Here is a 55,389-nt window from a genome sequence, read left to right as displayed (position 1 = left end):
CTCGGCGTCTTCGCCGTCGCCTTGTACGTTCTCGCCTTCCGATTTGAGGTACACACGGTTAACGTCGCCGCCGTACCAGCCCTGGAAGTCCCAAACAATGGCGTCCTGGCCTTGATCGGGCACGCTGTACTCAAGTCGGTCGAACAGCCCCATGCCCATGAGGTGTTCCTGCGTCGGGGCGGGCCAGCTAGCGGGTGCGTCGTAGCCGTCGTCAGCGTAAATCGTGTTGGCAGCTGCCATGATAAGAACCGCGCTGACCGAGGTTAGGTAGTGCTTGGTTGGCATAAATAACTCCTTAAGAAACCCGAACAACGCGGAACATGCCGGCATCCATGTGATAGAGCAGATGGCAGTGGAACGCCCAGCTACCTTCGGCATCGGCCGTGATCAGTGCCGAGACGCGCTCGCCCGGTTTCACGTTCAGGGTATGCTTGCGCGGAATCAGCTCGCCCTGGCCATTTTCCAGCTCCATCCACATCCCGTGGAGATGAATAGGGTGCTCCATCATGGTGTCGTTGATCAGAATGAGGCGCAGGCGCTCGTCTTTTTCAAAGTGAATCGGACCTGTGACTTCGCTGAATTTTTTGCCATCGAACGACCACATGTAGCGTTCCATGTTGCCGGTAAGGTGCAATTCAAGTTCGCGGCCGGGCTCACGGCGGTCGGGCCATGGCGTAAAGGCTTTTAGGTCGCGGTAAACCAATACGCGGCGCTCGTCGGGGGCAATGCCGATACCCGCCTGGCCGTAGCGCGATCCAGGCTGTGCCTCGCCTGCCGCTAGCATGCCGTTTTCACGCGTTTTACGTTGCTCGCCTGCCATGCCGTCCATATCGGAATGGTCCATGCCCTGCATGTTGGAGTGATCCATATCCTGCATGTTGGAGTGATCCATGCCCTGCATGTTGGAGTGGTCCATGCCGTCCATATGGACGCTCATGGCCTCCATACCCCGGTCGGCAATCTGACGTCGCTCGGGAATTTCCGCCTGCATGCCTAGGCGAGGGGCCAGCGTGGCGCGGGCGTAGCCGCTGCGATCCATGGATTCGGCAAAGATGGTGTAGGCCTGATCGTCTTCGGGTGACACCAAGACGTCGTAGGTCTCGGCAACCCCGATGCGGAATTCATCCACGGGCACGGGCTGTACTGGCTGGCCGTCGGCGGCCACCACGGTCATTTTGAGGCCGGGAATACGCACATCGAAGTAGGACATCGCCGAACCGTTAATCACCCGCAGCCGTACGTGCTCACCCGGCTTGAACAGGGCGTTCCAGTTTTCTTCGGGAGAGTGGCCGTTTATCAGGTAGGTGTAGGTACTGCCGGTGACATCGGCAATATCCCGCGAACTCATGCGCATTTTGGCCCACATGCTGCGCATCTCGACCGTATCGGCCAGGCCGTTTTGGCGCATGTCGGCAAATAAATCGGCAATCGTACGCTCTTGAAAGTTGTAATAGCCTTCCATGGTTTTGAGGTTGCGAAACACCGACATGGGGTCTTCAAACGTCCAGTCGGTGAGCAGCAATACGTGCTCGCGGTCGTAGCGGAAGGGCTCCCGCTCGGCGGCGTCGATAATCAATGGTCCCGCATGCCCTAGCTGTTCCTGAACACCGGAATGACTGTGATACCAGTAGGTGCCGTTTTGGCGCACGGGGAAGCGATAGGTAAAGGTTTCACCTGGTGCAATACCCGCGAAGCTCACGCCCGGTACACCGTCCATTCCCGGAGGCAGAATCAAGCCGTGCCAGTGGATAGAGGTGGGCTCATCAAGCAGATTGGTGACGCGTAATACTGCATCCTGGCCTTCTTTCAGCCGGATCATTGGGCCCGGGCTGGTGTGGTTGATGCTGATAGGACGCGCTTCTTTGCCATTAATCGGCAGTGATTCACGTCGTATGGCCAACGACACCTCGGGCCCCTCTTCGACACCTTTCGCGTAGGCATTGGTATGCCCCCAGGGGTTGGACCAAGCCGGGCTTAAGCCCATGGCCGCAGCAGAGCCAACACCCAGCGCCACGCCGCCTTTCAGCACTTGTCGGCGAGACAGCGGGTGGGTGATGATGTTCGAACGCGTCATGTATAATTTCCCTCGTTGATGAATACCGTCATCATGAGGGAGTAAGCTGAATTGACGCTGAAAAGCGGCTAAGCCGATGTGGCAGTGGTTAATGGCAACGTGGTGACCACCCGCAGGCCGCCTAGCGGGCTGCGCTCAAAGTGGTGATTGCCGCCGTAACGCGCGACCAGCTGCGCCAAAATGGCAAGCCCCAAACCATAGCCGGGTTGGCGTTCATCCAGACGGGTGCCGCGCTCGCCTAAGCGCGTCATATCGCTTTCGGAGACACCGAGACCGTCGTCGTCAACCATCAGCGTGAGGGATTCGGGTGAGACACTGACATGGCAGCGAACCTCCTCGGAGGCCCATTTGCCGGCGTTATCCAGCACAATGCCCAGCATTTCAGAAAAATCGTGGGCGTCGATGGGTACTTGGTCACGCGTATCAATGGCCTGCGTTAGCTGGAATGTTTGCTGCGGATACAGGCTACGAAACATCTCTACCAGACGCTTACTGTCGCGGGCGAGATGCGTCATGCGACCGGCGTGGGGCCCAGCAATGCGCGAACGGCGTAGCTCGGCGTCCAGCTGCGTATTAATGTCTTCGATTCGCAGCAGCAGTTTTTGTCGGCGGCTATCGTCAATCGGCCTTCCGCCTCTGAGCACCTGAGTGATCGCCGCCAGTGGTGTTTTGAGCGCATGGGATAGGTTGGCAACGGATTCCCGCGAGCGCTGCAAACGCAGATCGATGTCATCCATAAAGCGATTAAGCTGTGCGACCAAGGCATCAAGCTCGGCGGGGGCGGTGAGAGAGAGTCGCTGGCGTTCACCGGCTTGCAAGGCCTGCAGCTGGCGGCGCAATTGCCAAAGCGGTCTTAACCCACGGTTGACGGCCACCATGTTGAGCGTGACCAGCACCGTGAGCAGTACCGCCGCGATGCCACCTACCCACCAGTGCAGGGTGGCAAGCCCCGTCTCCACCTGAGAAAAATCCTCGCCAATCAGTAGCACGCCGCTAACGTCCTGCCACTCAAAGTGGCTACGATACACTAGCAAATGGTGTTCACCGCGCTCCACTTCGATCAGCGCGTTATCTTCATCGTTGAGTAGCGGGGCAAGTTGGCGCTGCCATTCAGGGTTTGAGGCGCTGATCACGCCATCAAGACGTAACACGTAAAGGTGATGAAAGACTTGGTAGCGTTGGCTTAAAGAGGCGAGCGAGGCCGGCACCGCCAAACGGTCTTGTTCCAGCTGTGCCACCGCGTGATCGGCTTCGCGCTTGAGGCGTTCACCGAGAAAGTCTTTGGCAAGGTTTTGCAGAAATACCCCGTGTAATAACCAGGTTAGGCCCACCACCAGTAGCGCTACACCGCCGAGCCAAGCCAGCAAGCGAAAGCGCAAACTGCGCTGATCAATGTGAAACAAACATATACCCCTGGCCGCGCCGCGTCTGAATAATCGATTTGCCAAGATAACGGCGCAGTCGCCCAACGTAGACCTCGACCAAGTTGGGCGCGGCGGCGTCCTGCTCCAAGGCGTAGAGCTGTTCCAGCAACCGATCTTTGGAGTGTATGCGGTCGGGGTGGTGCATCAGGTAGCGCAGGAGACGAAATTCCGTGGCGGTTAGCGAACGCCACGCGGTCTCTTGGGTGCAGACGCGCTGGCTTGCCTCGTCCAAGGATACGCCATTGAGTGTAATCACTTGGGATAACTGCCCCGATTGCCTGCGCAAAAGTGCCTTTAAGCGTGCCAGCAGTTCGGCTTCGTGAAAAGGCTTGGTGAGGTAGTCGTCGGCACCGGTTTCCAGCCCAATCACCTTGTCTTCCCAGGTATCGCGTGCGGTAAGTATCAAAATCGGGGTGGCGTGTTTTTGCTTGCGCCACTGCGAAAGCAGCTCAAGCCCTGAGCCATCGGGGAGCCCAATGTCGAGAATGACAAGGGCATACTCCTCGGTTGTCATGAACGACGCAGCAGCCTTAACCGAGGCAGCCACGTCGACCAGGTAACCGTTGTCTTTCAGGCTCTCCGCCAGGGTTTCAGCCAGCAGGTCGTCGTCTTCTAACAGCAACAGTTTCATCGCATCTTCACAGGTTGATTTCACCGTACATGCCGGATTCATAGTGTCCTGGAATATTACAGGCATATTCAAGGCGTTCGACGTTTTCAGGGGCTGTCCAAACCAATGTCTTGGTTTCCCCCGCTTTGATGCTCACCGATGGCATCTGCCCACCATGTTCGCTTTCGGCCATATCGTGACCACCGTGGCCGTGGCCTTCAGTCATTCCTTGCATCATTTCACGGTGCGCTTTTTGCGCGGCTTTATCACCAATCACGAACTCATGCTCAAGGTTTCCCGTATTCGTGATGTCAAATTGAACGGTTTCGCCGGGTTCGATGGTCATTTCCTCCGGTTCGAACCACATATCGCCCGCTTCGACGCTGATGGTTCGGTCAAAATCCAAATTGTGGACTTCATTTGAATTGTCTCCGTGCCCGAGGCTGGCCCAAGCAGTGGTGGTAAGCGTGCCAAGTGACATGCTGAGTAGGCCTAGTATCAGATAGTGAGTACGCATGGGTATCAACCTTGTTATGGAAGTGGATCAGTTTTTATAACGCGCTAACCTGAAACAGGGCTGAAAACGGTGAGCAAAAAATGACCTGTGACAAAATTAAGATATTGGGGTTTGTTTTCCCTTGACCGTTGGGCTACCTATAAGTTGTAGGCTTATAACGGAAGCTAACTCCGCCTTCTTCCATATGAAAAGGCGGTTTCTCGACCCGCAATACGATGAGAGGAAATACCATGGTTAAGCATAAGAAGATCGTTGCTATCGCGCTGGCTGTAAGTCTCGGCGCCGCAAGTAGCGCCGCCTTCGCTCAAGGTATGAACCAAGGCCAAGGCGGCATGGGGTCCGGCATGATGATGGGCGGCCAAGGCGGCATGGGGTCCGGCATGATGATGGGCGGCCAAGGCGGCATGGGTCCTGGCATGATGATGGGCGGTCAAGGCGGCATGATGCCTTGCCCCGTGATGGGTGGCATGGGGCCGATGCCAGGCATGGCCGGAAAGCTCGACGAGCAGCAGATGAACACAATGCGCGAGATGCGCCAGCAGCACCGCGCTGCCCAACTTGAGCGGATGGGTGAAATGATGAATCTGCGCGATGAAATGATGCAAATCATGCAGGCCGAGCGCCCTGATCCGGAGGAAGTCAAGGCGCTGCATGGTCAAATGGCCAATCTACATGGCGACATGATGGCCGATAAAGTGCGCCTGCATAATCAAATGCAAGATTTACTGACCAGCGAGTAGCGCAGAAGGAGACAAGTATTATGCGACGTATGACCACCACGCTTTTGCTATCGGGTTCCATGCTATTTGGGGCAGTGTCTGCCCAGGCGGCTCTGCCGGCAGAGGCAACACTGTATAAAAATCCTCAGTGTGGTTGCTGTGATGCCTATGCACGTCACCTTGAAGCCCAAGGTATCGACGTGGCCATTGTGGACGACGTTGAACTGGGCAATGTCAAGCTGCAAGCGGGCGTGCCCTATGGCCTAGGCTCGTGCCACACCATCGAGCTAGGGGAGTATTGGATTGAAGGCCATGTGCCGATGGAAGCCGTAACGGCGATGTTTGACCAACAACCGGATATTGACGGTATTGGTTTAGCCGGAATGCCGATTGGTACACCGGGTATGCCGGGGCCGCAAGATGCCCCTTACGAGGTATACGCGTTTACAAACCAGGAAGATGCGCCGTTTATGACGCTTTAAACAAGGTGACAAGCCCCCAGCCGTAGGCTGGGGTTAGCGCCTGGCTACAGAATTCCGACAGCGAATCCGACAAGGGCCAGGGCGCTGAGCAGGGCTGCGCCCCCATAGGTGACACGCTTGTTCAGGTGCTCTTTACCCAGTTTTAGGTCATGCAGGCCATGGCGGATTCGGTGGGCCGCATGGAACAGCGGCAAGCAGATCACCACACCGATAAATATCAGCCCTGGTAGGCTAAAAAGCATGGATCGAGCGCGATCAAAACTCAGCGCTTCAGGCGCAATGATGCCGGCTGGGATGAGTAGGGCGATAAACAGGATCGCCGCTGGCACGAACACCGCAAAGCAGACCCCGCCAGCGCTGAAAAGGCCCCACCAGATGGGCTCATCGCTTCTTTTCATGTTCTCGGATGTATCATTATTCAACGATGTACCTTTATTCATCACAGCCCCCTCATGAATATCCAAGCCGCCAGTATCATCACCACTACCACGCCAAACCATTGTCCAAGGACCATGAGGTTCGGGGGAAGGGCGCGACCACCTACCCGTAATGGCATGACGCGCGGGAACAGTTGGAAAAACGTCCAGGCGTGAAACAGGCTGGCGATAAAAGCTAACGCATTGACCGCGATCACCAACGGATTTTGCATAAACCGCAGCCAGCCTTGCCAGCTTTCCGCTCCTTGCAGCAGGCTAAACAACCCCACCAGCAGGCAAACGAGAAAGAAAACCAACGGTAGAACGGTCGCTTCCCTTGCCATGTATTTCTTGAAGTAGGGGTGTTTCAACCACCAGTTACGCTTCAGTTCAGGAAAGTAGCTTGTTTGCTTAGCCATGACACTGCCCTCTAACCTTTGAATATACCGATCAGCATGTCTTTCGCCGACTCGACCTTGCCCTGGTTCACTGCGGCTGCCGGGTCGACATTTTTCGGGCAGACTGCCGAGCAGAAACCCACGAACGTACAGCTCCAGACCCCTTCCTCGCGGCTCATTTGTGCCATGCGCTGCTTTTTGCCCTGGTCACGGCTATCCAGATTATAACGATGCGCAAGCGTCAAGGCGGCAGGCCCCAAGAATTCAGGGTTTAGGCCAAATTGTGGACAAGCCGAATAGCACAGGCCGCAATTGATGCAGCCGGCAAACTGCTTGTACTTTTCCATCTGCGCCGGGGTCTGCTTGTAGGTTTGTGTGCCTTCTTCGTTGTCATCGATGAGCCTGCTGTCATCAATGAGATAGGGCTGCACCGCGGCGAGGTGATCAAGAAACGGCTCCATATCGACGATCAGATCCTTCTCCACCGGGAAGTGCGCGAGCGGAGCAATTTTCACCGGCCCTTCGTACTCGCGCAGAAAACTATTGCAACCCAATTTGGGCGTATTGTTTATCATCACGCCGCAGGAGCCACAAATCGCCATGCGGCAAGACCAGCGATAGGTCAGGCTGCCGTCGAGTTCTTCCTTGACGTAGTTCAGCGCGTCAAGAATAGAGGTGCTGTCGTCGAAGGGCACATCGAAGTCCTGCCAATAAGGAGCGTTTCCCTGCTCGGGCAGATAACGTTGGATACTGAGTTTTTTGGTCATCATTGCTTGATTCCTTTGCCAGCATCGCCATAGGCGCGTTCAGCGGGGGCGGACAGATGGGTATCGACGTCCTGCCAATGCAACTGGGCTGGCCCTTCAGCGTTGAAAAAGACCTGGCTGTGCTTCAGGTAATTGACATCGTCACGTTGCTGAAAATTTTCCTCGAGCCGCTTGTGAGCGCCGCGTGACTCCTTGCGCTCGAGCGCCCCCAGGCAAGTCGCTTCGGCAATACCCAGGCCGTGGCCCAGCTCAAGGCACTGCATCAACTCGGTGTTATAGGCCTGGCTCTTGTCCTGCAGGCGAATATTGCGATAGCGCGCCTGTAGATTGCGAATGGTCTCAAGGGTGTCTTGCATCCCTTCAGCTTCTCGATAGATGCCGCAGCCGGTTTCCATGCTCAACACGAGTTCGCGCTTGAGCTCGACCCAGTTTTCCTCGCCTTGGGCATCGTAAAGTTGCGCCAGTCGAGTCTTCTGGGCTTGGGCCTGTTCCTCTAGGGCAGGGCTATCGGCAAAGGCTACCGTTGCCGCGCGCTGGCTGGCCTGTTCTCCCGCCAGGCGACCGAAGACCAGCAGCTCGGAAAGGGAGTTTGAGCCCAGGCGGTTGGCGCCGTGAAGCCCCACGGAGGCACACTCGCCGGCTGCATACAGACCTTTGATGCAGGTCTCGCAATTGGCATCGGTTTCTATTCCGCCCATGGTGTAATGCACCGCCGGGCGAATCGGGATGGGCTCCTTCACCGGATCGATATTGATGAAAACATTGGCCAGTTCGCAGATGAAGGGAAGGCGTTCGTGCAGATAATCCTTGCCCAGGTGGCGCAGGTCTAGATAGACCACGTCGCTGTCGCCGAACTTGCCGGTTCGCCCCGCTTGCTGCTCCTGCCAGAAGGCTTGGGATAACTTGTCGCGCGGCCCCAGCTCCATGTATTTGTTCTGCGGCTCGCCTAGCGGTGTTTCCGGGCCGAGCCCGTAATCCTGCAGATAACGATAGCCATCCTTGTTCACCAGGATGCCTCCTTCGCCACGGCAGGCCTCAGTAATCAACACGCCGGAACCCGGCAGCCCGGTCGGGTGGTACTGGACGAACTCCATGTCCCGCAGGGCAACGCCATGACGAAAGGCCATGGCCATGCCATCACCGGTGACGATGCCCGCATTGGTATTGAAGCGGAACAGGCGTCCCGCCCCGCCTGTCGCCAGGATCACCGACTTGGCGCGCAGCAGGGTCAGTTCGCCAGTCGCGATCTTAAGCGCAATGACCCCGGCCACCGCGCCGTCGACGACCGCGATATCGAGCACGAAATATTCGTCCAGGCGTTCGATTTCTGGATACTTCAGCGAGGTCTGGAACAGGGTGTGGAGCATGTGGAAGCCGGTCTTATCGGCGGCAAACCAAGTACGCGCCGTTTTCATGCCGCCGAAGCGGCGAACCTGCACAGAACCATCCGGCTTGCGACTCCAGGGGCAGCCCCAGCGCTCCATCTGCACCAGCTCCCGATGCGCGTGGCGAATGAAGTAGTCAACGACACCTTGTTCGGCCAGCCAGTCGCCGCCGGCAACGGTATCGTCAAAGTGCGCTTGCAGGGTATCTTCATCACTGGTGACGGCGGCAGCGCCCCCTTCCGCCGAGACAGTGTGAGAGCGCATTGGATAGACTTTCGAGAGCAGCATAATGCGCTGCTGGCTGTTCTCTTTTCGGGCACTCTCAGCGGCGGCGATGGCGGCACGTAAGCCAGCGCCGCCGCCACCTACGATAACAATGTCAATATCCTGTTGTTGCATGGCTCCCCCCGTGATCGACGCTGGCCAGATCAGATCAACTGAACCGCTGGTCATCAAAATTGTAGGCTACTCAGAACAGGATAAGGCTTCATCTGGAACAGGTGTTGGAAAGAGTGGGTTACCTTGATTAGGATCAACTAGCACTTCCTTTAGGTAGCCTATTCTCATTATTCCAAGGGCCGAACTGGAAGCATCACTATGACATCTCGAATGAAGCTGCTTGCACCGCTGATCGTGGCCATCATTGTGGCGCTATTGCCCGTGCCCGATGGGTTGCCGCCTCACGCTTGGTATTTCTTTGCGATTTTTCTCGGCGTCGTTATTGGGCTGATTTTCGAGCCATTGCCGGGGGCGGTGATTGGCCTGATCGGTGTTGCCGTGGCGGCGTTGCTGGCACCCTGGGTACTGTTTTCTCCTGAGCAATTGGCTGCACCCGGCTTTAGTTCGCCTGGGCGCGCATTTGCCTGGGCGGTGTCGGGTTTCACTAACTCGGTCGTATGGCTAATCTTCGGCGCCTTCATGTTTGCTCTCGGCTACGAGAAGACTGGGTTAGGGAGGCGGATCGCGCTGTGGCTGGTCAAGACCATGGGGCGACGGACCCTGACACTGGGGTATGCGGTGATGCTTGCCGACGCGGTGCTGGCGCCGTTTACGCCATCCAATACCGCGCGTAGCGGTGGCACCATCTACCCGGTCGTTCGCAACCTTCCTGAACTCTATGACTCCCACCCGAACGACGCGAGCAGCAAGCGTGTCGGCAGTTTCCTGATGTGGACGGCGATCGCTTCGACCTGCGTGACGAGCTCGCTGTTCTTGACTGCGCTAGCGCCCAATCTGCTGGCTGTCGCCCTGACTGAAAGCTCAACGGGCATCCGCATTGGCTGGGGGGAGTGGTTTATGGCCACGGCCCCGGTGGGAATCCTGCTGCTGCTGGTAACGCCACTGTTGTGTTACTGGCTGTGCCCGCCTGAAGTCAAATCGGGGACTGCGGTATCCGACTGGGCGGCCGGAGAACTTGAGAAGCTTGGCGGTCTGTCCCGTAACGAAATCATTTTGCTCTGCCTGGTGGTCACCGCCTTGGCATTGTGGATCTTTGCCGGTGCGGTGGTGTCCTCGTCGCTGGTAGGGATTCTCGCAATTTGCGTCATGCTGATACTGGGCATCCTCAAATGGGACGACATCCTCGCTAACAAGGCGGCATGGAATACCTTCTTCTGGTTCGCCACGTTAGTGGCCCTGGCTGGTGGGCTCAATCAGGTCGGTTTCGTGGAATGGTTCGGCAATATGGTCGGTAGCCGCATCAGTCACTTCGATCCGATGATGGCGATGATCGCGCTGACCGTCATCTTTTATCTGTTGCATTACTTCTTCGCTAGTGTCACTGCCCATACCACAGCGCTGCTGCCGGTTATGCTAGCGGCGGCTTCCGGGATACCCGGTATCGATATGCACATGTTCGTACTCATGCTGCTGCCGACGTTGGGTATAATGGGTATCCTCACGCCGTACGCCACCGGGCCTAGCCCCGTGTACTACGGTAGTGGCTATATACCCGGCCCATTGTATTGGCGCCTCGGGGCGATTTTCGGGCTCGTGTTCCTGGTTGCCTGGCTAGCGATTGGCGTGCCCTGGCTGGCGCTGATCACTTGAGATACTGCGGGTGAGACCTTCCACAACGAGATGACGCGTTTCTTGCCCGCTTAGAGTTTCTAGCGGGCGCTGCAAAAAGCTAAGTTCGCCGATCTCCTTGCGCGAGATATACGTTGTTTCCGAGCTGCTGAGGTGCGACGAGTGGTCAATGCGTTAAACGACCGACCGTTAAACTAGTGGCTTAAATTTTTTGGTTCTTTAACGAGCCGTTTTATTAGACTGCTATTCGTTCCTTTGTTGCTGGAGAATAAAAGGAGTGGCGGAAATTCCCTCCGCCACGAGCTTTTTTGTTTTTTGCTCCTCTCCCTTCCATACTTGGTTTTGGCTTTAGTGAGATCGCTACCTTCCACTAACGGGAATTTCAGACCTTTCGATGCGCTTGCATTACACCGGGCCTTGGCCTGAAAACATTGGCTTTTTATTGTTGCCGCGCTTTTCGATGATGGCGTTTTTTTCAGCCGTTGAACCGCTGCGTATTGCTAACCGCATAAGCGGCAAAGCGCTATTTGCGTGGACGCTTTTTAGCCCGGATGGCGAGCCGGTCACGGCCAGCAACGGCATGACGCTGTTGGCGGATAAGCCCATGGGAGACACGCTGGCGCTGTCGTCGCTGGCGATATGCAGTGGCTTTGAGCCTGAAGCGCACTTAAATCGCACGCTTATCGCGTGGCTACATAGATTGGACCAAGCCGACTGTGCACTGGGTGGGTTGGATACCGGTGGTTTTCTGCTCGCTGCGTCACAGCTGCTAAAAGGTGAACGTGTAACCTTGCATTGGGAGAGCCTACCGGCCTTTCGCGAGCGTTTTCCGACGCTGGAAACCTCTGACGAGCTGTTTGAGCTGGGTGAGCGGCGCTTCTCGTGCGCAGGCGGGGCTGCGGCCATGGACATGGCGCTGGAAGTAATCGCCCGGCGACATGGTGCCAAACTGGCTGTTGATGTTTCCGAACAGCTGATTCACGAGCGACTGCGCAGTCGCAGCGACCGGCAGCGTATGACGCTGGCGCGGCGTTTAGGCACGCATAACCGTCGTTTGGTTGAGGCCGTCGGGTTGATGGAGCGCCATCTTGAGGCACCGCTCTCGCTTGCTGAAGTCGCCAAGCGTAGCGGTGTATCATCTCGTCAGCTTCAACGACTTTTCGAGCACGAGTTAGGGACGAACCCTCGGCACTGGTACCTTCAGCTGCGGCTTACCCGTGCCAAGCGTTTGCTGACGGAGACTGATATGGATGTGCTGGCGGTGGGCATCGCGTGTGGTTTCGCCTCAAGCTCCAGCTTTGCCCGTGCGTTTCGCGCTCATTTTGGCTACTCCCCGCGAGAAGCGCGCTGGCCAGCGGGATTATCGTGAAAATGTCGTTTATTGGTTGCCTAATGTCGCTTTGCGTCGTATCTCGCTGGCCGATATCGGCAAACTGAGTAAGGTGTTTCCGTTATAAAAGGACTCTCCGCATGAAAATGCTACAACGAAAGAACATCTTCTCTAGTTTATCCAAATCGACTTTATCTAAAACGGCCGGATTAACGGCGGCATTGCTGCTGAGTTCAGGTTCTGCTGTCGCCTCGCTGGACGAGGTGCGCTTTGGCGTACCGCCATGGCCTGGGGTCACCGTCAAGTCGGAAGTGGCTGCTCAACTGATCGAGGCCATGGGCTACGGCACTCGCCAGAGTGGCTTGGCCGTTAGTGTGATCCTGGAAGGCCTTACGCGTAATGACGTCGATGTTTACCTAGGTGGCTGGTATCCAGTACAAACCGAGATGGTAGAGCCGTTGGTGGCTGACGATAAAGTCGAAAAGTTGGTTTCCAACATTCAGGGTGCTACCTCCGGGCTGGTGGTCCCTCAGTACGTCTACGATGCTGGCGTCACCTCGGTGGCCGATCTGGAAGCTCACAGCGAACGCTTTGACAGCGAAATTCAAGGTATCGAAGCGGGTACCGGGATCAACACCGCCATTCTTGAGGCGATAGAAGCGGATATCGCCGGGCTAGGTGATTGGAATCTGCGTGAAAGCTCAACGGCGGCCATGCTGGCGCAGGCCGAGCAGAAGATGGCCAACGAGGAATGGGTCACTTTTGTTGGCTGGGAACCGCACTGGATGAACGTTAGCTTCGATCTGGCCTATCTGGACGATGCTGATGATGCAGGTATAGCCAAGATCGAAAGCACCGTGTGGACGATTGTGCCGGCAAGCCTTGCGCAAGAAGACCCTCAACTGCACCGCTTCTTGTCGCAGTTTGTCGTCGATATCGAAGATCAGAATACTTGGGTTCACGGCTACAGCTACGAAGATCGCCCCGCCGATGAAGTGGCTGCCGAATGGATCGAAGACAATCTGGAAATTGTGGCCGAATGGCTCGACGGCGTTGAGGCGCGTGACGGCACGCCTGCGATTGAGGCAGTACGTGCCGCTTACTAAGTCTTACCGTATGATCTAAGGTTTACCGCGCTATGCGTGACGCTAACGCCTGGCAGAAATCCTGCCAGGCGTTTTGCATTTCGGGCAGTAGGGCGTGGGCGTGTAGCGCGCCGTGAACCATACCTGGGGCGCAGCGGTAACCAACATCGGCACCGGTGTTGCGCCAGTGCGCAACGGCCGTTTCCAATGGGGCGGTGAGCGGATCGTGCTCGACGGCCAGCACTTCTAGCGCTAACGACGGTGGTGTGCTGCCTGGTGACACAGGCCGCGTGTCAGGATAGAAGGGTTGCAGCGATAGCACGTCGGCGCGACTAAGGAGTGGCGCATCTGGGCCCAACGTGTCTTCACAAAGCCCCTCTACCGGCGGATAGACCAGTCCAAGAGGTATCTTGGCGCTAAGATTTTTGGCGAGATCCATCACCAGCCGCCCACCGGCGCTGTCACCTACCATGGCAATGGGGGTAATCGCATCCGCCACCGCGTGGCAGTCGTCGAACATATCAGCGTAAGTGGCGTCCGGTGCCAGGCGATAATCCACGCTAATCACTTCATGCCCTAACTGTACGGCCAGGCTTGCCGCAATACCGTGATGGCTGCGAACCGAGCCTATCGTAAATCCGCCGCCATGCACGTATAGCACAGCGCCAGAGGCATCGTGCGGTGAAAAGCGGCGCACCGCCACGTTAGCGACCGACTCATCTCTAACGCCAAGTCCCGCTGGGTCGGGCGGAGCAAACTGCTGGCACACTGTTTCGTAGCGGCGACGCGCTTCGAGCCAGCTGGCACCTTCGAGCGCCGTCAGCCCAGAATCAAAACGTTTAATGAAACCATTGATATCCTTCATGATAATGACACTTTTGTGATCGCTTTACGTTCGTTCGAGGGAAGTCGGCTATGTGAATACTAACGGGATGGGGGGTGGCTGAGAACCACATGATTATGTTGGTGCAGAGATGCCCACTCGGCAATAAAACATAATTGATGATTGATATGTTATAATGTATCTTTTGTGCTATAGAATAGCAGGCAAATAGCAGGCAAACAGCAAAAGGAGCAATTGAAAATGATGGCATTATCACCCAAACGCATGAGCGTGCTTGTACTGAGCGCTTTGATATTGACGAGCGTACAAGGCGTTAGCGCCAACGATCATGAGCATGATCACGACCATACTCATCACGACCACGACCACGACCACGACCACGACCACGACCACGATCACGATCACGATCACGACCAAGACAGCGACATTTACGCCGGTTATTTTGATGATGACCAGGTTAAAGATCGCGCCCTTACCGATTGGGAAGGCGATTGGCAATCGGTTTATCCATACCTGGAAGACGGCACGCTTGACGAGGTTTTTGCGCATAAAGCAGCGAATGGCGACAAAACCGCCGAAGAGTACAAAGCGTATTACGATAAGGGATATCAAACGGATGTAGAGCGTATCGTCATTGACGGCAACAACGTCACCTTCTTTGAGAACGGCGAGGAGATGTCGGGAGACTACCAATACGATGGTTATGAAATTTTAACCTACCAGGCGGGCAACCGTGGTGTGCGGTTTATCTACGAGCTTGAAGAAGCATCTGATGACAAGCTTCCCCAATACATCCAATTTAGTGATCACAGCATTTATCCCACCGATGCGCACCACTTCCATCTCTACTGGGGGGATGACCGTGAAGCGCTGCTAGAAGAGGTTACTAACTGGCCAACCTACTACCTATCCAAACTGAACGGTGATGAAATCGTTGAAGAGATGATTGCGCACTGAGCGGGAATGGGAGTAAGAAAACGCTTCCAGTCTGTTCGAGTTATGACAAAGCGCTGGCTGAGAGGCCAGCGCTTTGCTGTTTAGGCCAATCCGTACGCCGGCGCATGACTCCCTGACAGGTCGCCGCGCACCACGATCCTCCCCACTGGCCGGAACCTGGTGTATTCTGCTCTTCATTATGCAACTAACGCCTCCCGACACTGCACCCGAACGCATCGGTTTTTTGCTACTGCCGCGTTTTGCCATGGTGGCCTTCTTCTCAGCCATCGAGCCGCTGCGTATTGCCAACCGCATCGGCGGTAAGACGCTGTTCGAGTGGGATCTGATCAGCCGCGACGGCGAGCCGGTGGTGGCCTCCAACGGCATGACCCTGGCTGCCAACTGCTCATTGCGACAGGCACCCTGGGTGCCCAGCTTGGCAGTATGCGCTAGCTTCGAGCCGCAAAGCAGCATCGATGACGAACTGATCGGCTGGTTGCAAGCCCGTGCCGCCGATGATTGCATTCTCGGCGGTATGGACACCGGCTGCTATGCACTGGCGGCCGCTGGGCTGCTTGATGACCAGACGGTGACCCTGCACTGGGAGTGCCTACCCGATTTTCGTGCTCGCTTCCCCAGGGTCGATGCCGTGGAGTCGGTCTACGAGATTACCGTCGAGGGCTTTTCCTGTGCGGGTGGCAGCGCTGCCATCGACATGAGCCTCGACCTGATTCGGCGCCGCCACGGCGACGATCTGGCCGCTCAGGTGCGCGACCAGTTGGTCCATGAGCAGGGCCGCTTACCGGCCAGCCGCCAGCGCGACCCGGTGGTTCCCCAAGAGCCGTTGCTGCAACGTGCCATCGCCTTGATGGAGGCTAACCTGGAATGGCCGTTAGGCATCCGTGAGCTGGCCGACGAGCTGGGTATCTCTTGGCGTCGCCTGGATCGTCTCTTTGCGCGCCATCTCAACACCTCTCCCCAGCAAAGCTATCTGGCTCGACGCCTGGATCACGCCCACTGGCTGCTGCGTAAGACGCCGCACAGCGTTATGCAGATCGCCCTGGCCTGTGGCTTTGCCTCCGCTTCCAGCTTTTCTCGCGCTTTCCGGCGCCGCCACGGCCTCACGCCGAGCCAGTTGCGCCTGCAAGCACTGTCGAATTATGCATAGTCGGCGTCGAATCCAGCCGCGAGTCGCGACCGCGACACTGGCACTCTAGGCAGTATTGCCAACGCCTAGGAGGCCAAGATGACCACCGAGCTTTCCCCAGCCACCGAACTTCCCCCCACTCCCGACTACGACGCCTGGCCTATCGAGGCTGATATCGAAACAGTTGACGTTACGCCGCGCCTGGTGACGGTACGCTGGAGCGACGGCCGTGTGAGCCGTTACCACAGCATCTGGCTGCGCGAGAACGCCGGCGACGAGACCACGGTGAACCCGGCGACCCGCGAGCGCATTCTTGATCTTTCCCGCTTGCCGGGGTGGCCGGAGATCGCCGCTGCCGAGATAGATGACACTGGCGCGCTGTGCGTAACCTTCACGCCGGAGGATATCCGCCTGCGCTTTCACCCGGGTTGGCTACGTGCCCACGACTACGATAACGCCGAGGATCCTGAGGCGCCGCTGGTGCCCGTCACGCTCTGGCACGGTGGCCCCGACGCCGCCCTTGACAGTCTCGACGCCTCAGGCCTGCTCGACAGCGAAGCGGGTAGCGCCGCCGAGGAGGCGATCCTCGCCCCAGCGCTGGAAAGCGTGCTGGGTAAAGGGTTGGTGCGTCTGCGTAACCTACCCACGCAATCTGGCTCGCTGGAGACCATCGCTCGGCGCATTGGCCCGATCCGGCCCACCAACTTCGGCCTGTTGTTCGATGTTAAGGCGAAGCCAAACCCGGACTCCAACGCCTATACCTCCATCGCCCTGCCGCCGCACACCGACCTACCAACCCGCGAGTACCACCCAGGGCTGCAGATGCTGCATTGCCTGGAGAATAGCGTGGAAGGCGGCGAGGCGGTGATGCTCGATGGCTTTGCCGTGGCCGAGGCGCTGCGCGAGCGCGATCCTGAAGCATTCGCTACGTTAACCCGGGTGCACTGGTGCTACGCCAACACCGCCAAAACCACCGATTACGTCTGGTATTCGCCGATGATCCGGCTTGACGACCGGGGTGAGTTGCTCGAAGTGCGCATTGCCGACTTCCTGCGCGGCCCGCTTCAAGCCCCTTTCGAGGAAGTTGAGCAGGCCTATGCAGCGCTGATGACGCTACAGCAGATGCTGCGCGAGCCGGGCTTTGCCATCCGTTTCACCTATGCGCCAGGCGATTTGGTGATCTTCGACAACCGTCGTCTACTGCACGCCCGGGATGCTTTCGAGGGCACCCGCGGCCACCGCTGGCTGCAGGGCTGCTACATGGAGCGCGACGAAATTCGCTCGCGCTACCGCATGGTTCAGCGCGCTGGGCGAGTAATGCGCTTGGACTCCAAGTAGGCTTCGAGCCCCGCTTGGCCCAGCTCACGGCCAATGCCGCTATGCTTCATGCCGCCCCAACTGCCTTGGGGCGGTGCTACTTGGTCGCCATTGCACCAGACGTTGCCTGCCTCTAACTGCCGTGCGATGGCCTCGGCGCGGTCAGGGTCGCCAGCCACCACTGTGGCGGCCAGGCCGAAGTCGCTGTCGTTGGCCAAGGCGATGGCCTCGGCGTCGTCGGCCACGCGGCGTGCGCAGAGTACCGGGCCAAAAATTTCCTCCCGCCACAGGCGGCTGGTGGTGGGCACCTCGCGGTAGAGGCGTGGCGCCACAAAAAAGCCGTGCTCGGGCAAGGCGTGAGCAGGCGTCTCGCTGCGTAGCCCCTCCTCCTCGGCCAGGGCCACGTAGCCCCGCACTCGCTCCTGCTGGGCGGCGCTGACCAGGGGACCCATGTCGGTCTCCGCTGCGAGCGAATCGCCCAGGCGCAACTCTGCCATGGCGGCGTCGATGGCCGCGTAAAGATCATCCGCCAGGCGCTCATGAACCAAAAGCCGACTCGTGGCCGAGCACATCTGGCCGGCGTTGTAGCAGATGCCCGCCATCACCAGATCCCGAGCAAGCGCGAGGTCGGCATCTTCGGTAACCAAAATCGGCGATTTGCCGCCTAGCTCCAGGGAGACCGGTCTTACGCCCTGGGCAGCGGCGCGCATCACTGCTTCGCCCACCGGATTGCTGCCGGTGAAGGAGAGCTTGTCGATGCCGGGGTGGCGGCTTAGCGGGGCACCAATACCCTCGCCATCACCTTGCAGTAGGTTGAATACACCCGGGGGCAGGCCCGCCTCCCTGACAATCTCCGCGAGTACCCGTTCGGGCAGTGGCGTGATTTCGGAGGGCTTGAACACCACCGTGCAGCCGGCGGCTAGCGCCGGTGCCAGCTTCCAAGCGCTGCTGACCAGGGGGAAGTTCCAGGGGGTGATCAGTCCCACCACGCCGATGGAATCCCAGTACCGACGCGCTTCAAGATCGGGTTGGCCGGTGTCTTCGACCGTTCCCTGGCGTTCTCTCAAGGCCACGGCGGCCCCAGCGTAGTAGCGGTAGCAGGCGATGGCATCTTCCAGGTCTTGGTAAGCTTCGGCGAGGGGTTTGCCGTTGTTGCGGCTGGAAAGCTCGGCCAGGGCTTCGCGACGGCTCTCAAGCCCGGCGGCAATGGCTTTCAGATACTCGCTGCGGCGGGTTTCCGCCGTGGCTCGCCAAGCGGGCAGGGCGCGCCGGGCCGCGGCCACAGCGGCATCGACGTCTGCCGGGTCGCCGCGGGTCACCTCGGCGATGTGTGTTTCGCGATAGGGGTCAAGCACCGGGCGGTGCGTCTTGTTCAAGCTTGGCACCCAGGCGTTGTTGATGAACTGTTCGTTCAGTAGCTGTGTGGAAGCGTGCATGTCGTTTTGTCCTGTTCAGCGAATAGGCAGCCAGCGGCGTTGAGTCGGTTGCATACCGGGGAAGTTAAGCTCCACAAAGCGTAGCACCAGGGTCAGTACCACCGTGGTGGCTATATAGATGCCGGCGATCAACAGCAACGGCTCGTAGACCAGAAACGTCTCGTCGCGAATAATATTGGCGGCTTGAAGCAGATCCATCAGGGCAATGGTGGAGACCAGCGGGATCGACTTGAGCAGCAGGATCATCTCGCCAGTGAGCGTGGGCAGGCAGAGCTGGATGGCACGGGGTAGCCACAGCCGGGTGAGCACCTGGAAGCCGGAAAGACCAAAGGCGCGGCCCGCCTCCAGCTCGCCCCGTGGCACGCTTTGCATGGCGCCGCGGATCACTTCGCCAGAGTAGGCGCCTACGCTTAAGATGAAGGTCAGGGCGGCGAAGCAGAAAGGGTCGCGCAGCAGTGGCCACATGAACGTTTCTTGGATGCCCGGCACGCCTTCCATCAGGTGCCCCACTCCGTAGTAAAAGAAGAACAGCTGCACCAGCAACGGGGTGCCACGCATCACGGTGGTAAAAGCCCAGACCAGCCAGGCCAGGGGCCGTGGGCCGCGCAGTCTGGCGAGTGCCACTAACACGGCGAGGAGCAGGCCGCCGACCGCAGAGACCAGTAGCAGCCACAGCGTATTGACGAAGCCCTCCCACAGGTAGCCCAGGTAGAAAGGATCGCTCAGCCAGGAAAAATCCATGTCAGGCCTCCGTGGGTTGGCCGCGGCGTACGTAACGCTCGAGGCGGGCGAAGAGTGCCGTGGAGCTTAGAGTCATCAGCAGGTAGATGACGCCGGCGGCGGCATAGAAAAGGAAGTAGGCGCGGCTACTGGCAGCGGCCTGTTGGATCGTGAAGAACAGTTCGTTGAAGCCGATCACGCTGATCAGCGCGGTGTCCTTGATCAGAATCAGCCACAGGTTGGACATGCCCGGTAGGGCGTTGGGTAGCATTCCTGGCAGCACGATGCGGTGGAAACGAGCCCAGCGCGAGAAGCCAAAGGCGTCAGCAGCCTCCAACTGGCCGCTAGGTATGGCCAGGATGGCACCGCGGAACACCTCAGTCATATAGGCACCCTGAACAAAGGCCAACACGCCAACCGCGGTGGCGAAGCCGGTTATCTGAACTGCGCCGGTCATGCCCAGATAAGCCAGCAGGGCATCCAGCGCCTGGGCCCCGGCATAGTAGAGCAAGAGAATCAGCAGCAGTTCGGGTACCGCCCGAATCAACGTGGAGTAGGCAGTGGCCAGACCGCGTAAAGGCGCCCAGGGGCTGAGCTTGGCACCGGCTCCCAACAGCCCTAGCAGTAGGCCGATGGCGTAAGCCAACACGGCGATCTGCACCGTGGTCAGCGCCCCACTCAGGATGGGGCCCGCCCAGTCGATGAGCCCCTCTGGTGTCATCGAAGTCATGGTGGTTTCTTTCCTTGGTCACGGAACCGTTAGTCGCAGAAAAGAACCCCCAACGCCAGCGGCGCGGGGGTAGAGAACAGCGGCGAACGGGGTTCAGTCGTAGACGCAGACGTCGGTGCTCAGGTACTGCTCGGAGAGACTGGCGCAGGTGCCATCTTCGATCACCGTGGTGATGGCGGCGTTAAGGGCTTCGCGCAGTTCGTCATCCTCCTGGCGCAGGCCGATACCGATACCCTCGCCGTAGGCTGCGTGGAGGGGCGCGGTGGCCTTGATCTCAAAGGCTTCCGCCTCGTCGCGATCAAGGAACTGCACCATAGCGATCTCGTCGGCGAGGATCACGTCCAGGCGTCCTGATAGCAGATCATTGTTAACTTGCTCGGCCTGGTCGTAGAGGCGGATATCCACACCGCTGTCGCGTAGCGCGCGGCGGGCGTAGGTGGCGTTGGTCGTGGCCGACTGTACGCCCATCACTAGGCCATCAAGGCCGTCGGGGATATCGAGTGCTTGGTCGCTGGCGGCGACATAGGCGCCCGGCGTGAAGTAGTAGGGGCGAGTGAAGTCGATGACCCGCTTGCGCTTCTCGGTGATCGACATGGAGTTCATGATCATATCGATGCGCCCGGCATTGAGCGAGGGAATGATACCGCTCCAGCCGGTGGGCGCGATCTCGCACTCGCGGCCCATGGCGTCGCAGAAGGCATGGGCCAGCTCCACCTCGAAACCGGTCCAGTCACCGCTGGCGGCCTTGTAGGTGAAGGGTGGATAGGGCTCGCCGGAGATGCCCACCTTGAGGGGCTCGGCGGCCTGGGCGGTGTGGCCGAGGGTAAGCGCGGTCACGGCGGTAGCCATCATCATCGGGAATTTCATGGACTTCTCCTGTCATTATGGTGTGTGGAGCTATCAGGCCGCGGGCGCCATGAACTGGCGACAGCGGGGATCCGCGAAGACGTCTTCCGGGGTGCCCGAACAGGCGATTTGGCCCTGATCGAGATAGACCAACTGATCGGAGACTTCTCGGGCGAAATGCATTTCGTGGGTGACCAGTAGCATGGTGCGACCCTCGTCGGCGAGGCCACGGATCACCCCAAGTACCTCGTTGACTCGCTCTGGATCCAACGCCGAAGTGGGCTCATCGAAGAGCAGCAGACGCGGCTCCATCGCCAGGGCTCGGGCAATGGCCACCCGCTGCTGTTGGCCGCCGGAGAGGAAGGCGGGGTAGGCGTCGCGCCGGTCGGCCATACCTACCCGCTCCAGGTAGTGCTCACCCAGGGCGGTCGCTCGCTTGCGGGAGAGCTTCTTGACCCGCATGGGCGCTTCGATGACGTTGCCGAGCACTGTCAGGTGGGGCCATAGGTTGAACTGCTGGAAGACCATGGTGACTTTGGCGCGCAACCGTTGCAGCTGGCGACGGTCGAGACCGATGATGTCGCCCTGGGGATTGCGGTCGAAACGAATCGCTTCATCCGCAATCGCCAGTTCGCCCTGGTCGGGACGCTCCAGCAGGTTCATGCAGCGCAGCAGGGTGCTCTTGCCCGAGCCGCTGGCGCCGATGATGGAGGTGACGGTGCCTTCGGGTACGTCGAGAGAAACGCCCTTGAGAACCTCTAAATCGCCAAAATGTTTGATCAATTGGTTGGCCACCACCGCCGGAGCGGTGGAGGAGCGGGGACGAAAAGCGTGTTGAAGTGATGATGTCATAGGCAATCGGCCTCCGAAGCCGGGGACGGTGACAAGGCATGCGGATCGCTCTCGTCGCGAGCGCGCTCCGCGCAGGCCGCTAAGCGGCGGCTGGCCGCGGCGAGGCGCTCGGCCTCCACGGTCAAGCTGAGGCGCACAAACCCTGCTGCTGAAGGTCCGAACGCCTCGCCGGAGAGCACCGAGATGTTCTCCTCTTCGAGCAGACGGTCAGCAAAAGTCTGGGAAGACAGTCCCGTGGCGCGAATATCCACCATCAGAAACATCCCCGCTGGCGGGCGGATAGCGGTGACTACCGCACTCTCGGTCAGGGCCTCGCAGACGGCATCGCGGCGTGCCCGATAGACCTCGCGCATCTCGTTTAGCTCGGTGGGCGGGGTCTGCAGGGCCTCGCAGGCGGCGTCCTGAATAAAGTCGGGGCAACCGTAGAGCATGCACAGCGCCAGGTGGGTGAGGTGCTCAATCAGTGCCTTAGGACCCAGTACCCAGCCCAGCCGCCAGCCAGTCATGGCGTGGGACTTGGATAGGCTGCTGACGATCACGCTGCGCTCGGCCATGTCGGGCAATGTGGCGGGGCAAAGGTGCTCGCCCTCGAAGATCAGCTCGGCGTAGACTTCGTCGGCGATCAACCAGAGGTCGTGTCGCCGGCATAGTTCGGCGATGGCCTTCCAGGTGTCGGCATCGATCAGCTGGCCGGTGGGGTTGTGGGGGCTATTGAGCAGTATCGCCCGGGTGCGTGGCGTGATGGCTGCCTTCAGGGCCGCCGGGTCAAGGCGAAAGTCCGCCTCGCCCTTCAATGGCACCTGCACCAGCTCGGCGCCGGTGGCGCGCAGTACCGCCTCGTAGGTGACATAGCTGGGCTCGGGCACCAGCACTTCGTCGCCGGGATCCAGCAGGCACTGGGCGGCGGCGTAGAGTCCGCATTGGGCACCGGCCATAACGATAACGTTGTCTGCGCCTACATCGAGACCCTGGCGGCGGTAACCGTCGGCGATGGTCTGTCGTAGCGCTAGCTTGCCCTGCACGTCTGGGTAGTGGGTGGCACCACCTCGCAGGCTGGCCACGGCGCTTTCAACAATCGGTACTGGGGTGGCGAAATCCGGGTCACCTACCGAGAGCACCGTGATGTCCTCGCCAGCGGCCTGTCGGGCCAGGGCGCGGTAGTGGATATCCCAGGCCGCAGCGCCTTCGCCAGCGATGCGCTCGGTCAGTCGTGAATAGTGCATATGGCTCTCGTTCTGATGTTGTTGGTTAGCTGCAATCGTCGGTTTCATCAAGACGCCGCCGTTCGGCCTGCCAGGCGCGGTCGCCGCCTACGAGGGATGCTGCCCAGGTCTCGTATTGTTGTGCCACACGCAGTTGACGTCAGGACGGGCGGCATGGAGCGCGCTGTGTATGGTGAAGCCCGCCGGGTTAATGCCAAGCCCGGTGGGGTCATCGAGCACTTGGCCATCGGCGTCCACGGTCACCAAACTGTCGGGGCGTACCTCGGCAAAACGCAGCCCGTAGGCGTTGAGAAGAAAGCGTTCGCCGGGTAGGCGCGCTGAGATATGCGTATCGATGCCGTCGTCCATGCCATCCAGGGCGGTCAGCCGATAGGCTGCCGCTAGGTCTTGGCGAATATCACGCTCCTCTGACGTAGCAACGCTCATAGGCCGGCCTCTACGACAGCGTGCGCCTCCTCACCGTCGCGAGTGGTCACGCCTTCCATGAAGCTCGCCACGCGCTCAGGGTTATTTTCAAGCCACTCGCGGGCAACGACCTCAAGATCGCGCTCCTCTAGGCTGAAAACGCGGATGAACTCACTCTGCTCGTCGGCGGAAAAGCGGAACTGATCGAGTAGCCGTGTCAGATTGGGATTCGCCTCGGCGTAACGCTTGGCGACAATGGTCTTGACGTCGCTGCGGCCATTATTGTCGCCGTAGACGCCGGCCGGGTCGTCAAGGATCTGCACGTCGTACTCAGGTACCATCCAGTGGGGTGTCCAGCCATAAAAGAGAATCCAGCGACCCTCGTCCACGGCGGCGGCCACCTCGCTGAGCATACCTGGCGTGGAAGAGGGCTTTCCCTCCCAGTTGCCCAGGCCATAGGTATCAGCCTCGATGGCACCCTCAAGCATGTCGGTAACCGTCGAGCCGCTCTCGATGCTGTAGATGCGATGATCGAAGCGCTCGGCAATCTCGGCATCGGCGAGTTGTTCCGCGCTGGTCAGGCCAGCCTCTGCCACATAACCCGGCACCGCGAAGCCCATGCGAGCGCCGTCGACGTTGTTGCCCAGATCGACGATGGCGTCAGCCGCCATGGCTGCGTCATAGCTTTCCTGCTGGGCGGGTAACCAGCCGGCCAGGAAGGCATCGCTTTCGTCGTTCTGCAGGGTGCTGTAGCCCACGGTGGAGCTAAGTTCCTGCCGGACGGTGGTATAGCCCAGCGGCTCAATAAGCTGGGCGAGGATCTCGCTCTTGACGGTGACGCCCGGCCAGGGAGGGACCACTAAGCGCAGTTCGTTGTTGGCGTCCTGTGCCGCCTGGGCGTTGAACGGCAATAGGCCGATGAGAGCGACGGTGGCTAGGAGGGCAATTTTACATATGTCAGGTCTACGTACATTAGGTCTAAGCATGTCAGGGTCCTTCGTTTGTCGGTTATCGATTTATTTTTGATATGGCAAAACGTTCATCCAGGCTGCAGCGTCCACTTCAATGAGTAACGGTGAGTCTGCGTCGCCTAGCTGAGCGAGCGCCTTGCCGAGAGACGCGGGGTCGCCTACCGCTCGGTAGCGGCAGGTGTAAGCACGGGCCAAGTCGGCAAAGTCTGGCGCGGTTAAATTGACGCCCAGCTGAGGTACCTCGTGCATGGCCATGTAGCGGCGAATTTCGTCGTAGCCTTGGTTGTTCCAAATTACCACCGCAACCGGGTAGGGCAGGTCACGTGCGGTGGCCAGTTCGCCGAGTACGAACTGCAGGCCACCGTCGCCCACTAGGGCGACCACTGGGTGCTCGGGGCAGGCCAGGGCGGCCCCGAGGGCGGCAGGCAAGCCATACCCCAAGGTGCCGTAACCAGTGGCCGAGTTGAACCAGCGGCGTGGCGCAGGCAATGAGGCAAGAAAGTTGCCAGCATAGACCGGCCCGGTGGAGTCGCCTACTAAAATTGCCTCGGGCAGCGTGGCGCGTAGGGTGGCGTAAAGTGGTGCATAAGGCGCAAGTTCCGGGTCCTCGTTGAGTGCCAGCGCTTGGCGAACTGCGGTGGCGCGACTGTTATCTTGAGGATCATCGCGATGGCCTTCGGGCAGCGCCTGCAGCAGCGTGGTCATCGTTTCGCTTGCGTCGGCGACCATGGCTAGATCAGCAGCCTGGTTGCGGCCCAACTGCTGGGGATCGATATCCACCCGAATTAGCCGCCCGCTGAGGTGGAATCCTCCGTCGAATACCAGATCGTAGTCGGTCTCGCCCAGCTCAGTGCCCAGTGCCAGAATGACGTCGGCGTCGGCCGCCAGGCGGCGTGAGGCGGGCAGGCTCATGGTAGCGCCGAGGTCGAGCGGGTGATCGAGCCCCAGCACGCCCTTGGCATTGATGGTAGTCAAGGCCGGGGCCTGCAGGCGTTCCACCAAAGCACGGGCAGCGTCGGGAGCCGCCGCGCAGCCACCGCCTAGCAACACCAGCGGGCGTTCCGCTTGGCTTAGCCATTGGGCCGCGCGGGCAATGGCGGCGGGCGCCGGTGCCGGGGGAAATACCTCGACTGGACGCGGCGCAGTCTCGGCAACCGGGGCATCGAACAGGTCGATGGGAATTTCGATGTGCACCGGCCCGGGTCGCGCGCCGCGAAAGATGGCAAAGGCGCGCGCCAGGATCTCCGGCAGTGCCGCCGGGTCGTGCAAGGTGTGACTAAAGACGCTGACGCCGGCGAGTAGTTGCTGCTGGCTGGGAAGCTCATGCAGCCGCCCCTGCCCACGCCCTAGGGTATCGCGACGATTGACGCTGGAGATCACCAGCATCGGCACCGAGTCGGCCAGCGCCTGGCCCATGGCAGTGGCGATGTTGGTCATGCCGGGGCCGGTGATGATGAAACAGGCCGCGGGTTTGCCGCTGGCTCGGGCATAGCCGTCGGCCATAAAACCCGCGCCCTGTTCGTGGCGCGGGGTGACATGATGGATCGGGCTTTCGCCCAGGGCGCGGTAAAGCTCGATGGTATGCACCCCGGGGATGCCGAAGGCGGTGTTGACGCCATAGGCTTCTATTAGGCGCAGCAACTGGCTGGCACAGGTCTGGCTCATCGCAGTGCCCCTTCATGAAGCGGCTCGGGCAGCCCGCCGTGAGGTGTGCGACTAAAAACGCGCTCGACCATGGGGACAAAATGCTCCAGGGGCAGGGTGTCGTAATCGGGGTCGAAGCTGGCTTGGTCCCAGTGGTCGCAGAAGCGCACGGTGCGCTCATAGGCTGGGTGGTCGCGATACTGCTCCCGAGCATGGGGATCCTGGCCGAAAAAGTGCCGGTAGTGGTACCCCTGGAAGAGTTCGTGATGGCGAATCATCCAGGCGTTGAGCGGATCGACGAAGGGCTCGAGGATGGCGGCGGCGATCTCGGCGTGGTTAGCCGGGGCCAGGTCGTCGCCGATGTCGTGGAGTAGCGCGCAGACCACCATCTCTTCGTCAGCGCCATCACGCAGCGCCCGGGTCGCGGTCTGAAGGCAGTGCTCGTAGCGGTCCACCGGATAGCCATGATGGTCGCCAGCGAGGTTGTGCAAGTGGGCGAGTACTCGGCGAGGGGCATCCTCGACATAGTCACGAAAGCGGGCATCAATAAGCGCCCAGTCATCACGCTGAGCCTCGCCGAAGTGGCGAAAGCGGGCTTGATTCATGCGGTTTCTCCTTGGCCCTGGGGAGTGGCGAGCTGCTGGCGCAGCACACGGCGACGGCTGGCGGTACTGTCGCGGTCGACATAGCCTTGGCGCATATGGCGCACCCCACCGGCGAGTTGGAAGGCACTGCGTCCGTGGAGCAATCGATAGTTGTCCATAATCAGCATCTGGCCCGGATCGAGCTTGAGGTGCAGGGTCAGTTCTTCGCCGGTGATCAGTTGATAAAAAGCTTGCCGCGCGGCGTAGTAGGCCTCTAGTTCTTCGGGAGGTAGAGCCGGAATGCGTTCGGTGCGGTTTGAATAGCGTACTCGAACCGGCTCGCCACGGCTGTCCAGTTCGATCAGCGGCCCCTCGCTTTCCAAGTCGGTGTCGCCGTCGCGATAGCGGAAGCTAGGTGTCACTCGGGTAAGGCAAGCATAGGCGTCGGGGTCGCGCTCGCGAAGCAGTCGTGCGGCCATCAGGCCGTCGGCCAGGGTGCTGTCGCCACCCTCGGCGGCGTTGGTCAGGCAGTGCAGCCAAATGTAGCCGGGAATGGGGTCGCGATAGGGGTTGTCGGTATGCGGCTCCAGGCCACGCTGGGTCATGGTCAGGTCGTAGGCGTTGGCTACCGATTTAACGTCGGCGATGCCGCCCCAGTTGGTGCGCCGTAGAGGACCGATGCGGTCAACTAGCGGCTGCATGCCGTCTTCGTGGGTGGGTACCCCGGAGACGATCACAAAGCCGTCGCGATACAGCGATTCCAGCATGTACGAGAGTGCCGCGTCGTTTTCCAACGCGGCAGCGAAATCAGCCGCAGGTCGAGGAGCGTTGGCGGCACCCCAGAGGCGCTTAGACGGATCAATTGTCTGGTCATCGAACAGCGCCGCGAGATCAAAAACGGTGCGATGGCCGTCGCTGAAGCGCAGGTGCAGCTGGCTATCTGCCACGTCGGCGGCGTCGATGCGCAGCTCAAGTGGCAGTTCGGCGGCTTCGACCAGGCGCTGACCCGTGCGTGGGTCCAGGGTCCCGTCATCCGGGCTGCGTTCACGCAGCCAAAGGGCCGCAAATTCACCGCGCTGGCCGTGATGGTCGACGGCCAGGCGTCGGCGATTGGCTGATGGGGTGACGTGTGTCATGGCGGCGCCTCCATAAGGTGTGTTAGGAACTTTCTCTATGCTACCCGCCTAGTTTGGGCGCAACTTGATTATATTAGCCACATACTTGACTATATTCGCCATGAATGACACTACCAACACCACATGGCCCTACCCGCGCCCCGATTCGCCACCCCTGCTGACTCCGGATCAGGCTGAGCACACCCTGAACGTGTGGCTGGTGCCGCGCTTCTCTATGTTGACCCTGTTCTGTCTACTTGAGCCGCTGCGTGTGGCTAATCGCTTCGGCCGTGATCTTTTCGCTTGGCGACTGCTCTCGGCGGACGGCGAGGCCGTGTTGGCGAGTAATGGGGTGCGCATCGATGTGGACGGCCCATTGGAGTCGCTGACGGATGCGTCACGGCTAATGGTGGTCTCTTCCTATGAGGCGGAGGCAACGGTGCGCCTCCAGGATCGCGCTGTACTACGACGCATCGCTGCCCACGGTGGCTGGCTGGGTGGGCTGGATACGGCGCCCTTCATCTTGGCCCGGGCGGGAGTGCTTTCGGGGCACCGCGTGGCACTGCATTGGGAAAGCGTGCCAGCTTTTCGGCGTGAATTCCCGGCGCTAGACATCAGCCCGGCGAGTTACGAATTCGATGCCACGCGGCTGACCGGCTCCGGTGGAGCGGCGAGTATTGACATGATGCTGGCGTGGATCGAGGATGCCTACGGCCCTGCCTTGGCCGATGCCGTGGGGCGGCAGCTGGTTCACAAGAGGCCGGGCGAGGACGGTGGTGATGTTTCACGCCGACGCTACGAGGAGTTGCCGCGCAGTGTGGTGAGAACGCTGGCGGTGATGGAGGCGAACCTAACGCAAGCGTTACCCATTCCTGAGGTGTGCCGGCTGGTGGGTCAGTCCCAGCGGCAGTTGACGCGGCTATTCCAGCGTCACTTTGGCGAGACGCCCCAGCAGTGTTACTTAGGAATGCGACTCGACCGGGCCCGCCAACTGCTCGCCGATAGTCGTAGCTTTGTGACCGAAGCCGCTTTGGCCACCGGTTTTACCCAACCGGCGCACTTCACCCGCGCTTATCGGAAACGTTTTGGTGAAGCACCCAGTGTCATTGTGGAGCGAAGAGGGTATTAAAAACATAATTTGTAGACGACCGGTCTATTAGGTGTAAAATGAGTGATATGAAATTGTCTAAAAAAGCCGCAGCCACACGCCAACATATTCTCGACACTAGTCGAGGACTCATCCTGCGCAAGGGGTTCTCCGGTGTGGGGTTGCAAGAAATTCTGAAGAACTGCGACGTACCGAAAGGCTCTTTTTATCACTACTTTCCCTCCAAGGAAGCGTTTGGTCGAGCCTTGTTACAACAGTACGTCGATGATTATCACGAGCGCCTTGAGGTACTGCTGACGGCCCATGAAGGTTCTGGCCGTGAGCGATTGATGCGTTATTGGAATGCCTGGATCGATGACCCCATCTCAGGAAGCTGGGCCGAGCAATGCCTGGTGGTAAAGCTGGCAGCGGAAGTGGCGGATCTATCCGAGGATATGCGACAAGTATTAAACGATGGGGTAGAACACTTGGTGACGCGTATTGCGGTTGTGATCACTGAAGGCCGTGCTGATGGCTCGCTGCCGCCTGGAGCGGTACCTCAGGTGCTTGCTCAGGTGCTCTACCAAATGTGGCTAGGCGCCGCCTTGCTGGCCAAGTTGGGCCAGGATAAAGAACCTTTACATCAAGCCTTCACGGCCACAGACCAACTGCTGACTTGCGTCGGCAACAACACAGGACAGGAGTCCTAGATGAAAAGTGCCATCCATGCAACGTTCGGAGAGCCTTCCGAGGTGCTCACGCTAGGCGATAGCCCCCTTCCCCAACCCGGCCCCGGGGAAGTGCGCATCAAGATGCTACTTTCGCCGATCCATAATCATGATATATGGACGGTACGCGGCCAGTATGGCTACAAGCCGGAATTGCCCGCTATCGGAGGCAGTGAAGCCGTCGGTATCGTCGAGGCGCTCGGCGAAGGTGTCGAGGGACTGACAACAGGGCAACGCGTTGCGGCGGCCTCAGTGCATGGTACGTGGGCCGAGTACTTTATCGCGCCGTCCCGGATGGTGATCCCAATGCCCGAGGCGCTTTCCGATGAAGCCGCCGCGCAATTGATCGCCATGCCCTTGAGCGCGCTGATGTTGCTGGAATTCCTCCAAGTCGAGCCTGGCCAGTGGGTGGTGCAGAATACGGCCAATGGGGCGGTAGGTAAGACCTTGGCCATCCTGGCTAAAGCGCGCGGGATAAACACTATCAACCTGGTGCGGCGTGATTCCGGTGTCAGTGAGCTCGAATTACTGGGTATCAAACACGCCATCTCCACGGCTCAGCCTGATTGGCAAGACAAGGCGCGCAGCATTATGGGCGAGCCAATGGCGCATGCGGCAGTCGACTCGATTGGTGGCCATGACAGTGCTGCGCTTTTGGCACTGCTGGGTGAGGAGGGAACGCTGGTATCCTTCGGCTCCATGTCTGGCGAGCCGATGCAAATTACCGCCGGCGATCTCATTTTCAAACAAGCGACGGTTAAAGGCTTCTGGGGCAGCAAGGTTAGTCAGGCCATGTCCGGTGAAGACAAGCGTCGACTGGTCGGCGAGCTAATGCAACGCACCACCAACGGCGAACTGCAGTTACCGGTGGAAGCTATCTTCGACCTGGCTGATGCCGCCGAAGCTGCTGCTACCAGCTTACTACCCGCACGCAAAGGCAAGGTTCTGTTAAAGCCCTAAGGTAGACCACTAGCCGCCCGTTAAGGCGGTTTAGCTTTTGTTGTTTAAGGCCGATTGTTGTCAAAGGCCGATTGTTGTCAAAGGCCGATGCTAACGCCGAATACCCATAGTGCGCCCGGCCAATTCCGGCCAAGCACCGGAATTGGCTTGGGGCAGCGTCGCGATGCTCGTTTCTACAGACGTGGGGAAGGGCGCCGGGCGACCAGCCTGAGAGTCGATGCCTATTAACATCTGCTCGCTGGTGGCCAGCAGGTTATCTTCTACATCACGCAGCTCGAAGAAGACATGCAACCGCTTGGCGTCGCGATCCAGTAGGGTCAGCGTGACCTTGAGCGGTTGACCTTCGTGGGCCTCGCGCCGGTAGCAAAGGTGTGTCTCCAAGGTAAATATCGTGTAGCGATGGCTCTCTCGGCCGGCAACATCCAGGCCGATACGATCCATCAGCGCTTCCACGGCCAAGGAAAACACCTTGGCGTACTCAGCATCGTTCATGTGGCCGTTGTAGTCGACCCACGCCGAAGCGACTTGGGACTCTAAGATCACCATCAGATGCGTGCCTCCAGGCCCTCGGCTTCGGGCCAGTATTTCTGAACCAGATCGAGCAGTTCGACCAGAAAGTCGTCGCGGCGGTGGTCGAGCTCGGCGACCGAACGGCCGGCGGCCTGGTGCTCGCACCCCTCCACCACGCGGTCGATTAGCCCGTCGGTGAGTTCTGGCGCTTCAAGCTTGGTCCAAGGAAGTTTCAACGCCGGGCCAAACTGTTCAAGCATATGGCGCATGCCTTGCTCGCCACCGGCTAGATGGAAGGTCAGGAAGGTGCCCATCAGCGACCAACGCAGGCCGCAGCCGTAGACCACTGCGGCATCGATCTCTTCGGTGGTGGCCACGCCATCGTTAACCAGGTGCAGCGCTTCACGCCACAGCGCCTCCATCAGGCGGTCGGCAATATGCCCCTCAATTTCCCGGCGCACCACTAGCGGGCGCATGGCCAGTGCCTGATAGAGGGCCTGGGCGCGCTCAGTATGCGCGGGTTCGGTGGCCTCGCCGCCGACAAGCTCTACCAGCGGCAACAGGTAAACCGGGTTGAAGGGGTGGGCGACGATGACACGCCCCGGCGCCTTGACGCAGTCGGGCTGTAAGTCGCTAGGTTTGAAGCCCGACGTGGAGGAGCCGATGATGACACTTGGGTCAGCTGCGGCGTCCACAGCAGCAAGAATCTCGCGCTTGAGTTCCAGGCGCTCCGGCACGTTCTCTTGGATCAGGTCGGCGCTTTCTACGGCGGTGTCCAGGCTATCCACGAAGGTAAGACGCTCGGGGCTTGCTCCCTCGGCGAGGCCGCGTTTTTCCAGCGAAGGCCAGGCGTTCTCGATAAAAGCGCGGGTTCTCTCGGGTGCTGCGGGGTCGGGGTCGAAGGCCACGACATCCCAGCCTTGGGCCAGCGCGCGGGCGATCCAGCCATTGCCGATCACGCCGGTACCGATGACAGAAAGTTGATGGCTCATGCGTCACCTCCTGACACGATATTACCGGTATTCGGGTTGCGTAACTTCAATTGGGCCCGTGTCTCGGCCGGTGTCATCACCCGGGCGCCGAGGTTTTCAAACAAAGAAGAGGCTTTTTCCACCAGCTTAGCGTTGGTCGCCAATACGCCCTTTTCCAGGTAAAGGTTATCCTCCAGGCCGACTCGGGCGTGGCCGCCTAGAAGCACCGCTTGGGCCGCCATGGGCATCTGGTGGCGACCGATGCCGAACGCGGCCCAGTTGGCGTTTTCCGGCAATTTGTTGCGCATGGCGAGCATGGTTTCAGTATCTGCTTCCGCGCCCCAGGGAATGCCCAAGCAGAGCTGATAGAGCGGGTCGCCGTCAATCAGGCCCTCCTGCTGCAACTGGCGAGCGAACCAAACATGGCCCAGATCGAAGCACTCTAGCTCTGGCTTAACACCTGCAGCTTTTACTAAACGGGCGTGCTCGCGCAGCCAGTCAGCGGTATTCACATAGACCATGTCGCCAAAATTGAGGCTGCCACAGTCCAGGGTGCAGAGCTCGGGCAGTAGTTCACCCACTGGCGCATGGCGCTCGGCCGGGGTCTGGATATCGGTGCCCGGGCCGCCGCGGGTAGGGTCCGTTACGTCGGGGATCCAATCGCCACCGCCGCCGGCGGTGATGTTCATCACAATATCGGTATCGGCCTCGCGGACGCGCTCCATCACCTCACGGAAGTGGTCATTGGAGTGACTAACGCCGCCGGTTTCCGGGTCGCGCACGTGTATGTGGGCAATGCTGGCGCCGGCTTTGGCGGCTGCGATACAGTCGTCGGCGATCTGCTTGGGCGTGACCGGCACGTGGGGGGTCTTGGCGGTGGTTTCGCCGGCGCCGGTGACGGCGCAGGTGAGAATGACGTTGCGGTTCATGCTCCGCTCCTTACGTGACTGATTGGTATATGACTTAGTCTGAAGGTCTGGCGGAGCAGAGGATTGTCATAAAACGACGATAAAAATACAGTAAGCGACTCTTATTAGCTCTAATGCACGTTTCATTTTAAGTTAAGCATCTTGGCCGCGTAATGCCTCTTGCCAATACTGCAGCGATGTTTCAGACACCACGCCGTGTTGTGTCCCGATATCGATCACCGCACGTTGAAAAGCACGGGCAAGCTTTACCTGATGACAAAGTGCCAACGAGCGGATGATGCGGGTAATGCGCAGGTGGTTGTGGCCGCCGGCCTTAAGCCAAATATGTGTTGAGATCGAAAGCTCGGGCAGGGCGGTGATGGTGGCGCCCTCGCGCTCAAGTCCGAAGAAATTGAGCATCACGTCAAGGGAGTGCTGTTGGCGCTGGCGCATGGAGGCGTCCGCTTCGAACGCGGCTTCTACAGTAGGCGTTAAAGTGGGAGCGAACGCATTGAAGCGGCTGGTCTCCGGGATCGGGAACAGCCACTGGATATAGTCGTGGGTGTGCTCTAACCAGAACGGCGAGAGCGCCCATATATCCTCGATCATACGGCCCTGATGGTCTGGGCCTTCGCCGCGATAAAACGCGATTAAACGTTGATCATCTTGCATGGCTCACCTCAACGTTCCAGAACAAGTTCGGGCGCGTGAATCGCTATCTCACGGGCATGGCGGTCAGTGTTTGGGTCCTCTAGTGCCTGAACGCTCTCAAGCGCGCGGATATACCCCGGTGGCAGCCCATGCTCTTGCGCTCCGGTGAGTACGTGGTGCTTGTACCAGGTATAGGGCTTTATCCCCTGCGCCGTGATTTGCCCTATATACGCCTGAACGTCGAGCTGCCGAGAATCGGTCAAGTCGGTTACGGTCAACCACGTTTCCGTATAGGCATGGCCAAGCCCTTCGTAACGGTCCAGCGTGGGTTTGTGATGAGCCTCCACCTGCCAGACTACGCCAAAAACAGCGGATGGCTCGGATGCTGGCACAATATCGCACTTACCCGAGCCATCACCGCTGTGTTGATGAAACGCTAACTGATAGGCAGACAGTTTGGCGGTGGCGACAAAGCGAGCGGGAATCCGCGCGGCTAGGCGCTGGGTCGACATGTTGGACCCATAGGCAAAACACAGCATATAAATCTCCTTGAGCGTCTAAAGAAAAGACACAGACAATAAGCTCACCACTCACCACTCACCACTCACCACTCACCACTCACCACTCACCACTCACCACTCACCACTCACCACTCACCACTCACCACTCACCACTCTCGATGCACGCGTCGCCTTCGACATCCGCGTTGTAAAGATAGCACCACGCATCACCGTACTGGGTAGGGAAGATGGCACGGTCGTAAACGCCTGTGTGTGGGGCATGTGCGATATAGTCTTCTAGCTGGTCAAGCAATGCCAGCTGCTCGGGGTTGATCGCGTAAACCTCAATCGCTGCGCCGTTGGAGGCTTCTCGCTTGGCCCCGGGACAGTGGCCAAGGTCATACAGCGTGATGGTGCTCAAGCGATCTTGGCCGAGCAGGGTGGCGCCCTCCAGCCAGTCGTGATTGCGATAGCCCCGTTTGAGTGTGCCGTACACAGCGACACGGCGGCAGCGCTTGATATCGCGTTGCAAATGTTCCATTTCGTGGCCTCTTAGACAAAACCAATCGGCTGGCGCTTGCCGTGTTGTTCGCGTTCTTCCAAGGTGAGGGCGTCCATCAGCGTGTTCAAACGGATGGGCAGGCCACGCAGATCAAGTTGATCCAACGCGGTGCGTACGTTACCTGGGGTGATGCGGCGCTGTGCCAAGTGGCTAGCGGGGATGGTCGCCAGGCGATGATGGTCGCGCTCGGGCAGCACGGCTTTGAGCAAATCACGCAGCGGCTCGGGGTCGAGCGGCAAAAACTCGACTTTGAGATCGAAGCGGCGCATCACGGCGCGGTCAAGGCTATCCGCGCGGTTGGTGGTGGCCAGCAAAATGCCGTCGAAATTTTCGATCTGCACCAGGAGTTCGTTGGTGTGCGAAATTTCCCAGCTTTGCATGCCGTTATCGCGTTGCATAAGTAGCGTATCCACCTCGTCAAGCAGCAGCACGGCTTTCTGCTCGCGCGCTTGCTGAAATAGTGCGGCGAGTTTTCCTTCTGTGCCACCGACGAACTTATCCAACAGGCTGCTGGCGTGGGCGGTGATAAGCTCGCGGTCCAAGCGCTTGGCAAGGTGTTTGGCCAGAGCGGTCTTGCCACTGCCGGGTAGCCCGTGTAAGCACAAGCGCCCGCGCTGGCGGCGGGTCAGCCGCTGCACAATGCTCTCAAGCCCGGGGCGAGTATTGAGCCATTCAATGCGGTATTCGGGCATGCTCGGTCCGGCGGGGAGGGACGTATCCGGCAAGGCACGCGTGCTTGCTTCGCCTAAGGCGTGCAAACGGTGCGTCATCAGCGTGTCGATATGCTGCTCGTTGCGCTGCGGTGTGCGCGGGTTGAACAAGGTTCCCAAGCGGCACAGCTGTTGTGCGGCCGCCGGCGTCATCCACGGCTGGGCGGCCAAGTGCTGGCGGCCTTGGGGTGTCACCGGCAGTTCATCAAGCAACTCATGGTAGTGGGCCTTGGCCTGCTCGCCGTGCTGAGCTTTCACCTCAATGATCATGTCAAAACGGCGCAAGTAGGCGGGGTCGAGCCAGTACACACTATTGCTCACCCAGAGACCCGGTTTGGGGTTGTTCTCCAGAAGCTGGTTCATCCACCCCTTGGGCAGCGCCTCCTCGTCGTTGATCACGTCTTCGATCTCATCGAACATCACAAGCCCTGGGCGCTGGTCGATCAGCTTCTGCACCACCTGGTAGCGGCTTAGGCGCTTGCTTGGGGTCAATACGTCGTCGTCTTGATCCACCACCGGCACGCCATATAGCGGCACGCCTAGCTGCGATGCGAGGGTTTTAACCAGTTCGGTTTTGCCCACGCCAGGAGCGCCGTAGATCAACACATTGGCGCCGGCTTGGTGGGTATCTAGCGCGTGGCGGAGGTAATCGACCGCTAGCTGACGCAGTGGAACCGCATCGAAGCTGGCTAAAGAAAACGTGCCCGCTGGCTGTGCCGGGCACAGGCTCATTAAGCGTTCAGTGATAAAACCGCGCAGCGCGGTTGAAGAAAGCGTGGCGACATCGTGATTCACCAGCGGGGCGAGGCTTCGCAGCATCGGCCCTGAGGAAAGGGTGTCATCAAGGTCCAACGGGCGGTAACTCTTGTTGTGGGACAACAGCCCCAGCATTTTCAGGCGGCCGCGCTCTTGTAAGCCGAGGTGCACTTCGTCACTGCCGTACCCGGTTAGCTGAGCCAGCAGTTTTTTGGCGCGCGTCTCTTCCACGCACGTCAAGATCGGGTTCATGTTGGGGTGGCGCAGGCGCAACCACGTCAGCGTCAGAATATCTCGTTCCAACGGGTTTAGCTGAAGCAGCTCAGCCACATGCGCGCAAAGCATGGTTAACGTGCCGGTGACCGGGGTGTCCGGGTCGAGCTCACAGGTGGCGCGCTTCCACCAGCGCTTGAGTGCTGGCGCATAATCACTATAGCGGCGGCTGTTCTCGGCGTCTTTGGGCAATTTGATACCCAGCCAACCAAAAAGGCTTTGCCAATCCTCGTCGTCCAGCGAGCCGTCCTTGCCCTGAAACATCACCATGCGCACGGTGATCAACTGGGCGAACAGGCGCTCCTCGGGGTCGTGGTGCTCATCGGTGGACGAGGGTGAGGTCACATCAAGTACTTGTCCCCACTGCATGGCGATCTCCTGTCTTGCTCATTTACGTCATTTTAACGCCACAGCACGACATTGTGTGTCGCAAGGGAAAAACGTGTTGGGTGGTGTCATACAAACAGCTGGCTATGGCGCTGAATACGCTGCTCGATGGCGCGCCAGCAGCCATTGCTGCCCTTCATTAGCGGGTTGCACTGCGTAGTGTAAAGGTTTTTTTCGCGCGTGTGACCGCGGTGTCGTGCAGCTCTCGGAGGGAAATCGGTGGCAGCGTATCGGGCATGATCAGCGCCATGGGCGCAAACTCGGTGTGCACCGTCATAGCGTACGCCGGTCAAAAGTGGATTAAGCGTTTAATAGGTTGATCGGGATTGGCGTATGATTTTCTCACAAATATTTTGAGGATCCGCCATGCGCATGCGCATTCGCCTTTTGCAGTGGATGACGTTCGTCATGCTGCTCTTGTCGTGTGGCTGTGTATTGGCAGACACACCTCCTTCGCCGTTAACACCATGGGAGTTTCGCTGGGGAGACGCTCCGCACGCTCCGCAGACCGAGCATGGTAAGACGGCGTGGTTGAATGATAAATCCATGGCGTGGCAGCCGATTGACTTTCCCGCTAACCCGCCCGGGAGAGAAGGGCAGCAACATGTTTGGTTTCGCACTGTCTTGCCCGAGGGTGAGTGGCGAGACCCGGTGTTGTATATCACCAGCATTGATTTAATCGCCCAAATCTACCTCGGCGATGAGTTGATTTATCAACACGGCGAGTTTGACGCCGAAGGCAAAGGTAACTTCGCTGGTTGGCCTTGGCACATGGTTGAGCTGCCTGAAGACTTTGCTGGCAAGCCAATGTATATCCGCGTGTTTTCGTATTACACCGAGATTGGCTTGTGGGGCGAGGTCCAGCTAATGGATCGCATTGACGGCCTGCATAAAGTGATCAAGCACTCAGCAACGGACCTGGCGGTGAGTGCGTTTAGCCTTGTTATCGCTATTTTGGCCGGCATTTTTGCGCTAATTGGGCCTAAAAGGCGGGGGTTTGCGGCCATCGCGTTATTTACCTTTTCAGCGGGACTTATGCTGCTTGCTGAGGCGCCGGCACGTCAACTGATTGCCGAAGGGCCTATGGCGTGGGAAACCCTACGAGCGAGTAGCTATTATATGCTGCCCGTGGCGATGGGGTTATTGCTGAATTTCTGGTTAGAAGGACGTTCGCGACGCTGGGTGGCGTATTTTTGGCAGTTGCACCTCGCCTACCTAGTGAGTGCTATTGGTTTGGTAAAAGCAGGCGCAATCAGCTTGTCGCTGACATTTCCCGTTTTCGACTTACTATTAGCCGTGACGCTTCCGCTCATGCTGTTGATTGCGCTACGACGTTTTAGCCGTATGGGCATAGAGCAGCGTTTTTTGGTGCTGAGCTTTTCTTTCTTTGCGCTGCTGCTCTTGGCAGATATGTTGGTGGCGCATGGTTTTATCTCCTGGCGTATCGTGCCACTCAGTGTCGGTACGTTAGTGTTTTCTATTGCGGTGGTTGGGATATCCCTCTGGCGCTACCGCGAGACGCAACGGCAATTGGCCCAGATGAATCAGACGCTTGAAGATAAAGTCTTCGCCCGCACGGCTGAACTCGATAGGCTCGTGAATGAGTTGAAAGAACTTTCAATGCAAGATTCGCTGACCGGGTTAAGTAACCGGCGCCATTTTGATAGCTTGCTCGATCATGAGTTTCGCCGCGCTGAGCGTCATGGGGACCGACTTTCGCTTTTGATGTTGGATTTAGACTACTTCAAACGCGTTAACGATACGCTTGGTCACGATGCTGGCGATGCGGTGTTAACGGATGTGGCAGCGTTACTTAAACACCACTTTCGTGGTGCGGATGTGGTGTGCCGGATGGGAGGCGAGGAGTTTGTGGCATTGCTGCCGGGCGTTACCATGCGGGATGCTGAAGCTCGTGCGAATGCCCTGCTGGAAATAGTGCGGCACCATGAGTTTCGTTATGAAGGGTGTTTGATTGAGCCACTAACGCTCTCTTGTGGTGTAGCGACCTACCCGGATCACGCTAACAACCCCAAACAGTTACTCATCAAGGCAGATGAGGCACTTTACCAGGCGAAAAATAGCGGCCGTGACTGCTGTGTCATTTGCACTCCATCGGTGGTTACCGGCTAAGCCTAGCGAGTACGTTGGTTGGGCGTTGCGGCCACAAAAAACCGCGCCTTTGCTAAGGCGCGGTTTTATTTTGAGAGCTTAACGCTCTAAGAGATGAGCTTGGTTATGCGTTCTGAAATTTTTCTACATCAAAACGGTCAGCGTTCATCACCTTGGTCCAAGCAGCGATGAAGTCTTTAACGAACTTCTCTTCGTTGTCGTCCTGAGCGTACACCTCAGCGTAAGAACGTAGGATCGAGTTGGAGCCAAATACCAAGTCAATGCGGCTGGCTGTCCACTTTACCTGATCGGTTTTGCGGTCACGCACTTCGTAAGTGTTGTTGCCCGCCGGCTTCCAGGTGTTATCCATATCGGTCAGGTTAACGAAGAAGTCGTTGGTCAGCTGACCTTCACGATCAGTGAAAACGCCATGCTTGGTGCCGCCGTAGTTGGCACCGAGCATCCGCATGCCGCCGATCAGCACCGTCATCTCAGGGGCTGTCAGGCCCATCAGCTGAGCGCGGTCGAGCAGCATCTCTTCGGGCTTGACGATGTAGTCCTTTTTCTGCCAATTACGGAAGCCATCGGCGAGCGGTTCCAGCGGTTCGAAAGAGTCGGCGTCGGTCATCTCATCGGTGGCATCACCACGACCTGGCGTGAACGGCACTAAGACGTTGTGACCGGCGGCTTTGGCTGCCTGCTCGATACCGACACTGCCGCCCAATACGATCACATCGGCAACGCTGGCACCGTTGTCAGCGGCGATTTTTTCGTAAACCTTCAACACCTTAGTCAGGCGATCCGGTTCATTGCCTTTCCAATCTTTCTGTGGGGCTAAGCGAATGCGTGCACCGTTGGCACCACCGCGCAGGTCAGAACCACGGAAAGTACGCGCACTATCCCAAGCGGTGGAAACCATCTCGCTTATGCTCAAGCCGCTATTAGCGATTTGTTCTTTTACCACTTCTTCGAAGTAATCGGTGCTGCCGGCCGGGACCGGATCTTGCCAGATGAGATCTTCAGACGGTGCTTCCGGGCCGATATAGCGCTCTTTTGGGCCTAGATCACGGTGGATCAGCTTAAACCAGGCGCGGGCGAAGCAGTCTTCAAAATACGCGGGGTCTGCCATGAATTTTTCACAGATTGCCCGGTAGGTTGGGTCTATCTTCATGGCCATGTCGGCATCGGTCATGATCGGATTCAGACGGGTGGTCATATCTTCGACGTCCACCGGCTTGTCTTCTTCCTTCATGTTGACCGGTTCCCACTGCGAGGCGCCTGCGGGGCTCTTGGTGAGCTCCCACTCGTAACCGAATAGCAGGTCAAAGTAACCCATGTCGAACTTGGTCGGGTGGGTTGTCCAGGCGCCTTCGATACCGGACGTGACAGTGTCGCGGCCTTTACCGCTGCCGTTGGGGTTAGACCACCCCATGCCTTGCTCTTCAACGCCAGCAGCTTCGGGCTCTGGGCCAAGCGCTTCGGCATCGCCGTTACCGTGGCACTTACCCACGGTGTGACCACCGGCGGTCAGGGCGGCGGTTTCTTCGTCGTTCATCGCCATGCGAGCGAAGGTCTCGCGCACTTGATTAGCGGTCTTTTGCGGGTCGGGTACGCCGTTGACACCTTCCGGGTTGACGTAGATCAAACCCATCTGAACCGCAGCCAGCGGATTTTCCATGGTGTCGGGCTTATCGACGTCGCCATAGCGCTCATCGGACGGGGCCAGCCACTCTTTTTCCGCACCCCAGTAGATGTCTTTTTCCGGATGCCAGATGTCTTCGCGACCAAAGGAGAAACCGAAGGTCTTCAAACCCATGGATTCATAAGCAACGTTGCCGGCCAGAATGATAAGGTCGGCCCAGCTGATTTTATTGCCGTACTTTTTCTTGATCGGCCACAGCAGGCGACGTGCCTTATCTAGACTTACGTTATCCGGCCAGCTGTTAATAGGCGCGAAACGTTGGTTACCTGTCGCGCCACCGCCACGGCCATCCGCGATACGGTAGGTACCGGCTGCGTGCCAAGACATGCGGATCATCAGGCCGCCATAGTGGCCCCAATCAGCCGGCCACCAGTCTTGGCTATTGGTCATTAAGGCGTGAACGTCCTTCTTTAGCGCGTCGAAGTCGAGCTTTTTGACTTCTTCGCGATAGTTGAAGTCTTCACCCATCGGGTTTGTCTTGCGGTCATGTTGGTGAAGGATGTCCAGATTTAGGGCCTCTGGCCACCAGTCCATGTTAGATTTGTCCTCGGATGTGTTACCACCGTGCATCACTGGGCACTTACCTGTGTGTTCGCTCATATAATCCTCCACTCTCTATATTGCTCATTAGGTCACGCTTGTAACGGAATTTGATGTTCATCCCGATTCCATACTCTATTTATAGAACATGAGTGCCATAGCAACAATTTGCTTTTCATCACTGTTTTAATAGTTAAGCGCTATGGTGTTGTGTCGCCTACTTCTAAAGGAGCGTTGCTCCCCAAGCACTCAAGGCGCCGAGCGTGACAGACGCCAGCATCGGCAAGACAATGCGCAACCCGAGTGCGCGAGTACCGAAACTTGCCGCCATACCCCCTTTGACTAAGTTGTTGACGGATGCGGCAATAATAATACCGAAGACGGCGCTGGCGATGCTTAGGTTGTCTTGCGACATACGTGTCAGCGATAGCGTGATGGCATCGACATCGGCGATGCCTGACACTATGGCGAGTAGGTAAACGCCGGTATCGCCTAGCCATTCACGCAACCACTTGCCTAGCAGCATGATCACAGTAAGCAGGGCGCCGAACATGAGTGCGGTACGCAGTTCTAGCGGGTTCTGGTTGAGTTCTGGGCTATCTATCGGTCCGTGACGACGCTGGCGATGCCAGATAAGGAGCGCTGGAAGGTACAGGCTCAACGCCATCAGCGTAACTGGCAAAACGAGATGTGGAATCAGCGCCGGGTGAATAATGGCGGCGTAGATCAAGATACGAGGAAACATGGTGCCGCATGCAATTAAAATGCCTGAGGCCAGTAGGGGGCTAAGCACGGTATCCAAACGTGATTGCCGGGCAAAATGCAGGGTTAGCGCCGTGGAGGAGGAGAGCCCTGCAAACAGGCCAGTGAAGAGTATGCCCTTTTCTGCACCGCCAAAACGGATAGCAAAGTAGCCGACAAAGGAGATCGTGGCGATCATCACCACCATCCACCATAGCTCGTAAGGGTTCAGCACACCGCCTGGCCCCATACCTTCATTCGGCAGAAGTGGCAGCATTACCGCCGAAATCAGTAGGAGCTTCAGTGCGGCGTCCAGCTCATGAGATTGGAGCTTATCGAGCAAACCGTGTATCTCGCGCTTGTTATCCAAAATCACGGCGGTCACAACGGCGCAAGCAGTGGCGAGTGCCGGGCTGACGGCAACGGCCATCGCCCCAAATGAGAAGGCGAGTAAAAGGCCAATCAGGCCAGTGATACTCAAATCACCGCTTTGCACCATTTGTTCGCGCCAACCAACTAGCGCAATCAAGGCAATGGCGACAAACATCAGTGGAAAAGCCCAGGGGGTTAGTGTCTCGGCGAGAAGCCCTGAAACCCCACCCAGAAGCCCCACCAGAGCATGAGTGCGAACCCCCGCCACTCGGGAGCCAGCGCTTTTTTCGCGCGCGACCCAGCCACGCTCAATCCCAATCAGCGTGCCGAGCAAAAGCGCCAGCGCCAGGTGCAGGGCAGACTGATTGGCGGTGACAAATTCGTTGGTGAGTTGCTCCATCATCTCCCCTCTTTGGTGTCCGAATACGCTTTTGTTGCGTACTAACTTATACTATGCGTTGTCACCGACAAGGAGAAGATATGCATTTTCGCCCCCTTATTGCCGCCTCAAGGCCTGGCTTTTTGATGCTTGCCGTGCTTTGTGTTGGCTTGGCGGTTGCTCTATTGCAGCATCAATCAATGGCGGTTACGCCGCTACACGGCGTGCTGATTCTGCTAGCGGCACTATTGGCGCACATAGCGGTCAACCTAATGAATGAGTATGACGATTTTCGCTCGGGGTTGGATACCCTCACTCAGCGCACACCGTTCTCCGGCGGTAGCGGTGCGTTACCGGCTCAACCGGTGGCGACAACACAGGTGCTGTGGAGCGCGCTAGGGTCGCTTGGTATTGTGGTATGTATCGGGCTTTATTTTGTTTGGTTGCGAGGCGGAGCGCTTTTGTTGTTGGGGGCTGGCGGCATTTTACTTGTCGTGGGTTACACGCGTTGGCTGACCCGCTCGCCCCTTTTGTGCTTACTCGCTCCAGGGCTTGGGTTTGCGATTATTGTGGTAGGCAGTGTGCTGGCTTTGGGCGGAGTGCTAACCGATGCCGTATGGGTGGTGGCGCTAGTGGTGCTATTGCTGGTCAACGAACTGTTGCTTATTAATCAGTTTCCCGATGTCGAGGCGGATCGCCAAGTCGGACGGCGGCACCTTTTGATTGTATTTGGCAAGGTGGCGGGTGCGCGCGCTGCAGTGGGGTTGTGGCTTGTCGCCTACCTCGTGATGGGTATTAGCATCTGGCAGGCGGTGTTGCCAGCGCTGAGTGCCATCGCGCTATTGCCACTCCCAGCTGTGGCGTGGTTAAGCGTAAAGCTCAACGCTGAAGCCACATTGAGGCATGTTGCATGGCCGCCACTTCTAACGGTCAATGTGGCGGCGTTGCTTGGCACATTGGCACTGTTAATAGGCGGCTTATGGTTGGGGTAGGGAGAATTAAAAACCTAGCTCATCAAGTAGGTCATCGACTTGATCTTGGCCGCTTACCACATCAGTTTTTTCTTTATTCATTTGCGGGCCATTACGCAGTTTCGCTTGTTCGTCCCGCTCATCTTTGACTTTTACGCCTTCCGTTATACCCGGGGCGCTTTCCATCAGCACCTGCACCAGCTCATGTTCGATCGTTTGGATCACGTCCATCATTTTCTTGATGACTTGGCCGGTTAAGTCTTGAAAGTCCTGCGCCATCATGACTTCTAGGAGTTCTTTTTGTGCAATGCCGACTTGGGTGGGTACTTGCTCAGACAAAAAGTGACGCGTATCGGCAATGAGCTGTTCATCGCTTAACGGGTCATTGGGGTTTTCAAGGGCTTCCCAGCGCTTGGATAGTGATTGGCTGTGGCTTTCGAGCAGATCTTGAGTCGGCTGAGCGCGCTCAACGGCGTTTAACGAGCGTTCCGCCGCTTGCTCTGTCATGGAGGCGACATAACGAAGACGCTCGCTGGCATCAGGAATGGCCTGTGCTGCCTGTTCGATTTGCTGGTCTAGCCCAAGTTCCTTCATGCTTTCGCGCAGCATGCGCGTTAGCTGGCCAATCCGCTGGATGACCTCATCCCCGCCGTGTTCGTTAAGCACAGAGGGCATAGCGCCATCATGCGCATTCGTTGGATTTGCCATCCTATCCTCTCTTGACGTGAGTTTCTGGGCTCATAATGCACGACAAAGCATACTTTTGACTATTCGCTTGATGCGTTGTCGGGGGTAAAAATTGCGCTAGATCAAGATGCGTCGATGCTCGCTAAAAATTAGTTCGCTCATTGATACTGCGATTCACACGATTAAGTGAGGGCGTAAGTTTACGTGAATTCGCCACGTCAATTCACGTAAACTACACACCCTAATACAAGGCCGCCTGGTACGAGGTCACCTAATACGATGCTGCCTTTTTCACTAGGAAACTGTTCCAAGCGAAACGCTTCAAGCACCATAGGTCGATATGAGAATGGGCGCGCGTGAAAAATTCTAGAACGGCTGATGAGTTAACCCCTGCGGGGGATCGTTACTTTGACGGTATGGCGGATAAATTCGCCCGCTCGCTTTATAACGCGCCGCGTGGAGCGTTGCGTCTAGCGCTGCTCGACACGTTATTGCCTGAGATGCTAACGCTTAACCAGCAGCCAGTGTTGGATGTGGGCGGTGGATTGGGTCAGCAAACGGCGTGGTTTGCCCGGCGCGGTCACGGCGTTATATTGGCGGAGCCGTCGGGCGATATGCTGGCGTGCGCTCAGCGTGAAATACAAGCCCAAGCGACCATTAGTGGGCGTGTGCGCTATGTGCAAGCGCCGCTACAAAAACTCTCTGAGGCCGCCCCTGGCCCTTGGCCGCTGATCACTTGCCATGCCGTGTTGGAGTGGCTTGGAGACCCGCACGCCGCCCTTGTCGAACTTAGCCAATGCTTAGCGCCGGGCGGCCAGCTGAGCTTGATGGTGTTTAACCGCGATGCGCTGCGTTTCTCCAATGTGGTGAAGGGCAATATGCACAAAGCGTTAAACGACGAGCTCGAAGGGTTGGGTAAAGGTCAGCGCCTGACGCCTATTTCCCCGCTGACCCATGCGCAGATCGAGCAGTGGAGCCGTGATGCCGGCTTGGTGGTTGAGCATGTAGCGGGCATTCGGATATTTCAGGACTATTTGCGCGAGCAGCACGCCTCGGAAGAGCAGCGCTTAACGCTGTTAGCGCTTGAAAAACAGTATTGCCGCGTGGATCCCCACTGGCGCCTCGGGCGCTATCTGCTTTATACCCTGATCAAGCCATCCTGATTACCACCGGAGACCCCTGTATGAACGGCACAGCCAAAAGTGCGAGCCCCAGCTGCCAACTTCTGCAGCGCCAAGGTGAGGTGTTTGAGCGTGATGTTGCCACTCAGCCGCTATGGGCTGTGTCGCCCCCTCAAGACGCCTGGCTCATTGCGCAGGCGCAAGGCGTCATTAGTGCTGATCATGCCGTGTTGCGTGCCTTTCAAGAGCAAAGCAAGGTTGCGCAATCGCCATTTGCCCACGTGTCGATACCCAGTGACGCCCACGTGATTTTGTTCTGGCCCAAAGCACACGAGCTAGGCATTTGGTGGCTTAAGTGGCTGTGCGAGCACTTGCCGCCCGGCGCGTCTATAGATGTAGTAGGTGAGCACCAGGGCGGCATTAAGCGTGTGCCCAAGGTGCTCACTGAGCTCGGGCTTAGCTGCGATAAGGTCGACAGCGCCCGGCGCTGTTCGCTCTTTGCTACCCAAGCGCAGCCGCTGGGACAGAAAAGCGACGCGGCATGGAAAACCTTTGAGGCGCTTGGTTTAACGCTTTGCAGTCATCCTGGTGTGTTTGGCCATGGCAAGTTGGATGAGGGTACGACGCTATTGCTGGAGACGTTGGATCATAAGTTGCCGAAAAAAACGCGGCAAATCCTCGATGTCGGTTGTGGCGACGGCATTATCACGGCTTGGCTGGCTCAGCGCGGCCACGACGTGACCGCGGTGGATATCAGCGAATTTGCCTTGGAAGCGACCCGCAAAACGCTTGAGGCGAATGAATTGACGGGCCGGGTACTCGCCAGCGATGTTTACCAAGCACTTGGTGATGAGCGTTTCGATCTCATCATCAGCAACCCCCCGTTTCACCAAGAACGTGATATTCATTATGGCGCAGCAGGCAGGCTGATCAGCGGTGCTCCAAGCCAACTTAGCCGTGGCGGCCAACTCATCCTGGTGGCGAATGCGTTTTTACCTTACCCGGAACGCCTAACGCTTGCGTTCAATCGTTTCGAGGTAGTGGCCGATGATCGGCGTTTTAAAGTTTATTGGGCCGGGTCGCGGTAATCGATCGCGGTGATGAGGTAGATCGTCTCACCGGCGGGTGTCGCGACCGTCACTTCATCATCGACTTCTTTGCCCAGCAGCGCTTTTGCCAGCGGTGCGTCGACGCTGATCCAATGCTTGGTGGTATCGGTTTCATCGTGGCCGACAATTCGAATATCGAGTGTTTCGCCGTCTTCTTCTTCAAGGCTTACAAAAGCACCGAAGAAAACCTTCCCAGTATCCGCCGGTAGGCGGTCGACGACCTGCAGTTCATCCAAACGCTTGGTGAGATAGCGAATTCGCGCGATGACGCGGTTTAATTCCTTTTTGTTATAGGTGTAGTCCGCGTTTTCCGAACGATCACCGAGCGCGGCGGCTTCGCCCACTTTCGTCGAAAGAGCCGGGCGTTTGACGCGTGACAAATGATCCAGAATGCCGCGAAGCCGCGCCGCCCCCTCGGCGGTGATAACGTTACTTTTGGGTTCCTGGCGCGGGTCTTTTGCGGGGTCGCGCCAGCGGGTCATGTTTCTGCCTTTCATGGGTACGCGTCTCCACGTTAAGCGCAAAGCGTTTACGGTAAAAAACGCTTTGCGCTGCCAAAGTTGGTGCTCGTTTAGGTGGCGATTGATTCAAACGTTCGTTACATTGGGTGTTGCTGCTTTATTTATGCCAAATAGAGTGCCACATAAAAACAAGTCGGAGATACGCATGCAATTCACAGGTTCCTTGATGACAAAAATGAGTATGAGAAAAACGCTGGCAGTGACGCTACTCGGCGGGACGTTTGCCTTCTCCTCTTTAACCGTTAGTGCCTATGAAAGTGAGCTCTTCTCGCTCAAAAATCGCTGGGAGCATACGGTGACGCAAGCGCCTAAGAACGAGCGCGAAGACATCCTCAACGCACTGGCCGATGAGGCAAACGCGCTGGCGGAGCAACACAGCGACTCGGCGGACGTGCTGGTATGGAAAGGGATTGTGCTTGCGGCTCTTGCTCGCGAAAAGGGCGGCCTGGGGGCGCTTGGTAATGCGAAAGATGCCCGCGATGCACTGGAGCGCGCCATCGAGATCGACCCTACTGGTAACAATGGTTCTGCCTACGTGACGCTAGGGGCGCTTTACGACCGTGTGCCAGGTGGGCTGATTAGCTTTGGCGATGCCGATACCGCTGAGCAAATGTTTCAGCGCGCACTCGAGATTCGTCCTGAGGGTATCGATGTGAACTACTATTACGCGACGTTTTTGCGGGAAGAGGGCGCTACCCAGGCAGCACGTGAACATGCAAAACGTGCGGTCAACGGTAGTGCCCGGGATAGCCGAAAGGCGTCAGATGAAGCGCTACGCGAGGATGCAGCGTCGCTTTTAAAAAACCTCTAACAGATGTTTCAACGGGCGTGATGGTGGCATTCCCGCAAACCAACCCCGATAATGAGCTGATATGCTTATCGGGAGTGTTACATGGCATCATCAACGCCATCGTTTGGGCCAGACGACGTCGAGCTGATTTCGCGTGAGGTACTGCAGCAGGGTTTTTTTCGTTTAGAAGCCCTTACTCTGCGCCACCGCCTGTTTGAAGGTGGCTTTAGCAAAGCAGTGCGTCGCGAAGTGCACTTTCGCCATGATGCTGTTGGAGTGCTACTTTACGATGTGGCGCGCGACTCACTGTTGTTTGTCGAACAGTTGCGTGCTGGGGCGATTGATGATCCCGTCTCACCGTGGAAGTTGGAGTTGGTCGCCGGTTTGGCCGAGGCAGGTGAGGCGCTGGAAAGGGTGGCCCGCCGCGAAGCGCTTGAAGAGGCGGGTTGCGAGATCGGTGAGATGCGCAAGCTTCATACCTATTATCCAAGCCCTGGTGCTTGCAGCGAGCAGGTGACGCTTTTCTGTGGGCTAGTCGATACCCAAGGGTTAGGCGGCATTCATGGTTTGGATGAGGAGCACGAAGATATTCGCGTGCACGTGGTGAGCTTTAATGAGGCGTGGGAACTCCTCGAGCAGGGCCGACTTGATAATGCCATGAGTTTGATCGGTATGCACTGGCTTGCCGGGAAGCGTGCGTCGCTGCGTGCGTTACCCGATAATGCTCCGCGCTTTACGTAAGCCACAGCCAACGCACAAGACTGACAGGAGCCCGCATGGTCAAAACCGCCTATGTGACTGATTTAAAATCTCTGCAGGGCGAGTGCAGCGCCAACTACTTGCGTCTGATTCGTCTGGTGGGGGATATGGAGCAAGGGCAAAGCCGCGATATTCGTTTGAGCGAAGAGGGCTCAAACGCTTTACACCTGTATATCCAGGAAAACGCGCCCTACACCACGATGATTCAAGTATCGCAGACGGGCCCTTTGGATCACGTGGTTGAAAGCCCCAAGATGCGCGTCCACCTTTACCACGACGTGCGGATGGCAGAAGTCACGGATTTTCAGCGTGAGCGCCACTTTCATGGTCGTTATCGCTATCCCAATCCGCGTATGCATCAGCCCGATGAAAAGCTCCAGCTCAACCGCTTTCTGGGTGAGTGGTTAGCGCATGGTCTCGCCCATGGGCGTAGCGAATACGTGCCGGAGATGCCCTAATGCGTATTGTGCAGGTTACCGATGCGCATCTGCACGCCGACCCAGCAGCGCACTCGCGCACCGGGATCCCGCTAAAGCAGTTCAACGCCGTCATTGATGCGGTAAAAGCACAGCACCCTGATCTCGTCATCGTCACCGGGGATATCAGCCAGGACGAAACGTCAACATCGTATACGCATGCCGTTGAGCAGCTGGGAGCGTTGCCATGTCCTTGGTTTTGGTTGCCTGGTAATCACGATCAAGCTGACTTGATGGAAGCCGAGCATCCACTGCTTGAAGAAGTGGACCTTGATGACTGGCGTATGCTGTTACTGAATACGCAAGTGCCGGGCCAGCCTTACGGCGAACTCGGGCCGGATAAGCTTGCCGCCATGACGAAACGACTAGAAGCCGATACTCGCCCGACGCTGATCGCGATGCATCACCCGCCGGTTGAGGTAGGGGCAAGCTGGATGGATGCTATTGGCTTAAACGACCGTGAGGCATTTTGGCAGGTGTTGAGCACGTATCCTCACGTAAAGCTGATCGTTTTTGGCCATGCGCATCAAGCGTTTGCCCAGGCGTATGCGATGGGTGAAGGGCAGGTAGGCGTATACGGTTGCCCCGCTACCTCGGATCAATTTCTGCCGGGAGCAAAAGCCTTTGCGGTTGATGAGGCTTCGCGCCCGGGGTACCGCGTCATTGAATTAGACGGGGGCCAATGGCACACCTGGGTAGAACGGATAGATCTGTGATATTACCCGCTGGCCCTTCGATAAGCTGTCCTTTCGAAGAGCTTAGGGTAAGCGTAAAATAGAAAATGGAATAAAAAGATAGTTATTAATTCTTTTGGGTTATTATCTGGCCGGCGTTACCCTGATCGCATTCGATAGCGTTTTGCGATGAGGTAGTGGTACATGGTCCAGCTTTCTGAAGTTTCCCCCCAAGAGGTAGCCTCCCGGCATGAGGTCGAACCGTCGGCTTTTACTGCCCCCGATGCTGCTCGCTTAACGCATTTAAAACAGTTAGAAGCGGAGTCGATCCATATTATCCGCGAAGTGGCGGCCGAATTTTCTAACCCGGTGATGATGTACTCCATCGGTAAAGACTCCTCGGTCATGCTTCACCTAGCGCGCAAAGCGTTTTACCCCGGTACGCCGCCCTTTCCGCTTTTGCACGTGGACACCACCTGGAAGTTCCGCGAGATGATCGAGTTTCGCAATCGCATGGCTACAGATGCGGGCATGGAGCTGATCGTCCACACAAATGAAGACGGGCGCGCGGCGGGTATCAACCCCTTTGATCACGGCAGTGCTAAGTACACCGATATCATGAAAACCCAGGCGCTTAAGCAAGCGCTCGATAAGCATGGGTTTGATGCTGCCTTCGGTGGGGCGCGCCGCGACGAAGAGGCGAGTCGCGCCAAAGAACGTGTTTACTCGTTTCGCGATAAGTACCACCGCTGGGACCCGAAGAATCAGCGCCCGGAGCTTTGGAATATCTACAACGCCAAGATAAACAAAGGCGAGTCTATTCGCGTTTTTCCGCTCTCCAACTGGACCGAGCTGGATATTTGGCAGTATATCTATCTTGAACACATTCCTATCGTACCGCTTTACTACGCCGCCCCGCGTCCGGTGGTCGAGCGCGATGGTATGCAGGTCATGGTCGATGATGAGCGTATGCCGCTAGCGCCAGATGAAGTTCCCGAAGAGAAGTGGGTGCGCTTTCGTACGCTCGGCTGTTATCCGCTCACTGGAGCGGTGCAGTCCAGCGCTGCCACACTGCCCGAGATTATTCAGGAAATGCTGCTGACTAAAACGTCAGAACGTAGCGGTCGAGCGATTGATCACGATCAGGCTGGCTCGATGGAGCGTAAAAAGCGCGAGGGGTATTTTTAATATGGCACACCAATCAACATTGATCGCGGATAACATCGAGCAGTATCTGCACGAGCATGAAAACAAAGACCTGCTGCGCTTTATTACCTGCGGCAGCGTCGACGACGGCAAATCGACCCTGATTGGGCGGTTGTTACACGACTCGAAAATGATTTTCGAGGATCAATTGGCCGCGATTACTGCCGCCTCCAAAACCAGCGGTACCACCGGCGACACGGTGGATCTGGCGCTTTTGGTTGACGGGCTGCAGTCTGAGCGCGAGCAGGGCATTACCATTGACGTGGCATATCGCTTTTTCTCGACCGAAAAGCGCAAGTTCATCATTGCCGATACGCCAGGGCATGAGCAGTACACTCGTAACATGGCGACCGGCGCCTCGAACGCGAGCTTGGCCATTATTTTGATCGACGCCCGTTATGGCGTACAGACGCAAACGCGTCGCCACAGCTTTATCGCCGACCTGCTGGGCATTCAGCATTTGGTCATCGCGGTGAACAAGATGGACTTAGTCGGCTTTTCCCAGGCCCGCTTTGACGAAATCGTGGACGAGTATCAGGCGTTTGCGCAAAACCTGAACGCCACCGACATCCGCTTTGTGCCCATTTCAGCACTTGATGGCGATAACGTGGTCAACGCCAGTGAACAAACCCCCTGGTATTTTAATGACTCGCGCTATGCTGGCGAGGCGCTTTTGAGTCTGCTGGAAAACGTCGAGATTCGTCGCGATAAGAACCTAACCAACCTACGTCTTCCGGTGCAGTACGTTAACCGTCCACACCTTGATTTCCGAGGTTATTGCGGCACATTGGCTGCGGGTGTCGTGCGTCCCGGGCAGCGGGTGAAAGCCCTGCCATCACAGAAAATCGCCACAGTTGAGCGAGTGGTAACGTTTGACGGCGACTTGGCCGCGGCGTATCCCGGTCAGGCGATTACGTTGACGCTGGATGAAGAGATCGATATTTCCCGTGGGGATTGGCTTGTTGCGGCGGATGAGTCGGTGCCGCTGTCCAACGCGTTCAGTGCCGATATCGTCTGGATGCACGATGAGGTGCTAACGCCCGGCAAGCTGTATGACTTCAAGCTTGCTACGCGGGATCTTTCCGGCCAGGTGCGCCATATCGATTACCAAACCGATGTGAATACGTTGGAAAAGCACGCCTGCGATTCGCTCTCGCTCAACGCCATTGCCCGCTGCGAAGTTGAGCTAACGGCAGAAATTCCGGTCGACGATTATCGCCAAAGCCCGGGTACGGGCAGCTTTATTATCATCGACCGGCTGACTAACGTTACGGTGGGGGCGGGGATGATTCGCAACGCCGTCGCGGCTAACGATACAGCGCCACAAACCGATTGGGCGGCGTTTGAGCGCGACTTAAATGCCTTGGTTCGCAAGCATTTCCCGCACTGGGAGGCGAAAGATATTCGCTCGCTGCTCTAATCAGCATGATTAAAGCGTTAGGCTGACGTAAAGCGCATTCACGCCCTACCTTAAAGCGTGTACCTTAAAGCGGAACACGTTTGTGGTAGGGCGTTTTATGTCGAAAGGCCGAAGGTGATCAATGCAACAACGGAGGCGGGTATGATGCACAGTCTACGCATGCTGTGGCATTTCATTAAACGGTTGTTGCATTTGGTGGCCTCCCCGATTCGTCGGGACCGAGGGCGCGGCGGTATTGTGGTTCACCCCTACCGCGGTTATGGCTCGCAACAAGAAGTCTTTGTCATGGGGCGTGTTTTTCGTCAAGCGCCGCTCGGGCGTGCGATTCCACGCTGGGGTTTTTTTCGCGATACCGCTGACGTGGCGCGGCGAATCTTCCGCCGCGGACTTGCCGATACTCGGGTTGAAGTTTACTTAGGCGAGAACCTGCATCAAGTCGTCACGGATCGTGATGGCTATTTTGAAGTGCGCGTGTCGCTTGAGCATCCGTTGCCTATCGATGTGTCATGGCACCGAGCGGATATATGGGTGAGAGCGAAAGGAGAGGCACCTATTCGCACGCAGGTGGAAGTGTTTGTGCCGCCACCTGAGGCCGATTTGCTGATTATCAGCGATATCGACGATACGGTGATGTTTACCGGCGTGGCAGAGAAACTCAAAATGCTTTATCGCCTGTTTGTGAAAAAGCCGCACCGCCGCACGGCGTTTCCCGGTGTCGCCTCGCTCTATCAAGCGCTTCATCGCGGCGAAAGTGGGAAAGCCGAACGGCCTATTCTCTACGTCTCGCGCGGCCCTTGGGCCATTTATGAACTGCTGGAAGCTTTCTTTCAGCTTAACCGTATTCCCGTGGGGCCTATTTTGTTTCTACGCGAGTGGGGGATTTCCTGGCGTCACCCTCTGCCGCGTCGCGCTGAAGACCACAAGCGTGATTTGATTGATCGTATGCTGGCGCTCTTTGATGATTTGCCTTGTGTGCTTATCGGTGATAGCGGCCAACACGATCCCGAAGTCTATACCGACATTGTTAAAGCGTATCCTCATCGCATTGCCGCAATTTATATCCGCCAAGTGGGGAGCGACCCTCAGCGCGAGGCAGCGATACACAAGCTGCAGCGTGAACTTGCGCTCACCTCTTGTGATCTTATTCTTGCTGCCGATAGCATCAAAATGGCGGAGCATGCGTATGAGAACGGCCATATTTCGGTGCGCGGATTGCAATCCGTCAAGCGCGATGTGGCGGATAACCCCATGGCATAATGCGCGTAAACCGCATTCGGGAGCGTTTTGTCTATGATCGTCGTGCTGATCGTTTTCTTGCTGGCTATTTTTGTACTGCCCAACCTTTGGGCTAAATGGGTGTTAAAGCGTCACACGCGTGGGCGCAAGGATTACCCCGGCACCGGTGCCGAGCTAGCCGATCACCTATTGCGCCGCTTTGGTATCGAAGGCGTAAAAGTCGAGCGCACCGAACAAGGAGATCATTACGATCCTGAGGCGCGTCGTGTGCGCTTGTCTCCTGAGCACTACGATGGCCGTTCGCTTACCGCTGTGACCGTGGCTGCTCACGAAGTCGGACACGCCATTCAACACCATCAGGGGTATGCGCCGCTGATCGCTCGCAGTCGCTTAGTCAAGCTGGCCCAAAAAGCAGAGAAGGTGGGGGCAATACTGATGATGGCCGCGCCGTTTCTGTTTATTTTGACTCGCCTGCCAGGCGGGCTGGCGCTGGTGGTGGGCATGGCGGTGATAAGCTTCGGCACTGCTGCCGTGGTGCACTTGGTCACGCTGCCGGTGGAGTTTGACGCCAGCTTCAATCGCGCACTGCCGATGCTCAAAGAGTATGTTCCCCCTTACGATATGCCCGGTGCCCGCCATGTGCTCACCGCCTGCGCGTTCACCTACGTCGCCGCGTCGCTTGCCAGCGTCATGAACCTCGGCCGCTGGTTGGTGATCCTGAGAAGGTAACTTACTTACCCCGGCTTATTCGCCATGACGACTGCGCGGCGTGGAGCAGGGTAGCCTTCAATCGTTCGGGTGGGGTCCGCTGGGTCGAGAAAATCGATAAGCGATTGATAGGTCATCCACTCGGTTGAGCGCTGCTCGTCGAGCGTAGTGATGGCTTCATCGACAACGCGGACGTTGCTGAAACCGCAGCGTTCTAGCCAGTGGCAAAGTGCCTTGGAAGAGGGCAGAAAGTAGACGTTGGGCATCGCCGCGTAGCGCTCACCGGGGAGCAGTACCGTCTGTTCGTCGCCTTCCACCACGAGCGTTTCCAACACCAGTTCGCCGCCGGGGGCGAGGGCCGCTTTTAGCTGCTGTAAGTGCTCCAGCGGCGCCGGCCGGTGGTAGAGCACGCCCATGGAGAATACGGTGTCGAAAAAGCCCAAGTTCTCCGGCACGTCCTCGATGCCGACGGGCAGAAAGTGCGTGCGATAGTCATCGGCGTTGCCGACGAAATGACGCACGGCGTGAAACTGCCAGTAAAAACGCGGCGAGGGGTCAATCACCAAAACGAAATCGGCGCCGGCGCCGGCCATGCGCCAGGCGTGATAGCCGCTACCGCCGCCGACATCCAGCACCTTGCGATATTCAAGCGGTGCCAGGTGGGGGGCGACGCGCTGCCACTTCCAGTCCGAGCGCCACTCGGTATCGATGAAAATCTCGCCAAGCTGAAAAGGTCCTTTGCGCCACGGCGCGAGTTTTTTTAGCAGGTTCTCGCACTGGCGGTGCTGGCTATCGCTCAGTTTAAGGTCGACCGTAACGGTATCGCGATCCAGCTGCACAGTGCGCCCGACCGGTAGTTC

Annotated in this window: 57 protein-coding genes (2 of these 57 only partly in view); 23 read left to right on the top strand and 34 right to left on the bottom strand. The window is 58.0% G+C overall.

Translation table 11 applies throughout. The features are described from left to right. The 5 genes from HZS81_RS01080 to HZS81_RS01060 form a co-directional block, all read right to left on the bottom strand. Positions 1–285 carry the start of a copper resistance protein B gene (locus HZS81_RS01080; protein WP_179928703.1) on the bottom strand. 486 nt of this gene lie to the left of the window's left edge, so the window shows 285 of its 771 coding nt (coding positions 1–285); its start codon is at positions 283–285; its stop codon lies off the left edge, out of view. 10 nt (positions 286–295) lie between these two features. Further along, a complete protein-coding gene (locus HZS81_RS01075) occupies positions 296–2,074 on the bottom strand; it encodes a copper resistance system multicopper oxidase (protein WP_179928702.1) in 1,779 nt (592 codons plus the stop codon). A 68-nt stretch (positions 2,075–2,142) separates the two neighbouring features. Further along, a complete protein-coding gene (locus tag HZS81_RS01070) occupies positions 2,143–3,477 on the bottom strand; it encodes an ATP-binding protein (protein WP_179928701.1) in 1,335 nt (444 codons plus the stop codon). Then, on the bottom strand, positions 3,464–4,129 hold the full coding sequence (locus HZS81_RS01065) for a response regulator transcription factor (RefSeq protein WP_179928700.1): 666 nt from the start codon (positions 4,127–4,129) through the stop codon (positions 3,464–3,466). Before HZS81_RS01065 ends, HZS81_RS01070 begins: the two co-directional genes overlap by 14 nt. A 7-nt stretch (positions 4,130–4,136) precedes the next feature. Then, positions 4,137–4,589 carry a cupredoxin domain-containing protein gene (locus HZS81_RS01060; protein ID WP_241697333.1) on the bottom strand — a complete coding sequence of 151 codons (453 nt, stop codon included), beginning with the start codon at positions 4,587–4,589 and terminating at the stop codon, positions 4,137–4,139. A 266-nt stretch (positions 4,590–4,855) separates the two neighbouring features. Between HZS81_RS01060 and HZS81_RS01055 the strand changes: the two genes are divergently transcribed. Both HZS81_RS01055 and HZS81_RS01050 read left to right on the top strand, forming a co-directional pair. Further along, positions 4,856–5,365, top strand: a complete 510-nt coding sequence (locus HZS81_RS01055) for a periplasmic heavy metal sensor (protein ID WP_179928698.1) — start codon at positions 4,856–4,858, stop codon at positions 5,363–5,365. Between the two features lie 20 nt (positions 5,366–5,385). Further along, positions 5,386–5,826, top strand: a complete 441-nt coding sequence (locus tag HZS81_RS01050; RefSeq protein WP_179928697.1) for a DUF411 domain-containing protein — start codon at positions 5,386–5,388, stop codon at positions 5,824–5,826. A gap of 44 nt (positions 5,827–5,870) precedes the next feature. Here HZS81_RS01050 and frdD read toward each other — a convergent pair whose 3' ends face one another. Genes frdD through frdA form a run of 4 tightly spaced genes read right to left on the bottom strand, consistent with a single transcriptional unit; the run spans position 5,871 to position 9,191 of the window. After that, positions 5,871–6,266 (bottom strand): fumarate reductase subunit FrdD, encoded by a 396-nt coding sequence (gene frdD, locus HZS81_RS01045; protein ID WP_179928696.1) that lies wholly within the window; start codon positions 6,264–6,266, stop codon positions 5,871–5,873. Next, positions 6,266–6,661, bottom strand: coding sequence for a succinate dehydrogenase/fumarate reductase transmembrane subunit (locus tag HZS81_RS01040; RefSeq protein WP_179928695.1), 396 nt, complete (start codon positions 6,659–6,661; stop codon positions 6,266–6,268). The genes frdD and HZS81_RS01040 overlap by 1 nt, the downstream gene beginning before the upstream one ends. 11 nt (positions 6,662–6,672) lie before the next feature. After that, positions 6,673–7,407, bottom strand: a complete 735-nt coding sequence (locus HZS81_RS01035) for a succinate dehydrogenase/fumarate reductase iron-sulfur subunit (protein ID WP_179929016.1) — start codon at positions 7,405–7,407, stop codon at positions 6,673–6,675. Beyond that, the gene (gene frdA, locus HZS81_RS01030) at positions 7,407–9,191 is read right to left on the bottom strand and encodes a fumarate reductase (quinol) flavoprotein subunit (protein WP_179928694.1); all 1,785 of its coding nucleotides are present in this window, start codon (positions 9,189–9,191) and stop codon (positions 7,407–7,409) included. The genes HZS81_RS01035 and frdA overlap by 1 nt, the downstream gene beginning before the upstream one ends. 198 nt (positions 9,192–9,389) lie before the next feature. On the opposite strand from frdA, the gene HZS81_RS01025 reads away from it, so the two are divergent. The 3 genes from HZS81_RS01025 (at position 9,390) to HZS81_RS01015 (ending at position 13,256) form a co-directional block, all read left to right on the top strand. Continuing rightward, the gene (locus HZS81_RS01025; protein ID WP_179928693.1) at positions 9,390–10,841 is read left to right on the top strand and encodes an anion permease; all 1,452 of its coding nucleotides are present in this window, start codon (positions 9,390–9,392) and stop codon (positions 10,839–10,841) included. A 373-nt stretch (positions 10,842–11,214) separates the two neighbouring features. Continuing rightward, positions 11,215–12,189, top strand: a complete 975-nt coding sequence (locus tag HZS81_RS01020) for a GlxA family transcriptional regulator (protein ID WP_179928692.1) — start codon at positions 11,215–11,217, stop codon at positions 12,187–12,189. 107 nt (positions 12,190–12,296) lie between these two features. After that, on the top strand, positions 12,297–13,256 hold the full coding sequence (locus HZS81_RS01015; RefSeq protein WP_179929015.1) for an ABC transporter substrate-binding protein: 960 nt from the start codon (positions 12,297–12,299) through the stop codon (positions 13,254–13,256). A gap of 22 nt (positions 13,257–13,278) precedes the next feature. On the opposite strand, the gene HZS81_RS01010 is transcribed toward HZS81_RS01015, so the two are convergent. After that, a complete protein-coding gene (locus HZS81_RS01010) occupies positions 13,279–14,100 on the bottom strand; it encodes an alpha/beta hydrolase fold domain-containing protein (RefSeq protein WP_179928691.1) in 822 nt (273 codons plus the stop codon). A gap of 219 nt (positions 14,101–14,319) precedes the next feature. On the opposite strand from HZS81_RS01010, the gene HZS81_RS01005 reads away from it, so the two are divergent. The 3 genes from HZS81_RS01005 to HZS81_RS00995 all read left to right on the top strand — a co-directional run bounded on the left by HZS81_RS01005 (position 14,320) and on the right by HZS81_RS00995 (position 17,500). Next, positions 14,320–15,036 (top strand): metal-binding protein ZinT, encoded by a 717-nt coding sequence (locus HZS81_RS01005; protein WP_179928690.1) that lies wholly within the window; start codon positions 14,320–14,322, stop codon positions 15,034–15,036. 178 nt (positions 15,037–15,214) lie between these two features. Then, positions 15,215–16,183 (top strand): GlxA family transcriptional regulator, encoded by a 969-nt coding sequence (locus HZS81_RS01000; RefSeq protein WP_206679522.1) that lies wholly within the window; start codon positions 15,215–15,217, stop codon positions 16,181–16,183. Between the two features lie 78 nt (positions 16,184–16,261). Next, the gene (locus HZS81_RS00995; protein WP_179928689.1) at positions 16,262–17,500 is read left to right on the top strand and encodes a TauD/TfdA family dioxygenase; all 1,239 of its coding nucleotides are present in this window, start codon (positions 16,262–16,264) and stop codon (positions 17,498–17,500) included. Here the strand turns inward: HZS81_RS00995 and HZS81_RS00990 are convergent. The 11 genes from HZS81_RS00990 to tmpA all read right to left on the bottom strand — a co-directional run bounded on the left by HZS81_RS00990 (position 17,461) and on the right by tmpA (position 28,026). Next, positions 17,461–18,915 (bottom strand): aldehyde dehydrogenase family protein, encoded by a 1,455-nt coding sequence (locus HZS81_RS00990; protein ID WP_179928688.1) that lies wholly within the window; start codon positions 18,913–18,915, stop codon positions 17,461–17,463. The genes HZS81_RS00995 and HZS81_RS00990 overlap by 40 nt on opposite strands. A gap of 15 nt (positions 18,916–18,930) precedes the next feature. Next, complete coding sequence (locus HZS81_RS00985; RefSeq protein WP_179928687.1) at positions 18,931–19,656, bottom strand: ABC transporter permease; 726 nt, start codon at positions 19,654–19,656, stop codon at positions 18,931–18,933. Position 19,657: 1 nt separating this feature from the next. Then, positions 19,658–20,365 carry an ABC transporter permease gene (locus tag HZS81_RS00980; protein WP_179928686.1) on the bottom strand — a complete coding sequence of 236 codons (708 nt, stop codon included), beginning with the start codon at positions 20,363–20,365 and terminating at the stop codon, positions 19,658–19,660. 93 nt (positions 20,366–20,458) lie between these two features. Then, complete coding sequence (locus tag HZS81_RS00975) at positions 20,459–21,232, bottom strand: transporter substrate-binding domain-containing protein (protein WP_179928685.1); 774 nt, start codon at positions 21,230–21,232, stop codon at positions 20,459–20,461. A gap of 33 nt (positions 21,233–21,265) precedes the next feature. Then, positions 21,266–22,063 carry an ABC transporter ATP-binding protein gene (locus HZS81_RS00970; RefSeq protein WP_241697331.1) on the bottom strand — a complete coding sequence of 266 codons (798 nt, stop codon included), beginning with the start codon at positions 22,061–22,063 and terminating at the stop codon, positions 21,266–21,268. Continuing rightward, entirely contained in the window at positions 22,060–23,286 is a 1,227-nt protein-coding gene (locus tag HZS81_RS00965; protein ID WP_179928684.1) for a pyridoxal phosphate-dependent aminotransferase, read from the bottom strand. Before HZS81_RS00965 ends, HZS81_RS00970 begins: the two co-directional genes overlap by 4 nt. An 87-nt stretch (positions 23,287–23,373) precedes the next feature. Then, entirely contained in the window at positions 23,374–23,712 is a 339-nt protein-coding gene (locus HZS81_RS00960) for a class II aldolase/adducin family protein (RefSeq protein ID WP_241697330.1), read from the bottom strand. Further along, the gene (locus HZS81_RS00955; RefSeq protein WP_179928683.1) at positions 23,709–24,677 is read right to left on the bottom strand and encodes a glycine betaine ABC transporter substrate-binding protein; all 969 of its coding nucleotides are present in this window, start codon (positions 24,675–24,677) and stop codon (positions 23,709–23,711) included. Before HZS81_RS00955 ends, HZS81_RS00960 begins: the two co-directional genes overlap by 4 nt. A gap of 30 nt (positions 24,678–24,707) precedes the next feature. Next, the gene (locus tag HZS81_RS00950; RefSeq protein ID WP_179928682.1) at positions 24,708–26,327 is read right to left on the bottom strand and encodes a 5-guanidino-2-oxopentanoate decarboxylase; all 1,620 of its coding nucleotides are present in this window, start codon (positions 26,325–26,327) and stop codon (positions 24,708–24,710) included. Then, positions 26,324–26,911, bottom strand: coding sequence for an HD domain-containing protein (locus tag HZS81_RS00945; protein ID WP_179928681.1), 588 nt, complete (start codon positions 26,909–26,911; stop codon positions 26,324–26,326). Before HZS81_RS00945 ends, HZS81_RS00950 begins: the two co-directional genes overlap by 4 nt. Further along, positions 26,908–28,026 carry a 2-trimethylaminoethylphosphonate dioxygenase gene (tmpA, locus tag HZS81_RS00940; protein WP_179928680.1) on the bottom strand — a complete coding sequence of 373 codons (1,119 nt, stop codon included), beginning with the start codon at positions 28,024–28,026 and terminating at the stop codon, positions 26,908–26,910. Before tmpA ends, HZS81_RS00945 begins: the two co-directional genes overlap by 4 nt. A gap of 100 nt (positions 28,027–28,126) precedes the next feature. On the opposite strand from tmpA, the gene HZS81_RS00935 reads away from it, so the two are divergent. Genes HZS81_RS00935 through HZS81_RS00925 form a run of 3 tightly spaced genes read left to right on the top strand, consistent with a single transcriptional unit; the run spans position 28,127 to position 30,780 of the window. Next, positions 28,127–29,134: a GlxA family transcriptional regulator gene (locus HZS81_RS00935; RefSeq protein ID WP_179928679.1), complete on the top strand. Its 1,008-nt coding sequence runs from the start codon at positions 28,127–28,129 to the stop codon at positions 29,132–29,134. A gap of 47 nt (positions 29,135–29,181) precedes the next feature. After that, positions 29,182–29,802, top strand: a complete 621-nt coding sequence (locus HZS81_RS00930) for a TetR/AcrR family transcriptional regulator (RefSeq protein ID WP_179928678.1) — start codon at positions 29,182–29,184, stop codon at positions 29,800–29,802. Next, a complete protein-coding gene (locus HZS81_RS00925) occupies positions 29,803–30,780 on the top strand; it encodes a zinc-binding dehydrogenase (RefSeq protein ID WP_179928677.1) in 978 nt (325 codons plus the stop codon). Positions 30,781–30,870: 90 nt separating this feature from the next. Here the strand turns inward: HZS81_RS00925 and HZS81_RS00920 are convergent, their stop codons facing one another. The 8 genes from HZS81_RS00920 to HZS81_RS00885 form a co-directional block, all read right to left on the bottom strand. Further along, complete coding sequence (locus tag HZS81_RS00920) at positions 30,871–31,326, bottom strand: thioesterase family protein (protein WP_179928676.1); 456 nt, start codon at positions 31,324–31,326, stop codon at positions 30,871–30,873. Beyond that, positions 31,326–32,282 (bottom strand): L-carnitine dehydrogenase, encoded by a 957-nt coding sequence (locus HZS81_RS00915; RefSeq protein WP_179928675.1) that lies wholly within the window; start codon positions 32,280–32,282, stop codon positions 31,326–31,328. The genes HZS81_RS00920 and HZS81_RS00915 overlap by 1 nt, the downstream gene beginning before the upstream one ends. Continuing rightward, the gene (locus HZS81_RS00910) at positions 32,279–33,190 is read right to left on the bottom strand and encodes a beta-keto acid cleavage family enzyme (RefSeq protein WP_179928674.1); all 912 of its coding nucleotides are present in this window, start codon (positions 33,188–33,190) and stop codon (positions 32,279–32,281) included. Before HZS81_RS00910 ends, HZS81_RS00915 begins: the two co-directional genes overlap by 4 nt. A gap of 132 nt (positions 33,191–33,322) precedes the next feature. Next, on the bottom strand, positions 33,323–33,841 hold the full coding sequence (locus HZS81_RS00905) for an opioid growth factor receptor-related protein (protein ID WP_179928673.1): 519 nt from the start codon (positions 33,839–33,841) through the stop codon (positions 33,323–33,325). An 8-nt stretch (positions 33,842–33,849) separates the two neighbouring features. Then, positions 33,850–34,359, bottom strand: coding sequence for a gamma-glutamylcyclotransferase family protein (locus HZS81_RS00900; protein ID WP_179928672.1), 510 nt, complete (start codon positions 34,357–34,359; stop codon positions 33,850–33,852). Between the two features lie 121 nt (positions 34,360–34,480). Then, on the bottom strand, positions 34,481–34,861 hold the full coding sequence (locus HZS81_RS00895) for a gamma-glutamylcyclotransferase family protein (RefSeq protein ID WP_179928671.1): 381 nt from the start codon (positions 34,859–34,861) through the stop codon (positions 34,481–34,483). A gap of 11 nt (positions 34,862–34,872) precedes the next feature. Next, positions 34,873–36,990 (bottom strand): AAA family ATPase, encoded by a 2,118-nt coding sequence (locus HZS81_RS00890; RefSeq protein WP_179928670.1) that lies wholly within the window; start codon positions 36,988–36,990, stop codon positions 34,873–34,875. A 157-nt stretch (positions 36,991–37,147) separates the two neighbouring features. Continuing rightward, the gene (locus HZS81_RS00885; RefSeq protein ID WP_179928669.1) at positions 37,148–37,285 is read right to left on the bottom strand and encodes a hypothetical protein; all 138 of its coding nucleotides are present in this window, start codon (positions 37,283–37,285) and stop codon (positions 37,148–37,150) included. Positions 37,286–37,374: 89 nt separating this feature from the next. On the opposite strand from HZS81_RS00885, the gene HZS81_RS00880 reads away from it, so the two are divergent. Next, complete coding sequence (locus HZS81_RS00880; RefSeq protein WP_179928668.1) at positions 37,375–39,138, top strand: sensor domain-containing diguanylate cyclase; 1,764 nt, start codon at positions 37,375–37,377, stop codon at positions 39,136–39,138. A 103-nt stretch (positions 39,139–39,241) separates the two neighbouring features. Here HZS81_RS00880 and katG read toward each other — a convergent pair whose 3' ends face one another. Together katG and HZS81_RS00870 are read right to left on the bottom strand one after the other, a co-directional pair. Next, positions 39,242–41,419, bottom strand: coding sequence for a catalase/peroxidase HPI (gene katG / locus HZS81_RS00875; protein WP_179928667.1), 2,178 nt, complete (start codon positions 41,417–41,419; stop codon positions 39,242–39,244). Positions 41,420–41,582: 163 nt separating this feature from the next. Then, on the bottom strand, positions 41,583–42,875 hold the full coding sequence (locus tag HZS81_RS00870; RefSeq protein ID WP_241697329.1) for an MgtC/SapB family protein: 1,293 nt from the start codon (positions 42,873–42,875) through the stop codon (positions 41,583–41,585). A gap of 77 nt (positions 42,876–42,952) precedes the next feature. Between HZS81_RS00870 and HZS81_RS00865 the strand changes: the two genes are divergently transcribed. Next, on the top strand, positions 42,953–43,843 hold the full coding sequence (locus HZS81_RS00865; protein ID WP_179928666.1) for a prenyltransferase: 891 nt from the start codon (positions 42,953–42,955) through the stop codon (positions 43,841–43,843). Positions 43,844–43,849: 6 nt separating this feature from the next. On the opposite strand, the gene cheZ is transcribed toward HZS81_RS00865, so the two are convergent. Continuing rightward, positions 43,850–44,530, bottom strand: coding sequence for a protein phosphatase CheZ (cheZ, locus tag HZS81_RS00860; protein WP_179928665.1), 681 nt, complete (start codon positions 44,528–44,530; stop codon positions 43,850–43,852). A gap of 395 nt (positions 44,531–44,925) precedes the next feature. Here cheZ and HZS81_RS00855 point away from each other — a divergent pair, with 395 nt between their 5' ends. Together HZS81_RS00855 and HZS81_RS00850 are read left to right on the top strand one after the other, a co-directional pair. After that, a complete protein-coding gene (locus HZS81_RS00855; protein ID WP_179929011.1) occupies positions 44,926–45,672 on the top strand; it encodes a methyltransferase domain-containing protein in 747 nt (248 codons plus the stop codon). Positions 45,673–45,692: 20 nt separating this feature from the next. Next, the gene (locus tag HZS81_RS00850; RefSeq protein WP_179928664.1) at positions 45,693–46,718 is read left to right on the top strand and encodes a methyltransferase; all 1,026 of its coding nucleotides are present in this window, start codon (positions 45,693–45,695) and stop codon (positions 46,716–46,718) included. On the opposite strand, the gene greB is transcribed toward HZS81_RS00850, so the two are convergent. After that, entirely contained in the window at positions 46,697–47,236 is a 540-nt protein-coding gene (gene greB / locus HZS81_RS00845) for a transcription elongation factor GreB (protein WP_179928663.1), read from the bottom strand. The two genes, HZS81_RS00850 and greB, sit on opposite strands and share 22 nt — an antisense overlap. Before the next feature lie 199 nt (positions 47,237–47,435). Here greB and HZS81_RS00840 point away from each other — a divergent pair, with 199 nt between their 5' ends. The 8 genes from HZS81_RS00840 to HZS81_RS00805 all read left to right on the top strand — a co-directional run bounded on the left by HZS81_RS00840 (position 47,436) and on the right by HZS81_RS00805 (position 54,550). After that, the gene (locus HZS81_RS00840; protein WP_241697328.1) at positions 47,436–48,071 is read left to right on the top strand and encodes a TRAP transporter TatT component family protein; all 636 of its coding nucleotides are present in this window, start codon (positions 47,436–47,438) and stop codon (positions 48,069–48,071) included. Between the two features lie 81 nt (positions 48,072–48,152). Beyond that, positions 48,153–48,791, top strand: a complete 639-nt coding sequence (locus tag HZS81_RS00835) for an NUDIX domain-containing protein (RefSeq protein ID WP_179928662.1) — start codon at positions 48,153–48,155, stop codon at positions 48,789–48,791. 35 nt (positions 48,792–48,826) lie between these two features. Further along, on the top strand, positions 48,827–49,267 hold the full coding sequence (locus HZS81_RS00830) for a DUF1249 domain-containing protein (protein WP_179928661.1): 441 nt from the start codon (positions 48,827–48,829) through the stop codon (positions 49,265–49,267). After that, positions 49,267–50,001 carry a metallophosphoesterase gene (locus tag HZS81_RS00825; protein WP_179928660.1) on the top strand — a complete coding sequence of 245 codons (735 nt, stop codon included), beginning with the start codon at positions 49,267–49,269 and terminating at the stop codon, positions 49,999–50,001. The genes HZS81_RS00830 and HZS81_RS00825 overlap by 1 nt, the downstream gene beginning before the upstream one ends. A gap of 162 nt (positions 50,002–50,163) precedes the next feature. Further along, positions 50,164–51,147, top strand: coding sequence for a sulfate adenylyltransferase subunit CysD (gene cysD, locus HZS81_RS00820; RefSeq protein ID WP_179928659.1), 984 nt, complete (start codon positions 50,164–50,166; stop codon positions 51,145–51,147). A gap of 1 nt (position 51,148) precedes the next feature. Continuing rightward, positions 51,149–52,585, top strand: coding sequence for a sulfate adenylyltransferase subunit CysN (gene cysN / locus HZS81_RS00815; RefSeq protein WP_179928658.1), 1,437 nt, complete (start codon positions 51,149–51,151; stop codon positions 52,583–52,585). 141 nt (positions 52,586–52,726) lie between these two features. After that, positions 52,727–53,842: an App1 family protein gene (locus HZS81_RS00810; protein ID WP_422141215.1), complete on the top strand. Its 1,116-nt coding sequence runs from the start codon at positions 52,727–52,729 to the stop codon at positions 53,840–53,842. A 33-nt stretch (positions 53,843–53,875) separates the two neighbouring features. After that, a complete protein-coding gene (locus tag HZS81_RS00805) occupies positions 53,876–54,550 on the top strand; it encodes a zinc metallopeptidase (protein ID WP_179928657.1) in 675 nt (224 codons plus the stop codon). A gap of 5 nt (positions 54,551–54,555) precedes the next feature. On the opposite strand, the gene cmoB is transcribed toward HZS81_RS00805, so the two are convergent. Next, positions 54,556–55,389 carry the 3' portion of a tRNA 5-methoxyuridine(34)/uridine 5-oxyacetic acid(34) synthase CmoB gene (gene cmoB / locus HZS81_RS00800; protein WP_179929008.1) on the bottom strand. The gene runs 135 nt beyond the window's last position, so only the last 834 of its 969 coding nucleotides appear in the window; its start codon lies beyond the right edge, outside the window — the gene reads right to left on this strand; it ends in the stop codon at positions 54,556–54,558.

The sequence above is a fragment of the Vreelandella salicampi genome, from assembly GCF_013415105.1.
GTDB classification, from domain to species: domain Bacteria; phylum Pseudomonadota; class Gammaproteobacteria; order Pseudomonadales; family Halomonadaceae; genus Vreelandella; species Vreelandella salicampi.
This window is presented reverse-complemented; position numbering and strand designations above follow the sequence as displayed.

Excerpts from the sequence above, each read along its gene's own strand:
- HZS81_RS00865 (WP_179928666.1), top strand. The coding sequence starts at position 42,953 with ATGCATTTTCGCCCCCTTATTGCCGCCTCAAGGCCTGGCTTTTTGATG.
- HZS81_RS01075 (WP_179928702.1), bottom strand. The coding sequence starts at position 2,074 with ATGACGCGTTCGAACATCATCACCCACCCGCTGTCTCGCCGACAAGTG.
- HZS81_RS01065 (WP_179928700.1), bottom strand. The coding sequence starts at position 4,129 with ATGAAACTGTTGCTGTTAGAAGACGACGACCTGCTGGCTGAAACCCTG.
- tmpA (WP_179928680.1), bottom strand. The coding sequence starts at position 28,026 with ATGACACACGTCACCCCATCAGCCAATCGCCGACGCCTGGCCGTCGAC.
- cheZ (WP_179928665.1), bottom strand. The coding sequence starts at position 44,530 with ATGGCAAATCCAACGAATGCGCATGATGGCGCTATGCCCTCTGTGCTT.
- HZS81_RS00890 (WP_179928670.1), bottom strand. The coding sequence starts at position 36,990 with ATGCAGTGGGGACAAGTACTTGATGTGACCTCACCCTCGTCCACCGAT.
- cysN (WP_179928658.1), top strand. The coding sequence starts at position 51,149 with ATGGCACACCAATCAACATTGATCGCGGATAACATCGAGCAGTATCTG.
- HZS81_RS00965 (WP_179928684.1), bottom strand. The coding sequence starts at position 23,286 with ATGCACTATTCACGACTGACCGAGCGCATCGCTGGCGAAGGCGCTGCG.
- HZS81_RS01020 (WP_179928692.1), top strand. The coding sequence starts at position 11,215 with ATGCGCTTGCATTACACCGGGCCTTGGCCTGAAAACATTGGCTTTTTA.
- HZS81_RS00855 (WP_179929011.1), top strand. The coding sequence starts at position 44,926 with ATGGCGGATAAATTCGCCCGCTCGCTTTATAACGCGCCGCGTGGAGCG.
- HZS81_RS01000 (WP_206679522.1), top strand. The coding sequence starts at position 15,215 with ATGCAACTAACGCCTCCCGACACTGCACCCGAACGCATCGGTTTTTTG.
- HZS81_RS00900 (WP_179928672.1), bottom strand. The coding sequence starts at position 34,359 with ATGCTGTGTTTTGCCTATGGGTCCAACATGTCGACCCAGCGCCTAGCC.
- HZS81_RS01040 (WP_179928695.1), bottom strand. The coding sequence starts at position 6,661 with ATGGCTAAGCAAACAAGCTACTTTCCTGAACTGAAGCGTAACTGGTGG.
- HZS81_RS00805 (WP_179928657.1), top strand. The coding sequence starts at position 53,876 with ATGATCGTCGTGCTGATCGTTTTCTTGCTGGCTATTTTTGTACTGCCC.
- HZS81_RS00920 (WP_179928676.1), bottom strand. The coding sequence starts at position 31,326 with ATGGTGATCTTAGAGTCCCAAGTCGCTTCGGCGTGGGTCGACTACAAC.
- HZS81_RS01005 (WP_179928690.1), top strand. The coding sequence starts at position 14,320 with ATGATGGCATTATCACCCAAACGCATGAGCGTGCTTGTACTGAGCGCT.
- HZS81_RS00905 (WP_179928673.1), bottom strand. The coding sequence starts at position 33,841 with ATGCAAGATGATCAACGTTTAATCGCGTTTTATCGCGGCGAAGGCCCA.
- HZS81_RS00915 (WP_179928675.1), bottom strand. The coding sequence starts at position 32,282 with ATGAGCCATCAACTTTCTGTCATCGGTACCGGCGTGATCGGCAATGGC.
- HZS81_RS00825 (WP_179928660.1), top strand. The coding sequence starts at position 49,267 with ATGCGTATTGTGCAGGTTACCGATGCGCATCTGCACGCCGACCCAGCA.
- HZS81_RS00995 (WP_179928689.1), top strand. The coding sequence starts at position 16,262 with ATGACCACCGAGCTTTCCCCAGCCACCGAACTTCCCCCCACTCCCGAC.
- frdD (WP_179928696.1), bottom strand. The coding sequence starts at position 6,266 with ATGAATAAAGGTACATCGTTGAATAATGATACATCCGAGAACATGAAA.
- katG (WP_179928667.1), bottom strand. The coding sequence starts at position 41,419 with ATGAGCGAACACACAGGTAAGTGCCCAGTGATGCACGGTGGTAACACA.
- HZS81_RS00880 (WP_179928668.1), top strand. The coding sequence starts at position 37,375 with ATGCGCATGCGCATTCGCCTTTTGCAGTGGATGACGTTCGTCATGCTG.
- HZS81_RS01055 (WP_179928698.1), top strand. The coding sequence starts at position 4,856 with ATGGTTAAGCATAAGAAGATCGTTGCTATCGCGCTGGCTGTAAGTCTC.
- HZS81_RS00975 (WP_179928685.1), bottom strand. The coding sequence starts at position 21,232 with ATGAAATTCCCGATGATGATGGCTACCGCCGTGACCGCGCTTACCCTC.
- HZS81_RS00840 (WP_241697328.1), top strand. The coding sequence starts at position 47,436 with ATGAGTATGAGAAAAACGCTGGCAGTGACGCTACTCGGCGGGACGTTT.
- HZS81_RS00910 (WP_179928674.1), bottom strand. The coding sequence starts at position 33,190 with ATGAACCGCAACGTCATTCTCACCTGCGCCGTCACCGGCGCCGGCGAA.
- HZS81_RS00835 (WP_179928662.1), top strand. The coding sequence starts at position 48,153 with ATGGCATCATCAACGCCATCGTTTGGGCCAGACGACGTCGAGCTGATT.
- HZS81_RS00955 (WP_179928683.1), bottom strand. The coding sequence starts at position 24,677 with ATGCTTAGACCTAATGTACGTAGACCTGACATATGTAAAATTGCCCTC.
- frdA (WP_179928694.1), bottom strand. The coding sequence starts at position 9,191 with ATGCAACAACAGGATATTGACATTGTTATCGTAGGTGGCGGCGGCGCT.
- HZS81_RS00980 (WP_179928686.1), bottom strand. The coding sequence starts at position 20,365 with ATGACTTCGATGACACCAGAGGGGCTCATCGACTGGGCGGGCCCCATC.
- HZS81_RS01015 (WP_179929015.1), top strand. The coding sequence starts at position 12,297 with ATGCTACAACGAAAGAACATCTTCTCTAGTTTATCCAAATCGACTTTA.
- HZS81_RS00945 (WP_179928681.1), bottom strand. The coding sequence starts at position 26,911 with ATGAATCAAGCCCGCTTTCGCCACTTCGGCGAGGCTCAGCGTGATGAC.
- HZS81_RS00960 (WP_241697330.1), bottom strand. The coding sequence starts at position 23,712 with ATGAGCGTTGCTACGTCAGAGGAGCGTGATATTCGCCAAGACCTAGCG.
- HZS81_RS00985 (WP_179928687.1), bottom strand. The coding sequence starts at position 19,656 with ATGGATTTTTCCTGGCTGAGCGATCCTTTCTACCTGGGCTACCTGTGG.
- HZS81_RS01050 (WP_179928697.1), top strand. The coding sequence starts at position 5,386 with ATGCGACGTATGACCACCACGCTTTTGCTATCGGGTTCCATGCTATTT.
- HZS81_RS00895 (WP_179928671.1), bottom strand. The coding sequence starts at position 34,861 with ATGGAACATTTGCAACGCGATATCAAGCGCTGCCGCCGTGTCGCTGTG.
- HZS81_RS00930 (WP_179928678.1), top strand. The coding sequence starts at position 29,182 with ATGAAATTGTCTAAAAAAGCCGCAGCCACACGCCAACATATTCTCGAC.
- cysD (WP_179928659.1), top strand. The coding sequence starts at position 50,164 with ATGGTCCAGCTTTCTGAAGTTTCCCCCCAAGAGGTAGCCTCCCGGCAT.
- HZS81_RS01035 (WP_179929016.1), bottom strand. The coding sequence starts at position 7,407 with ATGACCAAAAAACTCAGTATCCAACGTTATCTGCCCGAGCAGGGAAAC.
- HZS81_RS00885 (WP_179928669.1), bottom strand. The coding sequence starts at position 37,285 with ATGACGGTGCACACCGAGTTTGCGCCCATGGCGCTGATCATGCCCGAT.
- HZS81_RS00935 (WP_179928679.1), top strand. The coding sequence starts at position 28,127 with ATGAATGACACTACCAACACCACATGGCCCTACCCGCGCCCCGATTCG.
- HZS81_RS01010 (WP_179928691.1), bottom strand. The coding sequence starts at position 14,100 with ATGAAGGATATCAATGGTTTCATTAAACGTTTTGATTCTGGGCTGACG.
- greB (WP_179928663.1), bottom strand. The coding sequence starts at position 47,236 with ATGAAAGGCAGAAACATGACCCGCTGGCGCGACCCCGCAAAAGACCCG.
- HZS81_RS00970 (WP_241697331.1), bottom strand. The coding sequence starts at position 22,063 with ATGACATCATCACTTCAACACGCTTTTCGTCCCCGCTCCTCCACCGCT.
- HZS81_RS00830 (WP_179928661.1), top strand. The coding sequence starts at position 48,827 with ATGGTCAAAACCGCCTATGTGACTGATTTAAAATCTCTGCAGGGCGAG.
- HZS81_RS01060 (WP_241697333.1), bottom strand. The coding sequence starts at position 4,589 with ATGTCACTTGGCACGCTTACCACCACTGCTTGGGCCAGCCTCGGGCAC.
- HZS81_RS00925 (WP_179928677.1), top strand. The coding sequence starts at position 29,803 with ATGAAAAGTGCCATCCATGCAACGTTCGGAGAGCCTTCCGAGGTGCTC.
- HZS81_RS00950 (WP_179928682.1), bottom strand. The coding sequence starts at position 26,327 with ATGAGCCAGACCTGTGCCAGCCAGTTGCTGCGCCTAATAGAAGCCTAT.
- HZS81_RS00990 (WP_179928688.1), bottom strand. The coding sequence starts at position 18,915 with ATGCACGCTTCCACACAGCTACTGAACGAACAGTTCATCAACAACGCC.
- HZS81_RS00810 (WP_422141215.1), top strand. The coding sequence starts at position 52,727 with ATGATGCACAGTCTACGCATGCTGTGGCATTTCATTAAACGGTTGTTG.
- HZS81_RS01025 (WP_179928693.1), top strand. The coding sequence starts at position 9,390 with ATGACATCTCGAATGAAGCTGCTTGCACCGCTGATCGTGGCCATCATT.
- HZS81_RS00870 (WP_241697329.1), bottom strand. The coding sequence starts at position 42,875 with ATGATGGAGCAACTCACCAACGAATTTGTCACCGCCAATCAGTCTGCC.
- HZS81_RS00850 (WP_179928664.1), top strand. The coding sequence starts at position 45,693 with ATGAACGGCACAGCCAAAAGTGCGAGCCCCAGCTGCCAACTTCTGCAG.